Source organism: Anaerosolibacter sp. (assembly GCF_029240175.1).
Lineage (GTDB): Bacteria > Bacillota > Clostridia > Peptostreptococcales > Thermotaleaceae > Anaerosolibacter.
Genome location: NZ_JARBTM010000006.1, coordinates 1 through 57,671 on the forward strand (window position 1 = coordinate 1; position 57,671 = coordinate 57,671).

Here is a 57,671-nt window from a genome sequence, read left to right on the forward strand (position 1 = left end):
ACTTATCAAGAGATTAGATCATATATTTCAAACTATGGTTTTGGCGAAGAAATCATCAATCAAAAGATAGGATCTTTATCTGGTGGAGAAAAAAATTTACTTCAATTGGCCAAAGTTTCTGCTAGTAAAGCAAACATGCTGCTTCTGGATGAACCGACAAGTCATTTAGACACCTATTCACAAATAGCACTAGAAAAAGCCATAGAAAACTATAACGGTGCGGTTTTAATGATTTCTCATGATTTCTATTTTATAGTAAACTGTATGGATTTTGTTTTAATCATTGAAGATAAGACAATTAGAAAAATGAGTATACGGAATTTTAGAAAGATGATTTATGCTAAGCATTTTAATAAAGACTACTTAGAAATTGAACAAAAGAAAAGATCTGTTGAAACGCAAATAGAATTGGCTTTAAAAGATTCTAATTTTGAGCTTGCAAAAGTTTTGTCTGCAAAGTTAGAAGAATTGATTAAGTTACTATAAATTGTATATTCTTAGCAGCAATACGTTATAATCCCCTTTGAGTTGACAGATTAAATGATAAAAATCTGAATGCTCGAGGGGATATTTTATATTCACAAGTCAACAATATACTATTGTCCAGCCTCCCCAAACATGTTTAAATTGAATAGCAATAATCCCCCATTGACTTTATCTCAACAGGGGATCCTTAATTTCATCCTACTCCCTAACCACCAAAGCTACAGCCTCACAGTGGGTGGTGTGTTGCAGTTAACATACTTATGTGTTTATTTTTCAATCGAATAAATTTGATGCCTTACAAATTATAATACTTACTCCTCTATTTTGAAAGAAAGACCATATTCTGCAAGAATACTTTTTAAAATCCCTAAAGCTTTAGGTCCAAACCCATGTAGAGCCAATAATTCAGTTTCTCTATACTGGGTTAGCTGATCTAGACTTTCAATTCCTGCATTTTTTAAGGCTCTATATGCAGGCTGACCGATTTTAATATTTCCTAATTCAAGTTTCATGTTCTCCTCCTTTTTGTATTCTAAATCTATGCATTTTTCATATCGAAAGTTCTTGATCATAATTATTTCCTCTCTATTCTCACGACAGCCTCAACGTGCATAGGGTGTTCCAATTAGCATATACACAACTCATTGAAAATGAACTATGTCAATGATCCATCCCATGTCACCCCGTTTAGCAAAATCATTTAAACAGATTCCAATAATTAGATATCCACATCAATCCCAAGGCAGCCAAAGTAAATAAAGTATAATGAATACGGGTAGACATCTTCCAAAGGTTCTTCCACCAAGCAATCACTGAAAGAAATACCAATGAAAGACTAGAAATCATCATTAGTACTGCTATAAAATCAAGTAATAACCTTCCCTCAATAGGCATATAAGCAACTTTTGGTAATTGATATACAGGATCAGTTTCTCCTGAAGAAAGAATACCAGCAAATAAAACCAGAACTGCAATGCTAAAACAAATTCCAATCCATTGAGTAATGATAGCAAGTTTTGAGTCATGGATTTTTCTCTGTTTAAACTGTACTAATATTCTTCTGATAATCCAGTAGACAAGTGAGCCTATCAGGATAAATAATATAATTATTAGAGTTATTAATGTAAAACCCATAGTTGCATAAAAGGGAGCTTTCGAGTATGTCATAGGACCATCGGTAGTCAGCATTACTCGCCCATAGGGATCTGTTTTAAAAATGATCTTATGAAATGGGCCAAAATAATCCTGGGTTCTGCCTTCTCTTAGGTTCTGATATACACCGGGCTCAATTTCAATAAATTGATTTGTTTCTCCAACATTCGTTATCAAGAGATATCCATCTTCATCCACATCAACATGTATAACACCCATAAATAAACTGCCACTCTTCTCATCAGTTGTAATACTTCTTCTGTTCATCTGGTATTCGCCTATAAACTTTTTAGCTCTTTCTTTGCTGTCATTGTGAGGTAAGTTCTTAAGTGGGACTTCAGCAGGATAGTAATAGTCCATAAACTCTTGAAATATCTCAGAATGAAGAAGATGGTTTCCACCACTATAGGACATAAAAATACCTATATCTTCTTCTGGCAGTAAATAAAGACCTGTACTATAGAGCATAGTACCACCACCATGGAAAATCACGCCTTGGTTATTGAAAATACCCTCCATAAATCCAAGGGTCATACCTCCTAAGTCAGGGTGATTGGTAAAGTGCTGCTTATGCATTTTTTTTATAGTTTCTTCCTTAAGGATTCGTCCTCCATTATAAATACCATCATCTAGATGAGCTATCATAAATCTGGTCATATCTGAGGCAGTACTACTCATACTACCTGCAGGTTCTGGCAATATATATTCGAAGTCTCCTTCGACATACACCCCGTTAATAAATCTATAAGGCTTTGCAATATGAGTAGCTAAGTCTAATGTTAGGGGTTGTCGATAGGTACTTCTATTCATCTCCAAAGGTTGGAAAATATTCTTTTCAACATATTCTGCAAAGTGTAAACCTGATGCCCTTTCTACAATATAACCTGCCAAAGCTGTACCATAATTGGAATACGCAGCAACTTCGCCCGCTGGAAATATTCTAGAAGGCAGGTATTTTCTTATGTATTCATTCAAAGGCAGGCGTTTATCGGCTGATAGCCTGAAAAGTACATCAGGATAATCTTCAAAGCCTGGCGTATGGGTCATCAAATGGGTTAGGGTTATGGGTTCTGCTGTAATCCCCTCTATAGAATTTACAAGCCTTGGCGGTATTTCAAAATCTAAGTAGTGATTAACATCTGTATCTAGATCTAGTTTGCCATCTTCTACAAGTTGCATTACCGCAGTCCAAGTAATTAGTTTTGAAGTAGAACCTATGCGGAAAAGACTAGTGTCGGCATCAACAGGAATGTTTTCTTCGATATCTGCAAAACCGAATCCCTTTTTATAAACAATTTCACCTTTCTTCACCACCGATACTGTTGCATTAGGAATATGATACTTTTGCAGTTTTGTTCCCAGCATATTGTCTAAAAAAACTTCTAATTCACCAGTTTGAATGTTTTTAGCGGAAGCAATAGTCGTGGTTAAGGTAACAACCCAGACAATTAGTAGACTTATTGATACGATGCATCTCATTCTTTTAAACATTTTACTTCCCCCTTTTCAATGTTTATTTTGATTGATTTTTGCTTAGTCTGGTTGATAATATTACATCATTGGCTGTACTTGATAATATATTCATCAAATCCTGCTTTTCATAATCCTTTGGCAGTAAGCCGTTGGCAGCCATTACTGAAAGTCCTAATTGGAATATCCTTATTTTTAATAATATTGTCTTTAACTCATCCACAGTGAAACCCTCTAGCTCAGGATCTTGTTTCATCTCTTCAATTAGGACAGGTATCATTTTTTCATCATAGCCTTTCATATAGCTATTATTTTTCATAATTAAATCTCTAAAAAGTACACTGTACTCCTTAGCAAATCTTAGGCTTGCCATCCCCATATCATGAAAGGGGTTTCCTGTGCTTTCTTCGATTAGAAGCCGCTGACTAATGTCCATAATCCGTTCCATTACAGCTTCAGTCAGTTCATTAACATCCTTAAAATTTACATAGATTGGGGCTACAGAACTACCCATTTTTTCTGCTATTTTTCTCATAGTTATATTATCTATTCCTTCTGTTTTTGCTATTTCAAAGGCTGAATCAATTATTTGCGCCTTTGTAAATTTAACTTTAGGCCCCATATTAATCTCCTCTTTCATGAATCGCCAGTTATGTAACTAGCGTTATATAATATATGTTATTCCATCCATAGATGTATTGCAATACTTTTTTGAAAGTCTTATATATTTTTTTATAGATACTTTGAAATACACATGTATCCTAATTGTTTATAGGGGAGTGTTTCCACATTAGAACTATATCCCTACATAAAAAGCCGATGCTTTTCGTGTATTTGTTTATGAGAAAAATGCATCCCCTAAAAACAAATCCCCCCAAACTATCAGTCTGAGGGAACATAAAACACACTTCAATTTTTACTTAAAATCCTTCAAAGCCTTTGAGATCAGGCTATTTCCTCTCTATTCTCACAACAGCCTCAACATGAGTGGTGTGTTGCAGTTAGCATACATATATGCAGTCACTGTATTCATATCAAACGCCCGTCCCCTATTGTATTTGCACAGTTACACAATTTCCAAGAAAAATCACACTTCTATTCAACAGTTCACATAAAGATGTCGGTTATACACAGTGCGAGATTTTATTGAGTTTCATTATCGAATACTGATTTGTTTGTTTATTGCAATTGATCTCATATTAATGCTTTCCCCCGCATACGTATCGCCAATGTTAGGTGCTAACTTTTATTTTTTCTTTATCGGTATCCAAAATTCTTCTTCGGAATCAAGGACTTCACCTTTATATTTATCTCCCATTAAGGCAAAATAGGGTCTATCATCCATTTCATACTCAGAATTTGGGAGCCAAGTACCATAAATAAAGCGAAAGGTCTCTTGAGCTTCACTAGGTTTTCCTCAGTAGTAAAAAACAGCATATTGACCCGAAGGAATAATCAATTTTTCCATATCATCCAGAATTGTATCAAAGTCTCTTACCTCCGTTGCTGCCCACTTTTCAAATTCTTGCATTGGATTGAAATCCTCACAAAAGGCAGTGTTAGGATAAATTTCTACCGAATATAAATCAGCATTGACGAAATTCTTTATTTCCTTTCGTCTGGGTATAAAGCTCCGCCAAAGTTCGGCCGTTTTGTTATTTGCAAAACACATCCTTATCTTTTTTCCGATCAACTTGGTTTCTTTACAAGTTTCAATCCTAGGTTCCATATTCTATTTCCTTTCATTTTATTAGCTTAAGGTTTATATCAGCGTATTTATAGGCCCAATGGGTAGTAAGCCATTCTTGTGAATATTTGGCCACTAACCTTCTCTGCCAGTTATAATCTCCTTTAATGAATTTAAACTGGTTCTTCTTTTCAGATTGATCTAGCCAAACGAAATCCTAGATCATCTATTCCAAATGAGGGATGCCCACGACGGCGGCAAGTTGCTCCACATCCTCTAGCCTGTTCCGCCCAGCTCCCCCCACGAAAAATGCGATATTCACCATATGTTTTTTCATCATACAAATCCCAGCACCATTCCCACGTGTTTCCTAGCATATCGTATAATCCCCAATTATTGGGCTCTTTTTTACCAACCTCATGAATCCTACCTTCCGAATTCTCACGATACCAAGCAATATCTCCTATTTCTCCATACCTGTAACCTGTGGATGTAGCTTTACAAGCATACTGCCATTCTGCATCTGTGGGTAACCTATATCCATCCGCATTCCAATCGCAAAATGCATTACTGCCATTTTGTTCAAAACTATAACATGCATTCAGTCCACATTCTCTAGAAAGTAGGTTGCAGAATAAAATAGCATCGTACCAAGATACATTTACCATAGGTATAGAATTTCCCTCTATATTGCTTAGCGATTTTTGAATTATTACTTCATACAAACTTTTTGTCACTGGATATTTGGCAAGAAGAAAAGGTTTAATTTCAATTTTGCTTTCTATTTCTGTCAAATTTCCTTTTTTTCCAGGTATGCTCATTTTAGAATCTGAACTAATCCATTTCTGCTCATCCCGATAATCCCTTAAATATTCAAATCCACCAGGAATAGGAATCATTAGGTTATTTAAATAATTCTTTAAATCACTATTCATCATTTTCACTCCCATAATCTACATGCACTCTATATCCTATCATCAAAATCTCACATTAATTCCAAATATCTTTCTCTAGCAGTACTACCGTCTCAACATGGATGGTGTGTTGCATTTAGCATTTATAATCATTGAAACCTACTGTGACAAAGAACCGTCCCATATCACATTTATCAACGAACCGAAAAAGACTTTCGCCTCCGGTCACCAAAGCAACAGAATACTCCTCATGTGCATGCTTACGAAACGCATGGGACTGACCTTTGCAGTGTTTGAAATAATATGCTTTCCCTTCCGCATCACGGTAATACCTAACGAATCCCATTTCATTCTCCATTCTATTTACACCCATTATCGCAGCAGTTTCAATTGTCCGCACAGCCGGTTAACGATCTTCTTAGGTCCATAAAAACATAATCCCAAGTAATCCAGTTCATTTCCAGACTTTTGCATAATCCGTTCACAATACATATCATATGAATGACATTGCTGTGCAGTTGTACTAAACCCAATTACTAATAGTTCCTTGCTTTCTTTCATAGCTATTCTATATAACGATTTCAGGGTATCCCCATCTACTGCCAATACCGGAATAGGCACCGCTGTAATACCCTTGTGCAATGCACCATCGAAATCTGTTACATCGGGGCCAATCAGTCCTGGCACATGGTTGCCCAGGCTCAATCCCAAGGCCGCAGCTGTATTTGCAAGCAAACCTGTTGGTAAGGCTTCATCAAAAATCATCACACATTTCAATCATATCACCTCCATCTTCATAATAGAAAACGGGATGACTTATGTATTGTAAAAAATTGAAATATTGGATTTCTTGTAAATCACCTTGATATCAACACACACATTTTTCATTTCAGAAATACTTCGTTAGTCGTTTTGTTAGCTATTTTTCAATAATTCCCCGTCGTTTATAACTCACGAACTACTCACTTATACTATGATACCCTCTAAACCCGCTCTATTCTCACGACGCACTCCACATGAGTGGTGTCTTGCTGTTAGCATATGTAGGAATGTACCAAAGCGTATTACCAGCACCTTTATATTAAAACGGAATACCTTCATCATGTTCTATCCAATCCTCTTCATCTGCTATATTCCCAAAATAATAGTAAGTTTCATTATAAAGTTGCAGACGCTTCTCCTTAGCTTGCTTGCGCTGATTGGCTTTATCAATTTCCAATTGTTTTTCTCTGCTCACCACATCTTTATCGAAGATAACTCCTAAACTAATTAATTCTTGAGCAGCACAAAGTCTTGATACCCCAAACCATTTTGCATAACGTTTAATGACATTTTTCATTGGGGAATTTTCCTGGAGCCATTGGGCTGCATGAATGAGTCGTATGTCCTTCTTATACCTTTTTCTACGTGGCGTACTTTGAGCTTTTGTCATTTTATCACCTTCAAACAATCTTGGAATATATTATGGCAATTGAATATTTTCTCCCCTAACATTGTTACATCCTTGGAACAAATATAATTATTTGAGCAAATCACTACCAAAGTATTGCTTGCTAATTTTGAACGTCATCCAAATAAAGTTTTTTCAGCATCAATCAATGCAGATTTTTTTAAATTCATCCATCTGCTTCTTTGTCATTGAACGAGCATGTTTCCCTCGCCCTCTATTTTCCGCAGCACTTCTTATACTTTTTCCCGCTTCCACATAGACATGGATCGTTGCGACCTATTTTGGGCAGTTTTGTTATCGTTTGAGTGCTCTTGACGATTTGTCTAGCATTTATTCTATTCTTATAAGTTTCCTCAAAGCAAGCCCACCATTCCAGCTCAGCTATGGTATCTTCAATAAATTCCAAGTGTATATTGTTTCTGGAATCCTCTAAAACATAGTCTTTTCCCAGCCGCATCGCATCATCAACGCTATCCATACCAATTACAGACTCATCCACCAAAGCTTCTTCATAGCAATTTTTTATATCGTCATACAGTTCTTTTGGATAGATATCACAGCATGAATTCACTAACGTGGCCAGTAATAGAGGGCTTTTCATTATCGCAGGTTCATTGATCAGTTTCTTATAATAGGCTACAACTTCGTCTCTTTCTAGCACATTATGTAATGCCAAAATTGCCAATGCCTCTATAGCCTGGCCACGCATGTATTCATCTGCCTCTTCATTTTCTGCCAATACTTTTATCAGACTTGCATCTGACTCACATACAGAAGCAAGCATTCGACTGCCAGCTTCCAATATTGAATCACCAAACAAATCATATGGCAAATCGTCTGGCAAGCCTAAAATATCGATTAATATTGGATAAGCCTCTTTGACACGAAATTGTGCCAAAAGGTAAGCTGCATAAATATGGGCAAAATAACCATATTCATCCCGATATTTTTCGGGATTATCCCTTGTTTTTCTCAAGATATCCAACAGAAACGGGATTGCCTCTTCCTTTTTGCATATAATTTCTTCTATGGGCTCTTTCGGGAAACATCCTGTGTTGTAGGCAATTTGACCAAGTAATTCTTCGACGCTATGCTCAGTTTCATCAAAATCAGCATCGTCATTATCCAGTACCAGCTCCCGCCCTAAGCTGTTTAAACGTTCTTCATATTCTTTTTCATTAAATTTGACATTCTCCTTTAAGATAAAATCCATCTGTTCAACCAGAATAGCAGCAATCATTTCTTTAGCTGTCTGTTCTGTATAGCCTTCGGCTACAAGTCGTTGAAAGGTACTATTCACACACTTTGGATCGTTCATTTTCATTTGGTTTTCCACGGCTTGCAGCATTTGACTTTTGAGTATCTTGTTTGACATATTTACACACTTCTCCTTTTCTATATTGAAACATCATATAGCAGAATTACCCCATTCCATTCGAATTAGCTATGCAACGCATTCGCCTTGGTATGTATGTTAGCATATCTTATCTACAGCTTTTTTCACTTCTACTGCTAGTGAACTAATTACATGTGTTGAAAACGATAAATATCAGAACTCTTAATGTATATCCTGCTAGAAAGAAAGGATAGCATTTATAAATTGCCATCCTTGAATTTAACATTCTTTAACATATCTTCTAATTGTATTCTTACATTAGGAATATCCTCTACCAGCGTAATCCATACGTCGCCCATCTTCAAAGTTTGATATTTATGAGCGGTAATATCCCTCATCCCAGCAATCGCTCTCCATGGAACACAACTATTAGCTCGCTTGAAGCTATTGATAATTTGATAGTCTCTAGTGTTCATAGATATCAACAACCTTATCTATCTTTATCAACGAATCCTCTTCAATTGGAGCATGAATCAAATCTACCTCTTTATTTAATTTAGACTCAATTTCATATTTCATATCTGATATGGTTAAAAGCGAAACATTCGGAGATAAAAATTCAACAAGAATATCAACATCACTGTCTTCCTTTGCACTCCCATTAGCATAAGAACCAAATAAGGATATTTTTTTAATAGGGTATTTTGCCAAGATATCTGAAATAGCGTTTTTAATATCATCCAGAGTTAGCATTTTGACTTCACCTCCATAATTCATTGAATTCTTAACTCAATTATACCATATTATTTGTTTTTAAATCATTATTTATGGATGCTGTCTTCCAATTAGTGAGACAACCTCAACATGTATGGTATGTTGCAGTTAGCATATTGAAACACACACCCAGTAGTTACCTAGACAAAACGACTTCAGTCATGTGCTATTTCCCAGCAGGACGGTAGCAGAGCTGAACTACACCTGAAGAGAATCTCCTAGTGTCCACCAGTTTAAGCTCTTGTCTTTGCTTTATGTCAACAAATAAAGGTTTTCCTGCCCCTAAAATGACTGGATGAACTGAAAGTCTATACTCATCAACAAGTCCTAAGTTCATAAATGCTGTTATGAGACTGGCTCCACCATATAACCAAATATCCTTGCCCAATTCCTTCTTTAATTTTTTTACTTCTTCCGCTATATTGTCATTTATAAGTATTGCTTTTTTATCTATCTTAGTAAGCGTTTTTGAAAAAACATATTTTTTCTTGCTATGAACCAATTCCCAAAGCGCTCTTTCCGTATCAGCAGCTTCATTCACTGGGGCGTATTGCCCCCATAATTCATAGGATTTCCGTCCATATAAAATCGTATCAATGCCATTCAAAAAATCGTTAAAACCCATATCCTCATCCATTATACACCAATCAACTTCTCCACTTAGACCCTCAATAAATCCGTCCAAGGACACAGCCAAGTCTAAAATTATTCTTCTTGATTCACTATTAAACATAATAGTTTACCTCCTCCAAAAAACTACACTTAAACCCTCATTGTGATCAGATAACTATTCTATTCGGACTATATCTTGAATACTTAATTTAAACTATTTCTCTCTATCTTCACGACAGTCTCAACGTGCGTCGTATATGTTTTACATATGTTTTTATAATACAAATAGTCAATTATTACTCTTCATCATTCTTAATGCTATTTGTTAATCTGTCAAAATCAGACTGAAAGAGCCTGTCCTGAATGATACGGTATTTTTCAAATTCACTCTCTGCAAATTCCTTTGCAATAGCAGCCGTCACCTTTCCTGCGTTCTCTAATATATCCTTTTCATTGAATTGCAAGAATGCGTTTAGCCTCTTAGCCCAGTCTTCCATTGTCATAGGGACGTTTCTTTCAGCTTGGCTTTCTGCATAATCAAGATACATCGTCACAAATCGATCTAAGGGTTTGATTTCTTTTTCTGTCAGATAGTTCTTTGCAATAGAAACATCGCTTTTAACAATTTTACCGTGTGGAGCATTCTTCCAGGTTGTCAGTCCCATATGCTCCTTGGTACTGTCGGCTCTATTATATATAACCTCCGCAGCTGTGCTACGGTGAATTGCAAAATGTAGCTTATTCTGAACAGTCTTAAAAAAATCCTTTGTTATTTTTGTTTGCGGATTATAATCAACAGCAGTGGCATAAATATCCGTGATCTTCTGATAGAACCTTCTTTCACTTGCCCGAATCTCTCTGATTTCTTCAAGCAAATGTTCAAAATAATCCTCGTTTAAGAAAGTACCGTTTTTTAGCCGCTCTTTATCCAGCACATATCCTCGGATTGCAAAATTTCGCAGCACGCCTGTTGCCCATTGTCTAAATTGCGTTGCTCTCAATGAATTCACACGATAGCCAACGGATATGATGGCATCAAGATTATAGAATTTAATACTTCTTTCAACTTTTCTTTGACCTTCACTTTGAACTACTCGAAAATTTCGAGTAGTTGCTTCTTCGCTTAGTTCATGTGTTTTATAAATCTCTTGCAAGTGGTAATTTATCGTATGTGATTCAACTGAAAATAGTTCGCCAATCATTTTTTGTGATAGCCAAACTGTTTCATCTTCAACACGAACCTCTATTGTATTCTCGTTGGCTTGTGAAGTGAATATTAAAAACTCAGCCGTACTATTTCTTATTTGTAAAGAATTCTTCTTCTTTTTATCATTTTCTTTCATGCAGGATACCTCCATTCGACTTTTCGGCGATAATGCATAAGCATTATATTCGGCTTCTTCTTAAACCTATCGAATTCGATATGGTTTATATATTCACAGCAATACCTCAAGATAGTTTTTCAAAATTTTCTCAATCTTGAAAAGCCCAGCATATTTCATCAGCTTATTTATAACTTTATCCTGTCTGCTAGTGTATTTTTTGAGTGCATCCGATACTACCACAACGTCCTGATTATTTCTATCCCTCAAATATCGCAAATTGTACGCTCCATAATATCAAATATTTTAATGTCATTCCTAAAAGCAGTCTGCCTGGTATAGATGCCGAGTTTAAAAAGTTCTTTTTTAGTGGTATGCACAATCAATCCATCCTGATTTAATTTACTTCCATTATATCCTGTTGGCACAGTCACACAATAATCCACAAGGTCACGACTCGTTAAATCATGTAAAAACAATGCAGTTTCATGAGAGTAGCTCATTTTTTCTTTTCGAATTGATGAATTGCATTTTGTCTTCCCACATATTCCAATATGCATGCACATATCCCACTACAGCATCCGTGTCATTTCATCAGTATTGTCGGTTTTCACCACATGGATAGTAATGACCTATTTTCATTGCTTATTACTTTTTCCTGTTAACACTTATAAAGTAGTCGTAGCTGTCGACATTGCTCCCCGTGAGCGAAAATCTATTATCAAAATGTAATAAAGCCATCAGCTGGTTATCATTAAATGCCAGGTAACCCTCGTTATAAAATTTCAGATATAACTCATGAACAGTTTCTGGTTTTCTCTTTTTCTTCAAAAAATTATAGCAATAATTTAAAGTATCCTTGTCAAGTCTCAGAATATTAGGCTTAATAATCCAGTTTACGGCTGTTTCATCTTTTCCAATTGCAAATAGAGCATCCAACAAACTGTGCTGAATATTCGGATCATCAGGATATTTTTTATGCAATTCACCTAAAAAGCTTATTGCTTTCTCATATTCTTTATTTCGCACATACGCCTCTCCAAGACCCCACTGATAATCAGGGTCATCAGAATGATTTTCAGCTTTCTTACGCCTGTATTCTACCAAGCCCTTCCAATCTCTCTTGTCAAAGAAATCAGCCTCAGCTTCCCATTCTTCCATGTCGTCATACTCGTCTTTATATTCATCTTCATTTCCCATATTTCCTTCAATTTTATAATCCTCAAAAGCATCTCTATATTGTTTCTTCAGCCTCTCAAATATTTTGGCTTGTTATCTTTCCTCATGTATCTACCCACACTTTTATCTTCAGGTTTTTCCTTGCTGATCAACTTCTATATCTCTTTTTGTGCTGACAGCATAAGTTGTGACTTTGGTGCGGATGCACTTTAGCGAGATTTTTTACTTTTCATATTTTTATTGTTTCGGTACCAATCTCTATATTTTCTTCTACTTCCAGTCCAATATGTTGTATTTAAGCAATAATTCCTTTGCTAATTTCATCCCCTCTTCTGTAATTGCTACTGACTTGGATCGATGTCTGCCCTGTCGGATATAATCTTCTTCATCCAGTTCATTAATAATATCAAAATCATATCCCTTCCAAGCAATATCCAAGCTCGAACCAAAACGGTCTCTTTCATTAAATCTTGTTAAATACATTAACAGTATAGTCAATTCTTTAATTGCTTTCTTCTGGTTAGTTTTATCCATTTCAAAGCTCTCCTTTATGCAACGGAATAACCATTTATTCGTTTATTCCTCATTTAACTGCTCAAATTCTGCTTTAAATGCCCTTTTTCTAGGATGCATTTTTTTATAATGTTCTATCGTAACCATTCTTCCATATAACTTCCCATTTGACTCCAAGGTTTCGCCTAATGCTGTTATCAGTACAGCTGCCTTATAATAGCTTTTCCGGTAATTCCCCCCTACAACAGCCTCAGTCCTTTTATCTACTTCTTCTTTCAGCCACGCAATATACTTTTCATATTGTTCATTTCTTAGAACTACTTTTTCTTTCCAGCCTGAAAATTGATCCGTAAAGCTTTTTGTATGATCTTCAGTGAATCCCAGTCTGTATTCTATTCCATCTATCAATCGTTGACCAGCTTTTGTAAGCTTTTTATTCTTGTCTAATAACAAAATAAAAAGTGGTACAACAGTTCCTTTAAAATTGTTGCTCCAACCTAATGTAGTTCTATCTTTTTTACAATCTTCATAAATATAATCAAATTCTCCATTAAAGAACCGGAGAAGCTTTTTATGTTCTTTTGAAAGACTATTCACCATCATCTGTTTATTTTTATGATATCCTTCCCACATAGAATTCTCAGGCAGTGTTTCTGCATGCTGCACCGCTCTATCCGCTATATTCTGGTAATCCGAAAGCTCAAATAACCGTAAATAATGGTACAGCGTTGATTCAGAATAAAAAGCAACTTCATAGCATTGATTAATTATATCAGTGTTTTCCAACTGTACAGCAGCTTTTGCAGCTAGATCTGCAATGCTTCCCCGAATAACCAACTTTTCAGGCAATACACTGATAGCCTCCATTCCCAGCTTCACACACTCAAACTCCTTTTTTTCATTTAGCAAATACTTACAAGCATGTTGATATAAAATCGGATGTCTCGCCCATACTTCTCTGGCTGCTTCACATAGACGGCTGATACCCCCCTGATATATACATGCCTCCGACAGCAAACCTCCCGCCAGGTCGCCATCTGTATTTTTCAGAAAAGAAATCCAATCCTCCATAAATCTGTCTATCCCTTTAAGTTCTTCCGGTCCTATAGTAAACATTTCTTCTACTTTTATGTTTTTACACATGTCCCATGAAAGATACCGGTACAGTGCAGCTGCTCTTTCTCCCCTTTCAGTAACCTGATATTTTGCATACATCATATTTAGAGCAATACGCTTCAAATCCAGAATTACCAGTTTTTCTTCTACAAGCTCTTCCAGCTCCAGCTCACTCGACTCTTCAATATCGCTATCCAATGCCGAAAAAGTTATACTGCAAAGTAAATCATATAATGCTACCGCCTGCTGGTATTCTTTTTGGAATAACAAGCCTTCCGCAATCTGAAATGCTCTAGAAAGCTCTTTTCCTATTTCAAAAATATCAGAATACTCATAAGTATAATCGCTATCCCAATAGCTTTCTCCATACTCTTCATAACCGCTGCACTCAAAATAGATTTCTGCATCTTCTATTTTTCTACACCAGTCTTCTAGCTCTTTTATCTCCTTTTTTAGGGAAATATCTGGACAATAATCTTGTTTTTTTGTTAAGGAGTTTAAAAATATAATTCTCTGATTCAAATTTGTAGTACGGGCCATATTATGTATCCATTCAGTTTTTTCCACTTCAGACATAGCGGATAGTTTTTCATCAACTGCTTTCATAAATTCATTATAATTCATTGCTTTTCTCATCTCTCTTCTTTCAAGCCCCATTGTCAACTAACAAAGCTTGATATTTTTTAAAAAGCTTCTCAAAGAAGATGGTAAGATCATTGATAATAATTATTTTTCTATACTCTTTATCAACTCATTTGCAATATTAGGACTTTCAAGTCTCATAATGCTTTCTTCTGCACTACCAAAACTTAATAGATTGATACTACCATACCATATAATTTTTTGATCAATAACTGCGAATTTCTGATGTATATTTGTTCTAAAAACCATAATAACTCCAGCATCTTGCAACAGTTTAATCGTAGCTTTCAAAGCAGTCGTATTTTTGTCTCTAAAATCATCAGGCGGTCTGGTGACTACGATAACATTCACCTTGCTTCCTAATGCAACTCCCAGGTATTGTAGCATCTGTAATGTACGCTTCTTCGTGATAAATGGACTTACAATCAAAACTTCTCTCGTTGCATTCACAATATCATTTGCATATACTGGTAAAAAGTTGCTTTTGTCAAAAATAATATCTACTGACTCTGCTGCAATACTTTTACCTTTTGCTTTGTATCCAATAGAAGCATATCCGTTAAGTCGTTTATTGTACATTTTTTCCAGCATTCTAACATGAATATCCACATAATCATAAATTTGCACTTCATTTTTATTTTCAAATAGTCTGTGAAGGCGTCCTGCATATTGCTGTAAAGTACCTTTCCATGATATAGGCATGGCTAAGAATAATGTATCAAGACGTGGTTCATCAAACCCTTCCCCTATATATTTACCCGTAGCCACTAAAGTCAACTGCCCATCTATAGGTGTATTTGCTATTCGCTCGAGAATTTCTCTGGTATTCTTTGCACTCATTCCACCCATAAGGGATATCACGTCAGGAATTCTTTCATTCAGTTTCTTTGTAAGTAATTTGACATGTGCAGTTCTTTCTGTAAGAACAACACAGTTCCTACCATTTTCATAACTTTTTACTACATCATCTATAATCTGCTGATTGCGCATTTCGTTCATAACGATTTCGGCATATAGCTCCTGGATAGAGATATCTTTCTCATCTTTATCCAGGGGAACTCGTAGAGATGTAAATCTTGGTATAATATAATGCTCAAAAGGTCTTTTTTCTGCTTGTTTTTTTGCATCATCTCTATACCGTATTGGACCACACTGCATAAAAATAATAGGATGGTGTCCATCCTTCCTTGTTGGTGTTGCGGTTAGTCCATAAACATATCTCGCATTTACACTTTTTAGTATCTTTTCAAAGCTAAAGGCTGAAACATGATGACATTCATCAACAATAACCATACCATAATTTTTTACACAATCCTTTACTTCACCCATTCTATTTAACGATTGCATTACAGCTATATCAATAATTCCACTTAAGTTGTTTTTTCCTGCACCCAATTGCCCTATGATACTTTTTTACTTTTTTCTTCCTCTCTTTTTTCCGGCATCTGTATCTGGCAAAGTTTCATTTATAGTAAGAAACTCCATTAGTCTTTTTTTCCATTGTGAGACCAGATTGATTTTGTCAACGATAATAAGTGTATTAACTTTTCTTTCAGCAATCAGCTTTATCGCTACAACGGTTTTACCAAAAGCCGTTGTTCCGGAAAGTATTCCGTTGTCATATTTCAATAGCTTGTCCATTGCCAGAAACTGCTCATCTCTCAGAGTCCCATTGAATTCAATGTCAACGCTTTTGCCATAGTTCGTTTTATCTATAAAATCAGCATCTATATTCAGTTCTTTAAATACATCTTTTAAATCAGCTTCGCATCCTCTTGGCAGACATAAATATTCTACAGTTTCGTCAGAACACGAGATAATTCTTGGTAGCTTTTTTACTGATAATCTCATGGCCTGTGCTTTATAAAATTCGGGATTTTTAAAAGCTGCTAAACGCTTAAAATAATTTAGCGCTCTTTGAGAAATACCTGCTTTCGGAACAAAAATCATATTGGCTTTTACAATTTCAACAGTCTTGGGGAAATCATTTTTCAATAATCTAGATTTGCTTATTTCCCATGGTTTTTGGTCTTCTTCATCTTTTATTAATACGCCAAGTTCGTTTCCATGACATAGTTTTGATATCAGTATTTCAATATTATCTTCAGAGAGTTTTGGAATAGCTCCTAAAAACGCCCATTGATCACGATATGGTTGATAATTTTCATCGATGAATTCACTGTTATGATTCTCTCTTGCAGCTTTTTGCAAAGGCAAAGCAATTAAGTTCCCCAAACCACCCTTTGGCATGGTATCCTGATTTGGAAAAAATCTGTCATAGGATTCAAACCTTATTTCATGCCTTTTACTCATAGCACAGGTAAGTAGTGCACTTCCAAATTTTCTTGCTAAAGCAGCAGGTATGGGACTCTTAAAGAAAAACCAGCCGTGGGCTCCTTTGCCTGAGCGTGAGCGTTCAACTGCTAATGGAATATCAAATTTAACACACTCTTCTCTCAGTACTGAAATATCCTTTTGCCATTCTTCTCCATCAAAGTCTATAACTAAAAAATGGCAGGTTTCATCAAGGCACAAGGGATATATTCCTGCGACAAAATTTTTATATCCTCGTAAATGGTCATCAATAACCTTTTCATTTAGTACAGCATATACCTTTTTAGTGCAATTGGTACAAGTGCCCGTTGGTTTTCGGCATAATCCAGGTTTCCATTCATTCAAACAGTACGGTGAATACCCCGCTGTCCCTTTTTTTGGATTTTCCCACCTTTTAGCATAAACATCATCCCGACCTTTAAAGAGTGACATAAACAGCTTGATTTTTTCCATTGGGTCTGACATGTTATCAATTTCCGAAGTGAAAACTTGATCAACTGATTCTTGTTCCAACGTTTCAGAGTCAGATTTATACTCAAAAATTTCATCAGAATCAACCAATAATTCTTCAGTGCCAAGTTGAGCTTTTAATCTTTTTATTTCTTCCTTTAAATTGTTATTTTCAACCAGCAATGTTTGATATTTTTCTAGTAACTCTTCAAAGTTCATTAGGCCATCCCTCATCCCAATATTCCGATAAATGTTGATATATATTTCTTTAGCTCTGCAATACCAAGCTTTTTCATTATTCTATAACACTTAGCGTGTCCATCTTCCCGACCATAGTAATCTAATATTAATGCTAACAAAAGGTATTCTGGAAGTCTCCAAAATACCATGACTCTTCTCTGCTCAACTCGCACATAAATTCATTCCAAGGGGTAACAAGTTTACCTTTTTAAAATTTATGGTCTGAAAACTTACTATGCTCCACAATTTACCTCCATTGCCCCTTAAATTCTCAACAATAAAACCTATAAAAACAGTACTCCAGCTATATTAACCCTCGAGCCGTTTAATGGTGTCCATATTTATTTTCTATATCGACTCAAGCTGACGAATGGCTAGCTTATTCAAAAGCTGTAGCCTCTTCGGTTGCAATTTGCTCTGCTCTATTAAAATCGCATTATAGCTTTCCATATTAGCCAACACCAGTAATTGATTTAAGGTAGCATAATCTCTAATGTTTCCATTTTTATCTGGATTTTTTTCGCGCCACTGCTTAGCGGTTATGCCAAACAGTGCGACATTAAGCACATCGGCCTCGCTGGCAGAGGTTATGGATATTTGATATTGTGTCAGTTCTGGCGGAATTAAATTTTCTTTGATAGCGTCAGTGTGAATTCTGTAATTCAGTTTTGAAATCTCACGATTTAGATTCCATCCCCAGGGAAAGCCGACTGCTTTCATCATTTTTTAGCCTTTTATAGTCTTTTATTATATAGAGCTTAAACTCCGCCGAAATCCAAGAAGTAAATTCAAAAGCAATATCAGAATGAGCAAAGGTACCACCATTTCTGCCTGATTTGGAAACAATACCGATTGCATTCGTACTATCAATCCATTTTTGAGGTGACAATGTAAAAGCGTTTGAACCTGCTTGATTTCTAAAGGAGTCGAATTCGACCCCTTTAAATTTATCATTATGTAATTGTTCCCAGAGACCCAAGAATTCAATTGTGTCCTTACTTCTCATCCAATTTTTAATGACATCTTTGGGTTCATCACTTTTATAGCGTGCAATATCTGTAAGTGAAATAAATTCGTTCAGAAAATCTTCAGTATAGATAGCAATATCCATACCTTTGGCTTGAATTGTTTCTTTTACAGGTTAATCCTCCTCTTTGTTGGTGCCTTAATCTCTGAATAATCGATACAATTATTCTTATTATACTATATTTTACCAATATTCTCATTATTAGAATATAAACTTTTCGCCATCTATCTTTCTAGAAAAATATCTTAGCCTGTTCTTCATTTTTATAACAAATTATGCTATACGAATTAAAGATCTGAATTATATCAACTTTATCCCTGATTACACTTTCATCATAAGCGCCATTTTCACATACCGTTTCGCCAAGTACTTTCTTAATCCACTCCTCATCCATCGTAGGCGAGTTGGCACATGCGTCTTTCCCTTTTTCTATCCTTGTCGCACATCTCCAAGCCACCTTACCCCTTTCCATTCTTCTCCGATAAGATGCACCACAATCTCCACAAATAAGCAAATTTCCTAAAAGATATTTACCGTTATATTTGCTTGCGCTGGACTCTACTGTTCCATTTTCCGTATGAATTAATCTTGCACGCCGAGCCATTTCTTCCTGAACCTTATCGAGCACTTCGGCAGAAATAATAGCTGGATGGCTGTCTTTTACATAATACCGGCTACGCTGTCCGACATTCTTGACTTTCCTGCCTGTCATAAAATCTTCCGTATATGTCTTTTGAAGCAAAGTATCGCCTTTTTCGAACTTGTGTCGAAATCCCCACTGAATATTCTCGCTGATATTTCTGCTTTCGTCTTGTGCCAGCATTCCCCTCAGTGTAATCTCAAATTCAGAGTCCATTTTGGCTGAAGCTAAGTTCTCATTTTCAAAATGCATATTGATCCCTCGCTCTCTTAAGAATCTTATAATTTTCAACCTAATTTTCAAAACCTCTAAAGTATCTCTTGACAGCCTGCTGATTGATTTTATAATGATGTAATCGATTTTGCCTTTTGCTGCTTTCTTGAGCATTTTGTCCAGCCCGGTTCTGCTGCTTCGACGCAGTCCGCTTTCGACGTCAAAGAACACACCGGCAAAAATCCAGTTGGGATGACTTCGTATCATTTTCTTATAAGTTTTTATCTGAAGCTCCAAGCTGCGCATCTGCGCTGGACCAAATGTGCTGACCCGGCAATAGGTGGCAACTTTAAGCTTTTTATTCTTTTTAGGTATAGCCTGTATAATCCTGATATTTTCATTTGCGTTCCTTCATCATCTATGAAAATGAGCAAGTCCATTTATATTCTATAATAGCTTGTTGAATAATTAGTTTATGGCTTTCCAATCCATACCATTTTGAAATAAATTCCTATTTATTCCAAGGAAACTTATTAGATGTAACTCATTGGTCGTTAGCAACTGATTTTTCAATAAGGTATAAAAATAATGTCCACATTACATGGGATTTGTATTTGTGTAGTCCATGTAATCTTGGATTTTCAAGGTCATAGCGTAGCTTCAGTATGGAAAATAACCTTTCAATGGTGATTCTTTGTTTATATATCTTTTCTCCGATAGGAGAATCCATAAAATAATAGTTTCGTTTTCTATACTCGTTCTTAATATTATCAACAGATTTAGATTTTCTAAGATTTACATCAGTAACCAAATGGAAAGATAACTCTTCGCATAAGTTAAACAGCTTGACACTATCATAGGCAGCGTCACCTAACAATGCGAAGATATCATAGTCCTTGAGCTTAAGGATCAAGTCCTTACAGTTACTATCGTAAACATTTGCCGTAGTAAAGTGAAATTCCAAGGGAACTAAGTCAGCCGAGCTAACCAGGTGAAGTTTATATCCTTTATACCACCCTAGTCGGGTAGATTTACCTGATTTAGCTTCAGAATCAAACCTAGAACTTCTTAATGCTGTAGAATCTATAGAGCAAATTCTCAAGTCAGGGCTCAATAAGAGAACAAACATCCTATATATTTGATAAAACAAAGACTTTTCAATCTCTTTTGCCCTAATACAGAAAGTAGAATGGTCAGGAATGTCAGAAAGTCCAAGCAGTTTTGCTGTTAGGATATCGGTAGATAGTTTCCATTCCAGTTCTCTTAAGCAATAGATTCTATTCATTACCTTATATAACAGGCATTGGATGATTTGTAGGTCTGAGTATTTCTTGGGTCTTCCAAGACTTTTGGACTTAAGTTTAGAATCCAGCTTATCATATACCTTTTGTAATTTTTTACAAATTGCATAAAAGGGGTTATCAAGTATCTTGTTAAGTGCTACAATCATAACAGTCGTCCTTTCTAGGGATTGTTTTGGTCGTGCTTAACATGATACTAGAAAATGGGCGACTTTTTTATTGGTAATTTTAGTTATTCAACAACCTATATAAAAGAAAAGACGTGAAATCATCCTTTCACGTCAAAACATGTTTTCATCTACAATCCACAAGCCCTTGAAATCTCAGCATTTTTCGTTCTGCAACAGGACTATGGATTCCACATGCATGGTGTGTTATAGTTAGCATATATTAGCTTGTAGTCAATGTAAACATGTCAATGAAACCGTCCCTCTGTCGCATTGTTACATTCATTTTCAACCTTGATCACCACTCTGGCTTCATCTCTAGAATCTATTTATAATTCAAACAGCATACCATCATGCGAAACTAGTAATCCATGTTTCTCCATTTCCTTGCATAACTCCTCATGCGTACTCCCGCAGGTGTGTGTAAAGTGATGTGTTACAAAAACTGTGCTCTCATCAGCTGTCCCATTTTCATAAAATCTTTCCTTTACCTTAAGATTCTCAGGAATCCCCATATGACTACTATTAATTCCATATGAATGTAGCCCGAAGGTGCAATCTAGAAATACTAGGTCCAAATGCATACCTTTTAAATATTCAAAAGTCACATCTGGATAATAGCCAGAGTCATTGCCAAATAATACACGTTTTCCGCCTTTTTCAACTACATACATATAGCATTTCTCATCTTTCATATGTATTGCCTGTAAGGTGTGAATTGTATAATCACCTATAGAAAATGGCACAAATTCAGTCGGTACATTAAATTCAATATTATTTTTCACTTCATCCATAGGCTTGCCGCGATCCATGTTATCATATATTTCCTTTACAGCAGGAGTTGAATACACTTTTAATACGCTTTCACATAATTCAGCGGCATAATATCCTCCCCTATAACGAAATATTGTAGGGTTGTAATGATCTATATGCGAATGTGTTATCAATAGGTATTTCAATTTTGATAATGTTATGTTCTCATTTAAAGAGTGATAGTAGGTATCATCTCCAAAATCAATCATCAAATCATTATTGACATAAAACTGAGAACGAGTCCTTATGTTCTTTCCCCCTGCCTTGCGAGCTTTTATACATGAGTCACAGTTACAGAATATTGCCGGAAATCCTTCAGATGCTCCAGACCCTAATACTTTTATTTTCATTTATATATCCTCCTTACTTTTTTCGGGAGATGATTTCCTTCCCTATATGATTGCTTCTACAATATGGTATATTTTTCCTTCGAGAATATAGGTAAGGTACAAGACTTAAGAACTTATTTTCAAATAATAACCCTCTGTTTGCCTATTGCAACAGAGGGTTTTAAACTTGTTTTCTATTCCCTAACCACCAAGGCTACGGTCTCACAATGAGTGGTGTGTTGCAGTTAGCATATGTATTGCTACCCCAATATTACTACAAGATCAAAACCTTTTCTATTATCAATGTAGCCCGTGGGACAATATACCTGTCCCTTCGTCCCTTTTTACTTGAATATTTGATTGAATGGTTGATAAAAAAGAAAATCTACAAAAGAGCATTTAACTCCTTTATAGATTTTTAACTATTACATAGATCTCTTTTTCAATGTCGTTCTAACCTGCTTTAAGCTAACTTCTCCATCAATATATGATTCGAATAATTCTATTTCCTTCTGAGATGGCTCAGTATTATTCATATCATTAATTGACATTGCATAGTCAACCTCTCTTCTTCTCTTTTCCATTTCCCTAACTGATATTTTACTCATGGCTTTTCTCCTTTAGAGGCTGGCTATTCAGTTCTCTTATTTTCAGTATATCACAGATGCTACAGCTTAGGTTCTCTTTTGCAAATTTTACTTTCGATCCTAGCATCATGCCCCACAATGTAAAGGGGTCGGTTTGACACCAGTATCTTTCTTACTTTCTCTCTATTTATTTATTCTCTCTACTCTCACGACAGCCTCAACATGCATGGTGTGTTGCAGTTAGCATGTATCTAACTCGCTTGAAATATACCATGCCACGGAACCGTCACCTGTCATATAATAAAGCTTGATTATACTGCCAACTAACATTATAAATTAAAAACTCCCCAGATTTTTAGCATGAGGGAGCCTACAATACAATTAATCTTCTAAAAATTTTTATTCTTTCAGTTCACCTATAGATAACATTTGCACAAAAATTGATTATACACAAAAATAACAAAGTATTCATCATACTTTTAAAAATAGTACAATTGTGTCTAAGCTTCTGAATCTTCAATAAGGTAGATTAAGTACTCTATCGTAATACGCTCATGCATCCTTATGTTATTGAATAACACCTTTATCGTATTTATAGGCCCAAGCGGGAATGCCCACCAACCAAATAATAATGTGGTAATAGAATATACAAAATTAATTAAATAAGTGTGATGATAATCTTTAATCAAAAATCGAGACGGCGCTTTAAACGAAAAAAACAATATCGAGATACATGCACTACATCTTACGATTTCAGTATCTGGTGTTATTCTTATTCCATTATACTCAGCTTTTCCGTCATAAATACATTCTTTGTTTTCCATTGCCCAGATACAAAAGTCATTTGAATAATCTCTCTCCTTCTTGAAAAAATAAAATATACCAAATATTAGTGTAGCGAAAGCAAAGCTAAATAGTGCAACTTCAATATTGCCATTTATTAATTGATATATCCCAACTCCAATATATACTGCAATAAAAAATAATAATCCCCACATGTATTTTCACCCACCCCCTCTATTCCAACTGTCTAACTTTTCACTATTATTCTATAGTCAATTTCTAAGTTTGTATGTCGCATTTTGTAGAAACGTATAAAAACAGTTCTATGGACCTAGAAATCGTCTCTCTCAAATAATGTTCTGTGCGAAGTTTTAACTGAACATAAATTAGCTTAGTTCTTCTCTTCAATTAAAGAGCATTCAATATTTGCAGACTATTAGCAAACAATATCTGCTTATTAAAAAAGCACCTATCCATCAGATAGATGCCTATTCTTATTTCTGATTTAATTTTACCACCACTTCGACATGCATGGTGTGTTGCTGTTAGCATATGTAGAGCCTGTTTTAAATAATTGAACATCATCTAACCAATAGTTATCATGCCTTGCTATATTCATCCACAAATTCTATAATAGCTTTTACTACTGCTTCTAAATTCTGCATATATAATGCATGACCTACACCTTTAATCTCGATATATTTAAGGTTTCCAATCAATGTTTGGGCATGGCTTATATCAATATTTCTTATCAAACTCCCATGTTTTTCTTCTCCCTTGATTATTAATACAGGACATTTAATTTGTAAGAAAATCCTATCGATATTGTATGCTGAATAAGTTTCATCAAATCGATCAATAATTGATGTCAACATATCAGGATCATTTTGTTTTAGGCTTTCAGCCATAAAGTCAAACCAAGGATGGTTTTTACCAAATACTTCATATGCCGGAACAGTATTATCTTCTCCGGGAATAGCTACTTGCATTCGTTTTAGTTCTTCAGCAATCTCTTCAACATTCATAGTTCTTGACCATTCTCTCCATAACATCGTCATCTCTTTTTGATCATCCGAGTGCTTTTTTAACACGCCAAGTGAAATTGGTGAATCACCAATAATAATTGCTTTCACTATTTTCGGGTAATATGCCGCCAACAATTCTGCAATCATTCCCCCCAGCGAGTGTCCAAATACTATAACTTGTTTTTGAATACGCATTTCTATGAACTCTTTTACATCAGTCACGTAATCTTGAATTTTATACTGGCCTGATACACGATCTGTTTTTCCATGACCCCTGAGGTCTATGGCATATACATGGTATTTACCTGCTAACTCTGGAATTAAATCCTTAAATGTCTGTAATCTTGAAGACCCTCCATGTAGCAGTAAAATAGTTATATCACCAGTACCACTTTCAACATAATTTATTGATATTCTCCCCGTATTAAAGATTTTCTCATTCATTAATTCCACCTCCAAACGTATCCTCTATTGTACAGTATTATAGTTTCATTTATAATTCTATATTTCTTACCATTCTTTTGGTATAATATATATAGTGATTCAATCAACATCTTACAATTTATTGTAACAACTATTTTCAATATTTTAAGCATTGTGTCACACTCCATCACATACTCCCCTTACATTCCAATCCATATATTTACCCCGTTACCTATTGGTTTTATATGTATTTATAAGAGGAATTACTTTCTCTTCTTGTAAATCTACATATAAAGGTGTTGCTGTCTATGTAAAAATTCCCTCAAGCTTCAGTCTGAGGGAATATAATATAACCTTCAATTTTTATAATTATTCATAACAATTCTTTACTTTCGATTTATTCTCTCTCAATTCTCACGACAGTCTCAACATGTATGGTGTGTTCTAGTTAGCATATAAAAAGTGCTTGAGTGCGGTGCCTGACACCATACTTAAATTTTCTAACATTACATTCCCGGGAACATATCAATCAAAGTTTTCTCGTTGTTAAAGCACTACTTCATATTTTCTTTGATTCTAAACCGAACTATCCGTTTTACTAGCTCCAAAGGAAGCTCTTTATCTATGGGAAATTGAATAGTATTTTTTTCGTTAGTCTTATAATCGCGCAATTCATCCCTGAAGAATGTAATTGCAGCAGGACTGCAGTAGAAGCCAATATGTTTTTTATACGCCGCAAACTGTACCAAAAAGCCATTCTGATTATACGTAGGCGCACCCCATGCAATTTTTTCATTTGCGTCAGGTGCCGCCTCTCTTATTGCGTTTCTCAGATCTATTAGTTTCTGCTTCGGTTTTTCTTCAAACTGGTCGATATACCCATCAACCGTCAGAATATTGGTTTTTTCTTCCTTCATAATACCCTCCGATAATGTAAACACTCTACTCACAACGAGTTCAAATTAATGAAAGTTATTTTACAGATAAAGTTATTTGATATATGTAATGAGGTTAGAATTTCTTTCTGGTATATTAACTGTCGCAGCATTTTTATACCCAAGCACAGCCGAATAGTAAGGCTTGTAGCCATCGGGTATTTTCAGTTCCCTTAGCAATTCGGTGCCTTGTGTAGAATTAAATGCTAATAAGACAAAGAAAATCCAGCATGCCCCTAGTCCGATTGACTCTGCGGCAAGCAGCAAGTTTTGAGTAGCAGTGGCACAATCCGCTTCGAGAGGTATGGGAGCCTGTTCATTGCCAGAAACTATAATCAGTGTTGGTGCATTGTACAGACAATGGAACCTCTCATCATTGCCCAGTTCCCTTAAATGTTCAAAATCCATTTGCTTGGCGGCTTCTTTTGCCGCAATATTTAGTCTGTCCAGCAGTTCCTTGTTTTGAATTACTGTAAAATGCCGTGATTGATCCCATGCGTAAGGTGCATACAGCCCTGCTTCCAGTACCGCCTGTAATTCTTCATCCTTAATCTGTTCATCCTTAAAACTTCTGATACTCCTGCGTTGCTTAATATTTTTTAAAGTTTCATTGGTAATTCTATTTTGCATTTTCTCTCCTCCAATCATTTCGTAACCGGATAACATATTTCAGTTATCCAATTCCCTGAATTCATCTCCATTCCGGGATTTACATGATAAATGTTAAACATAGGCCCAGACATAGTAAATTCGTTGTCTGATATATATTTTGCAACAGCTTCATTAGCTTCGGGCAATTGTTCGTAACTCCCAGTTATAATTACTGAAGCAACAGTCATAGGTTCTGTAGTAATAAAACGAACATCTTCCGTATCAATATATTTGCCGTTAACAGATATCTGGATTTCCACATCTACATCTTTTTCTTTGTAACCTTCATCATAGTAAATTGTTACAGGAAAACACGGTGATGTATATTCTACCTTTTGTGATTCTATTTGCTTTGAAAGTTTATCCCATAATAGACCATCCTGTTGATTACCCGGTAAGATACCTCTTAAGCTGGCAACATAACGTGAAGGTAGTTCTTTGATTACCACATTATATTTCATATAATCGCAATCCTTTCCGATTCTATTTATTATACTTTTTAGCAGTTTTAGCTTACTTTGTTTTTCCATGACTTCAATTTCCATTTCATCATACCGCAATAATAGATATCGTTTTAAGTTATCAATATCATCATACGTTTTAAGTATATCCTGTATCGTATCAAGACTAAACCCCATATCCTTTAAAGCCTGTATCCGGAAGGCTAGAGATAATTGTTCTGGGCTATAGTACCGATACCCTGATTCTTTATTTATATATTCAGGATTTAGAATACCTAACTCATCATAGTATCGTAGCATACGTATGCTGATCTTAGATAACTTTGAAAAATCTCCTATTTTAAGCAACTGATGCACCTCCAAGACTTCTATCATTAACTTATTTCAATCTTACACTATACCATTGTGGTAGAGTCAATAGTAATGTTCTGTAGTATACGTAATCTTTCGTACTTGTATCTATGATATATAGGATGATAGCCCCAGGTACAGAGCCTAAGAATTTAGTTAAATTAAAAAATCCTCTGCTGAATATATTTTCAACAGAGAATTTTTTAATCTTTTCTACTCCCTAACCACTAACGCTACAGCCTCACAATGCGTGGTGTGAGGAAACATATCTACTGGCTGTACTTCGATAACCTTATAACCTCTTTCATCTAGATATTTCAAATCTCTGGCTAGGGTACTTGGGTTACAGGATACATAGACAATGCGTTTTGGGCTTATCTTCACAATGGTCTCTAATACAACTTCTTCACATCCCTTTCTCGGCGGATCAACAACTACTACATCGGCGGTGATTCCTCGTTTATAAAGTCTTGGCACTACTTCTTCTGCTTTGCCCACATAGAACTCTGTATTTTCTATACCATTAATCCTAGCATTTTCTCTGGCGTCTTCAATGGCAGCATCTATGATTTCTATACCGTAAACCTTTTTTGCCTTTTGGGCCAAAAATAGGGAAATGGTGCCGATACCGCAGTAAACATCAAATACAGTTTCTTCACCTGTAAGTCCTGCATATTCAAGGGCCTTTTCGTATAATACCTTGGTTTGCATTGGATTTACTTGAAAGAAGGATAATGCAGATATATGGAATTTTAGGTCTCCAATATAATCTACAATTTTATCTTCTCCAAAAAGAGTAATACATTCATCTCCTAATATACGATTGGTCTTTTTCATATTGATATTTTGTACAATGCTTTTGATCTCAGGAATTTCTTTGATTAGTTCCTGAATAAGCTCCATCAGATATGGAATTTTTCTGCCGTTGGTGATCAGTACTACCATAATTTCTCCAGTGGTAAATCCTACTTTGGTGAGCATGTGCCGTATGAATCCCCTACCTGTTTCGTCATCAAAGGCAGAAACGTTGTATTGCTCCATGTACCTCCTTAATACTGCTACGATACGGTCATTCACTTCATGTTGAATATAGCAGCTTGATGTGTTAACGATCTCGTGGGTTCCCTTTTTATAGAACCCAATGACTGCTTGGTTATCCAGTCTACCTACAGGGAACTGGGCCTTGTTTCTGTACCTGGCGGGCTCTTCCATCCCTATCGTATTATGAATCAATACGTCTTCCAACTTTCCAATCCGTTCGATGTTAGCTTTTACTGTATTGGTTTTTAAATGTAACTGCTCCTGATAACTTATGTGCTGTGTTTGGCATCCTCCACATGTATCGGCGATGGGACAGACAGGAGTGATTCTATTGGGTGATGGATTTACGAGCTTAATGATTTTTCCCACTGCATAGTTTTTCTTCACTAGCTCGATCTTTATCCGCAGGTCATCTCCAGGCACACCCCCTTGGACAAATACGGTAAACCCTTCTACACGGCCAATACCTTCTCCATTATGTCCAATATCCGCTATATGTACTTCATAGATTTTCCCTTTTTCAACAACGTTGTTTTTCATTGGCTTCTCTCCCTGCATAAATCTTTTTATGGATAACTTCTATTATAGCTTTCGTCTAATATGCGTGAACTTCATATACCAATTGCCTGGGCTGATATAATTCTTAACTGATGGGTGGACAGGGTCGTCCACCCCTACCCTTATTAAATAACTACTTAATACTATCAATTATCGTCCTAGGATTTATCCAACCCATGGCAAAATAATTTTTTCTAAAATTTGGATAAAAATGTGTACTTAGTCCCCTTTTCCCTTTGTTAAAAATCCCTTATAATGAAATTAGCAAGAAAATTTTGGACAAGCAACATGTTTAAGGAGGACTCTTATGCTTCGATCACTATTAAATCTTTGTCTTGTTGGTATTATTTGCGTTACAGCAACAACTATCCCTATCGAAAAAAACGGCTTAGACATGAACATTTCATTTAAGCTACCCAAAATACAGATGCCAAAATTCCAAGGGCCCAAGCTTCCAACCAAAGTTTCCCCCCCTGAGCTTGTCTATGCTGGCAATTCAGAAGTTTTGGATTTAGAAAATCCCTATAGTTATCAATTTTATATACGAAGCACAAAACCACAGGAACTAACCTATGATTCAGATAATCCTCTGGTCCTTGAAATTATTCAAGATAGCCAAATCATAAGGACATTGACTACATCGGAATTTGTTCAAACAGTGCCAGAAGATCAAAACAGTATTGAAGACCAAGCAGCCTATCAGCTGGATTTATCTCAGCAAAAGCTTGGACTTCCTGATGGAAAATATGTCTTCCACATCTATGGGACTGCCCGAGAGCTAAAAGGCATTGAACCGTTAGCTTTAAACATAACCTATTCTACCATTTCTCCTTATCTTCCTGCAACCAATACGGCAGGTAAAGGAAAAATGGGTGTAACAATGTTTTTCTCTGACTCTCAAAACCCACAGCAATTGGTGCCTGTTACCCGCTTTGTTCCTTCTAGTAACGCGCCGCTGCGGGCAACCATCGATCAAACAAAAAAGGGTTCTGATATCCTAGGCTTCCAATCTCCGATCCCGAGTGTAAGTAAGATTCAGATTCGTCAAGGTACTGCAATTCTACATTTAGGTTCTGATTTGGAACGATTTAATCAAGACCCTGCCTTGGGGAATGCTGCAGTAAAAAGCTTCGTCAATGCGCTAACGGCTATTCCTGGTGTCGACAAGGTGAAGTTCTTGGTTAATGGCAGAGAGTCTGATAACATTTTCGGCGGTATGAGTACACGAGTACCGCTGGGTGCCGACATTAATCCCAGGATATATCTGGGGCTGAACCTAAATCAAAATAGAGTACTTCTTGCCCCAGTCAGCTTGAATGATCAAAACATGGTTTATGAAAACATCTTCCATGGCTTGAGAACTGGTGAAATCGGTGGACAAAAGATAACGGGCCTTATGGCTCCTATTCCTCAGAAAGTGAATCTTATCAATCATACATTGGCAGGTGACCAGTTAACACTAAACTTATCGAAAGAATTTACGAGCGTATATTCTGATCGTCCTGATTTACAAAAAATGATGGTTGACGCCATTGTTTACAGCTATACCAGCATCATTGGTGTAAACAATGTACAAATCCTTGTAGAAGGTCAGTCTATAGATACTTTGGGTGATATGAATCTAACTGGCAGTATCAAAAAACCTTTATATATAAATCCTGAAGTACAACAATAAATAATACAAAAGAGAAAGATGGAAAATCATCTTTCTCTTTTATATATTTCCAAAAAAATATGGCACCAAGAATTATTGTGCCACGAAAATTAGAATCAGTTACCGCTTCACTTTTAAACAAAAGCTACTATAGATTATTATACATAATTTAGAACTTTATACCAATAAATCTAGGTTAATTTTATGAATCTAGGACAAATTTTCTTTTACCCTTTGCAGCATCTTGCGAATTGGTAAATCATAAGGACATTTTGGCTCGCATAAACCGCAAGCAATACAGTCATTGGCATTTTTCCCGATGGCAACATACCGTTCCTTTGCCCAATCCTTTAAATTATATCTTATATAATACCCTTCTAAAATAAATTGAGTAGGAATATCTAGCCCCTGGGGACAAGGTCCGCAATAACCACATCTCCTGCAGAATGTTTCACCAAGTTCTTTAGCGATTTTTTGGATTTGCTCTCTTTCATCCGGTGCAAGAGATGTTTTTTCTTTACCCACAGAAGCATTCTCTTCGATTTGAACCAAACTATCCATTCCTGGAATCGCCGTTGTGATATTGGGATTATCCATGATATATCGCAGAGCTAGCGCTCCTTGGTCTATAGCTCCCCCTGCCATGGGCTTCATGACGATGACCCCAATGTCTGCTGCCTTGGCTTTCTCAAAAATGGACGCTCCTTGGCTCTCAACGATATTATAGGGGAATTGAACTGTAGAGAAACATCCTGATTCTATAGCTTTCTCCAGCATCTGGACATCATGGGTTGTAAATCCAATATGTCCAATCTTTCCCTCCTGTTGTGCCTCCAGCAATGCTTTGTATGCCCCATTTTCCCCCATAACTTCATCAAACTGTCCTTGGGTTCGAACATTATGAAACTGATATAAATCTATATAGTCTGTCTGAAAGCTCTGTAGACTACTTTCCACGTCAGCTTTCATACCAGCGTAGTCCCTTGCCATAGACTTGGTGGCTATGATCCAATGCTGTCGTTGACCTTTCAATCCATGTCCAATCAGTGTCTCACTGACCGTATAGCCTTTCGCCGAATCAATAAAATTGATTCCCAGTTGTAATGCTCTTTGAAGCATTTGCACTGCCATTTCCTGATCAACTCGCTGCAGTGGAATACCTCCAAAACCTATAACAGACACTTCCAGTCCTGTCCTACCTAAAATTCTTTTTTCCACGTTCATTCCTCCCCATGTCTATTACCATCGAAAGTAAAAGTTTACCTTTCCTTCATCGATCATCTTTCTTAGCTTATTTTTAATAAATACTTTTACCAAATGTCTCGTACCTGGAAGTACAAGAATAAATCCCGTGGTATCCGTCAAAATCCCTGGTGTAAGAAGCATAGCTCCGCCGATCAATACACACAGCCCATTGATCAATTCATCTCCCGGCATCCTGCCTTCTCCCATTTCCATCTTGATTCGAAATAGGATTTGATTTCCTTGGGATTTAGCCAGATATGCTCCCAAAACCCCTGTGAAGATAACAATGCCCAATGTGTACCCCAACCCAACATATTGGTTAAGTTTGAATAAGATTGCTAATTCTATTAAGGGTACCATGGTAAAAAGTAAGATTAGACGCATTAGCATATTACTGCACCTCTTTCATACAGTCTTGAAGAATCTCCCATACCTTTGGATTCACCTTTTTAAAATTTACTGGTTTTAAGCTTCTATCTACGAAGGCGTGAATGGTTTTCCCAGTGGCAAGCAGTTCTCCATCTTCCTTCCGAATAATTTCATATTGAAATTCTAATCGAATGCCCTTCAGTGCTTCAATTCTCGTTCGAATCAATATTTCATCATCATACTTTGCTGGGATCTTATAGACACATCCGCTTTCAATAACGGGCAAAATCATGCCTTCCCGTTCCATCTGGGCATAAGTATAGCCCAAAGACCTGAAAAACTCTGACCTACCTACCTCAAACCATGTATAATAATTACCGTTGTATACCACGCCCATCTGGTCGGTTTCTTCATATCTCACACGTAACCATGCATCATTTGTATACATTTTATGCACCTCCTAGGAATTATAGACAATCAATGCGAGAATCTGCTCTATCACTTTGGAATATGGGTACCTGTTCCCTACATTTTATTATATCCTATTCCTACATATATGCAAACAGCCGAACCTTTATTGGTTCGGCTGTAAATACTGTTCTTTTTATAGTACTCTTGCTTTTCCTTGGTATACCAATCCTCTAATACTGTCAACCGTTACTTCCATACCATGCTTTAAGATGGTGGTCGCACCTGTGGTTCCCACAATTACAGGTATACCTAGATGTAAACCTACGATGGCTGCATGGGAAGTCAACCCGCCTTCTTCAACAATGACCGCTGCTGCCTTTTCCATATACTTCACCATATCTTTATCGGTACCTACAGCAACCAGTATGTCACCTTCATTGAATTTTGAAGCTGCCTCTTCTGCGTTGTTCACGATGGAAACCTTTCCAATGGCTGAATGCTTGCCAACACCCATACCCTTCACTAAAATTTCACCAACAATATGAACCTTGATGGTATTTGTTGTACCAGCCACACCCACAGGCACACCTGCAGTAATAACAATCAAATCTCCACCCTTAATATGTCCCGTAGCTAAGGATTTTTGAATTGCAGCATCAAATACTTCATCTGTTGATTGAGCCTCTCGGATAATCACAGGATAGGTTCCCCATGTCAATGCCAGCTTTCTAGCCACCTTTTGGGTTGTAGTGGTAGCAATAATCGGTGCCTTCGGTCTGAACTTAGAAACCATTCTGGCTGTATGGCCCGATGAAGTTGCTGTTAGAATGGCTGATGCTCCTAAATCATAGGCAGTGGTACAAGTTGCATGGCTGATGGCATCTGTAATGGTTTTATCCTTACCAATTCCCTTTTCTTTCAAAATCTGTTCATAATTGAGGGAAGCTTCGGTAGTTTTTGCAATATTGGCCATGGTACCAACAGATTCAAGAGGATACTTTCCTGCTGCCGTTTCCCCAGAAAGCATGATGGCATCTGTTCCATCAAAGATGGCATTGGCCACGTCGGTAACCTCCGCCCTCGTAGGTCTTGGATTTCGAATCATTGAGTCAAGCATTTGCGTAGCCGTAATAACTGGCTTGCCTACCGCATTACACTTTTTGATAATCATCTTTTGCACCAATGGAACCTGCTCTGTTGGGATTTCTACCCCCAGGTCACCCCTAGCTACCATGATCCCATCAGATATTTCAATGATTTCATCGATATTGTCTACACCCTCTTGGTTTTCAATTTTTGAGATAATCTGGATATCTCCAGCATTATGGGCTTCTAATATCTTTCTGATTTCCAGTACATCTGCAGCCTTTCTTACGAAGGATGCAGCAATGAAGTCGATATCGTTTTGTATCCCAAATATGATGTCATCGCTGTCCTTCTGGGTGATGGCAGGCAAGTTGATCTTTACCCCCGGGACATTTACGCCCTTGTGGTTCTTTACCGTACCCGAATTTTTTATAGAACATTTAATATCTGTATTATCAATGATTTCTAATACCTCTAGACCGATTAACCCATCGTCTATCAAAATACTGTCTCCCTTTTTTACATCTTTCGGCAACTCTTTATAGGAAATTGTACATATGTTTTCATCACCGGCAACATCTCTTGTGGTTAGCGTATACTCTTTCCCCTCTTCAAGGAAGGCCTCTCCATCTTTAAAATTTCCTGTTCTAATTTCAGGTCCTTTGGTATCCAATAATATTGCAACAGGAAGTCCTAACTCTTCTCTTACATCCTTTACTGCCTCGATACGCTTTAAGTGCTCCTCATGGCTTCCATGGGAAAAGTTCAAACGTGCCACATTCATTCCTTGAAGAATGATTTTTTCCAATACATCCTTTTTCTCACTAGCTGGTCCTATGGTACATACAATTTTTGTCTTTCTCATCCATGCCCCTCCTCATTTTTTTAAATTGATAATATTTTTGCCAATTCCAACATATCTTTATTGATTTCTTTCTTTATCGAAAGTGCCTCTGAAATATCTAAATCAATAATTTCGCTACCTTTGATGCCCACCACACGGCTGCTTTTATTCTCTAGCATGAGCTGTACTGCTCTTCCACCCATACGGCTTGCCAGATTTCTATCGAAGGCCGTTGGACTGCCGCCCCTTTGTATATGTCCTAAAGTTGTTACCCTTGTATCTGCCCCAGTTTTGTCTACGATAGCCTTTGCCAACTCGTTGGGATCACCTAATACACCCTCTGCCAAGATAATAATACTATGTAGTTTTCCTCTATTTTTCCCTTGTATAAGTCTTTTACAAATCTCATCAATGGTAAAAGGTTCTTCCGGTACAATAATACTCTCTGCACCACCAGCTAATCCTGCATGTAGAGCAATATCACCACAGTGTCTTCCCATTACTTCCACAATGTTGGCTCTTCCATGGGAGGTGGAAGTATCTCGGATATTACTAATGGCATTTACTACGGTATTGACTGCTGTATCGAAGCCAATGGTATAGTCAGTGTAGGCCAAATCGTTGTCGATGGTGCCAGGCAGCCCAACGGCTTTTACGCCAGCTTGGCTTAACTTTTCAGCGCCCTTAAATGACCCATCTCCTCCAATCACCACGATCCCCTCAATACCAAAGATACTGATGACATTCAGTGCTTTATTGAATCCTTTTTCTGTTCTAAATTCTTCACTTCTTGCTGTTCGAAGCATGGTTCCGCCACGATGAATGATGTCTGCCACAGAGGATAGATTCATTTCCTCAATATCGCCATTGATGAGTCCCTCGTAGCCTCTCTTAATCCCAACCACCTTTAGGTCATGATATATGGCAGATCTTACCACGGCCCTTATGGCAGCATTCATTCCTGGAGAATCACCACCACTTGTTAACACACCTATTTTTCGCATGCTCTTCCAAGTCCCCTTTCTTCTTGCTATATATTCACACATTTCTAAACATTTCTTAAGGGAAAGTCCCTATCGAAAGGGTCTTTCCCTTAATATGATTTACCCTTATACGCCTAGATCAATCAAAACCTCATGTACTTCCTCTACTTCTCCATTTGGCACTAGTACCTCATAAACTCGATTTTCTTCTTTACCGATCGGCCTAATTTTTACTAGAAATCCTTCTTCGCTTAGGATCGTTCGAATCTTATCTGCATCTTCTTGACTATGTGCCATATATACAACTGTCCACATCCATAGGCCCTCCTCTTTGGAGTAGTAATTTTGTTTATATTTTAATCTAAAACTACGTAAATTTCAATATCGGTACAACATATTCTCTAAAATTATGTCCTCTCTATGTATAGATTATATCATTGGTGTCAAGTAAGGTGCTACTTTTTATATAGTTTGTCCATTATTATTTTTCTTCATTACCTTATTTATCTCCATTCCCTTTCACTTTAGCAGAACAAAAGCAGCGAGATTTCACTGCTTTTGTTCTGTATCTTTATTTATCATAAAACCAGCTTCCACCGATAAACTCCCGAATCAGCGAATTCTTTGGAATAAAGCTATCATCTTCTATTGATAGAAAATAGCTTAAAAACTTCAGCAGGCGTTTGGCCTCAGCGTATTCTTTTTCCTCAATCCCTATTTCTAACAAAAGAGGCTCAATATGTTTTTTCAGCACGGACAATTCGTAGATTAAGGACGAATTGAACATGATATCAGCATCTTCTTGATAAGGAAAGATGTATTTTTCCTCTCCTCGGCGAACTGATTCCCAAAGCTTAAGGGTAGCTAAGGCTGTTCTTCCGCGGTATTTGCTGTCCCTTATGATTCTTCTGATTAACCGTGTATCAGTAGTATTGATTCGGTTATGATCATCTATATTTAGCTGGGTTAGGGCACTGATATAGATCTTAAATTTTTTGTCATGGGGTATATCCTCCGTTAACCGCTCATTCAATCCATGAATACCTTCAATGACAATGGGCTGATTTTCCTTAATTTTTAAAATATGACCCTTATATTCCCGGATACCCTTTTGAAAATTAAAAGTTGGTATTTCTACGGCTTCTCCAAGGATAAGCTTTGTAAGATGTTCGTTAAACAAATCTATGTCTACGGCTTCAAGTGCTTCAAAGTTGTATTCTCCCTTTTCATCCTTTGGTGTTAGTTCACGATCAACAAAATAGTCGTCAGTAGATAGGGATACAGGATTCAATCCATTAACCTTCAGCTGTACCATAAGTTTTTGGGCAAATGTGGTTTTCCCTGAAGACGATGGCCCAGCAATCAGTACGATTCTTTTTTGCTTTTGGGTGATCAGGTCTGCAATATGGGCAATTTTCTTCTCGTGAAGCGCTTCGGCCACACGGATGATTTCCCCATGTTTTTGCTGCTCAATCAATTGATTTAAGCTGGCTACATACTCAACATTCATAATTTTAGCCCAGTTGGCTGATTCCTTGAAAATAGCCGCCATTTTTCGCTGTTCATGATATTCAGGCAATTCATGGGGATTGGTCTTTTCAGGATGGATCAAAATAATACCCGGCATGTAATATTTTAACTTAAATAGCTTTAGATAACTCGTCCTTGGCACCATATAGCCATAGAAATAATTCTTTAACCAACCGCAGGTATAAATATTAATATCAGGTATTGTTTTATAATTTAGGAGCCTAATCTTGGGGTCTAGATGCCACTGCGAAAAGATTTCCTTTGCCTCCTCTATGGCGGCATTTTCTTTTGTTATAGGCTCATCCCCTTCAACAATCTCTTTCATTCTGGCCTCTATCTTTAGAACATCGGATTCATAGATGGGCCGTTTGAATTTTATTTCACTATACAATCCTTTACTAAGAGAATGCTCAATGGTAACTCTGCAGTCTGGCAGTACCTCCATGGCTGCCCGTATGAATACAAACACGAGACTTCTTTGATAGATCCGAATGCCATCGGTTTTTGTCAGATCTATGAATTCTATACTCCCAGGTTCATTTATAACATAGCTCAATTCCTTTAGATCGTTGTTTACTTTTGCTGCCACAATGGGTGTTTCATATCGATGTTTATATGTATTACTAAGTTCTAAAAGAGTCATTCCTTTTCGTATCTCTATCCTCTCTTTGTTGTCAATCTTCAATCGAATTCTTTCTTCCATTTGATGGTGCCTCCCCTCTTTTACTAGTCCAGGTTCTACTGCATACTTAGGGTCATTCCCGGAAGGGAATATTTCATATCCTGAAATACTCCTATCATTATCAGTATATTTTGCTGCCCTTTGTCCTGTGCCAAGAAAAAATGAGGTTTGTCTGCTAAAACAAAAGAACAGAGAAGATGCCTTCCCTGTTCCTTCATTTGAATATATATAATTAACACACTTTGATACAGTCACTGCCCAACATCTGGGCTAACTCTTCCAATAAGCCTGGATTCAACTCTACCCATAAACTCTTCTCTGCCATCATTTTTTTCAACTTTGCATCTTCCCCTTCCACATAGAGGTAGACGGGTACACTCCCTTTCCATTTGCTCAGGGTAGGTTTGATCCGATCAAGCATATCCAACCCCTTTTCTTTACTGATTTTCAAAAAGAGTTTCTGTCCCACAGCTTTAGAAGATTCAGCAGTACTTTCTACTTTGGTTTTTTTCACTAGCGGCAGTATCTTTTCGGCGATAATTTTAGGTTCCTCATCTTCCTTCATGTTGATCCTGCCGTCAATGATTACTGCACTATCCTCCGTGAGAAGACTTACATGCTTTTCATAGACGTTAGGAAACACCAATACTTCCACAGAACCGAGCAAATCCTCTACGTTTAAAAACGCCATCATGTTATTGTTCTTTGTTACCTTGTTTTGACGATGGACGATCAAGCCTGCGATACGGACGAAGGAGCCATCCTCAAGGTCACTATTTTCAAAATCATCCTTTAGCTCTATCAAATCACCCGTACTTACCGTAGAGATTTCTTTGATTTCCTCAGCGAATTCTGCCAATGGATGTCCGCTGATGTACAATCCTAACATTTCCTTTTCCATCATCAAAAGTATTTTGGATTGAAACTCTGCCACCTTTGGAAGGATTTCCTCACCCATGGTTTGAGGCAATACTTCCTCAAAGGCATTGAAAAGGGATACCTGCCCATCAATATTTCGCTTACGATCCTGATGGATACCGTCAAGTACCTTTTCATAAATGGCTAAAAGCTGGGCTCGATTTGCCCCCATATGATCAAAGGCCCCAGATTTAATGAGGCTTTCAATTGCCCGCTTGTTCATTTCCTTGGTATCTACTTTATCACAGAAATCCATGAAACTGACAAACTTACCCTTTCGCTGCCTCGCAGCAACGATGGCCTCGATTACCGACAATCCTACATTTTTCACAGCCATTAAGCCAAATCGAATCTTCCCATTTTCCACAGCAAACTTCCCATGACTTTCATTAACGCTCGGCGGTAGAATCTCAATACCTAGTTTTTTGCAATCCTGAATATATTGGGCTACTTTAGATGCATTTCCCATAACACTGGTGATCAGTGCTGCCATAAATTCTACAGGATAATAGTACTTTAAATAAGCCGTTTCATAGCCAAGAACAGCATAGGCTGCCGCATGGGATTTGTTGAAAGCATATTTGGCGAAATCAATCATATCATCGAAAATTTGGTTTCCAATCTCCTCAGGCACACCATTTCGAATACATCCTAGGTTCTCTAAGTTACCATTTTCGTCTTCTTTTCCATAAATAAAATATTGACGTTCTTGCTCCATTACGTCCATTTTCTTCTTCCCCATGGCACGACGTACCAAGTCACTTCGTCCATAGGAATAACCACCTAAGTCCCTCACCACTTGCATTACCTGTTCCTGATAAACCAAACATCCATAGCTAACATTCAAGATAGGTTCCAGCTTTGGATGAAGATACTTCACTGCAGCAGGATTATTTTTATAGGCAATATACTTAGGAATAGAATCCATAGGACCTGGTCTAAACAGGGAAATTCCCGCAATAATGTCCTCAAAGCAGTCGGGCTTCAAATCCTTCATAAATTGACGCATGCCAGAGCTCTCCAACTGGAAGACTCCCAGTGTATCGCCTCGGCTGATCATTTCATAAACCTTTTTATCATCATAATCCATTCTAGAAAAATCGATTTTGACCCCATGGTTCTTTTCGATTAAGTCCAAAGCATCCCGTATTACTGTGAGATTTCTTAGTCCCAAGAAATCCATCTTTAATAATCCCAATTCCTCCAGGGTACCCATGGTAAACTGGGTGGTGATACCGTTGTCATGCATATAGAGAGGCACATACTCATCCACGGCTTCTTTAGAAATCACGACACCGGCGGCATGGGTAGAAGCATGCCTCGGCATTCCTTCCACGGCCCTTGCCACATCAATCAAATATTTGGCTTCTTGATCTCCATCATACAAATCCTTAAGGCTTTTGTTCAGCTCTAATGCTTTGTCAATGGTTACCCCTATTTGAAAGGGAATCTGTTTTGCAATCTGATCTACCCTGGCATAGGGTAAATTCAATGCTCTTCCCACATCTCGAATAGCAGCCCTTGCCGCCATGGTTCCAAAGGTAATGATTTGGGCAACCTTCTCCTGGCCATACTTTCTTATAACATAATCAATGACTTCCTGCCTTCTTTCAAAGCAGAAATCAATATCAATATCAGGCATACTGATTCGTTCTGGATTTAAAAATCGCTCGAAAATTAGGTTATACTTAATCGGATCTATGTCTGTGATTCCTAGGGTATAAGCCACAATACTGCCTGCTGCTGACCCCCGGCCAGGGCCTACCATGATATTATTGTCTTTGGCATAACGAATAAAGTCCCATACGATGAGAAAATACTCCACATAGCCCATATTCTCGATGGTATTCAACTCATAATTCAGTCGAGCAACCAGTTCCTGACTAGTATCTCCATATCTCTCTTTCAATCCGTTATTGCAAAGTTCTCTTAAATATCGTTTCTCGTCATACCCCTCAGGCACATCATATTTCGGCAGATGGATCTGATTAAAATCAAAGTCTACATTGCAGGCCTCAGCAATTTTCACAGTGTTTTCTAAAGCTTCATGGGCATAGGGAAACAGAGCTGCCATCTCCTCAGGGGACTTTACATAAAACTCTTCGGAAGGAAACTTCAACCTTTCTTGATCCTCCAAGTTTTTTCCTGTCTGAATACACAGCAGTACATCATGGAAATGAGCATCTTCTTTTTTTAGATAATGGACATCGTTGGTAGCCGCCAGCGGTATATTTATTTCTTTGCTCAGTCTTATCAGTCCATGATTTACTTTTCGCTGTTCTTCAATACCATGATCCTGTAACTCTAAATAAAAGTTTCCCTTTCCAAATATCCCTTCTAATCGCAAGGCTTCCTTTTTTGCACCCTCATAGTTGTCATTCATTAACTCCCGCTGAATGCTTCCAGCCAAGCATGCACTTAGGGCAATGATGCCTTCACTATACTCCTCTAATAGGGATAAATCAACCCTAGGTTTATAATAAAATCCATCAATATAAGCCATGGAAACCAATTTCATGATATTTTTATATCCTGTCATATCTTTGGCCAAGAGAACTAAGTGACCCTGACTCTTATCCTTTACAGGATCTTTATCATACATGGTCCGGGCGGATGTATAGACCTCACACCCAATAATGGGCTTAATGCCCTGCTTTTTAGCCTGTTTATAAAAATCGATGACGCCAAACATGGAACCGTGATCCGTGATGGCCACCGCTTTCATACCAAGGTCTTTTACCACCTTCATTAATTGAGAAATTCTTGCAAACCCATCCAATAAGCTATATTCCGTGTGGACATGGAGATGGACAAAATCCTTCATAGGTACCTCCTTTCTCCCTTTGATTACTTTTTCAGTAGTTTCGCCGACATCATGGCTTTTGACACAATTTCTTTTTGATGAAAAACAGAAATATCAACTTTATAAAATTTTCTTCCCATATTGATAATCTCTGCTTGAATCTCAATCTTACTTTCCATCTGTAATGGCTTGATGAAGTAGATCATAAAGCTGTCAAGAACACTATCTAGATGCTTATGCTTTTTAATCGCAAGATATCCCGCTGTAGACATGAGCATAACCAGAACCCCTGCACTGGCAATCCCAAGTTCGTTCAACATCATAGGTGTGATTTCACCTGTCATCATTACACCATGTTCTGTTTCTTCCATTCTACAATGGTTCAATAATGTGTCCTCAAAGGACTCACCAAGATGGGGCTGGCTCCTAATATACTGAAGTCCCCGAATAACATCTTGACGTGTTACCACACCTACCAGTTTCTTTCCATCCACAACGGGCACCATTTCAATGCCTTCCCAGATCATCACATGGGAAACATAGGCTACCGATGTGGTACGATCGATAACAATGGGGCTTTGAGTCATATGGCTGCTAATACCATCTTCATCATCAACCCCTGCAATATCCCTAGGCGTAACCACACCTACCACATGCATATTCTTATCCACCACAGGAAATCTACTGTGACCTGTTTGCTTTATCATTCGTTTCATATCTCGTATTTTACAACTATTTTCCAGATAACTCAGCTTTTTAGGCATAATACCTTCTGCCAAAAGTATTTGCTTACGAATCAGCTTCTCTTGGATATCGCGGTTAATGATAGAAGTAATGGTAAAGGTATCATAGCTTGTAGAGATAATAGGAAGCTTTTTTTCAGTAGCCATTCGTTTTATTTCTTCCTTGCAGGAAAAACCTCCCGTAATTAAGATGGCACAGCCCTTATCCAGCGCAAGACGATGCACATCATCCCTGTTTCCAACGATCAGCAAGTCACCTTCTGAAAGATACCTTGCAATTTCCTCTAGGGCCATGGCACCAATCACAAACTTACGAATGGTTTTATAAATCCCCTCATGACCACCGATCACTTGACCTTCAACGATGTTAATGATCTCTGCAAAGGTCAACTGCTGTATTCTCTTATCTTCTACCTTTTCTACCCTTATGGTACCTACCCTTGGAATCGTGCTCACAACCCCTTCTAGCTCAGCATCTTTAATGGCTTTATAGGCAGTCCCTTCACTGACATCCATATCTTGGGCAATCTGTCGCACAGATATTTTGCCTCCTATTGGCAGACTTTTTATATAAAATAATATCTGTTCATTCTTTGTCATTGTTTATCACCTCTTCTACACTTTTGGTAGATATACACAGGTCTTTACTCTTTTCAACAGGCGGACAAAGTCGTCCTCCACTACAGGACACCAGGACATTATGATTATTGTCTATTCGCTAATGCCTATTAGCTATAAAAAGAAAAAGATACGAACCTTTGTTCATACCTTCTATTATATCAAATCTACCATAGTTTTTCTAATACATCTGTGATCATCACGGATGGGTGTTCTATCAAATCTAGTTCCTTCCTTATTGTGGATTTCTGCCCTTGGCTGTTGTATACAATTCGCACCTTTGGCCGTGTAGGGAATTGTTGATTTGAATCAGTGATGATTCCCCTCTCGCCTGTGCTTAGAGCAACGATATACCCAACGGGATAAATGGCTATGTATCGAATAAAACTTTTTGCAATCTCAGGGTCAAATTGATGTCCTGCCATCGTCATCAAATATTCCATCGCTTGGTGAGGCAGAATTTTTTTCTTGTATATTCGATCACTGGTTAGGGCGTCATAGACATCGGCAATTGCCACAACCCTCGAAAACTCATGAATTTCCTCGGCTTTTTTCCCAAAGGGATACCCGCTGCCATCATAGCGCTCATGATGGGTCAGTGCCACAATTGCAGTGTCTGGACCGATGTCAGGAATCTCACTTAAGATCGCATGTCCTAAGTCCGAGTGCTTCTTAATTTCATTAAATTCACTTTCATTCAATTCACTGGGTTTATTTAAAACCTCATCTTGAATTTGCATCTTTCCAATGTCATGGAGCAATGCACTTACACCTAATTCTTTAAGTCTCTGATGATTATAGCCCATGGAAATACCCGTGATGATAGACAGCACACATACATTTACAGAATGGGCAAAGGTATAATCATCTACAGTACGAATATCACAAAGCTGCACGATTACATTCTTATTTTTTAGCAGATCATCGATAATCAAATTTACGCGTTTGTATATTTCTTTGGATTCGATACTATTCCCCAACCGGATATTATCCATAACGGTTTTAGCTAGCTTTCTTGCTTCCAACCTATTTTGCTCTTGTATGACATCCTCAATGACTATGTCTGCAGTTTCATCTGCTTGTATATATACTTCATTGATTTGAAGATCTTTTAGCTTCGTTATATAGCTATTTCTTATGCAAGCACCAGCTGAAAGCAAAATAGTACCGTCACAGTCATAGATATTCTTTGCCAAGATCATACCATTTATTAAAAAGTCTACCTTGATCTTATACATGATGTCCTCCAGGAAATTGGTGGTAAGATAATACTGATTAATAAATTCGACATATTTCTAGTGATTCCTTTATATTTCTCAGTTTTTTCCTAGGACCAACGTCTTATTTTCTAAAATAAAAAACTATCCAAATAGGATAGTTTATAATTCGACCAATTTATTTTCAATAAGATCCACTAGTTCTTGGATGGCTTCTTCCTCATCTGGTCCGTCAACCATTAAGGTAATCATATCTCCCTTTCCAGCTCCTAATGACATAATTCCCATAATACTTTTAGCATTAATTTTTTTTGTTCCTTTTTCAACTGTAATATCAGAAGTAAATTTATTGGCCATTTGTACGAATAATGCAGCTGGTCTTGCGTGAAGACCTAGTTTATTAACAATTGTTACCTCCCTCGTGGTCATACCTTTACATCCCCCTCTTTTTGCTTAATTTTCTCGGCAATTTTCTCTATTTTTCTCAATCTATGATTCACCCCTGATTTACCTACAGGTGGTGTAAGCATTTGTCCTAACTCTTTTAAGCTTGCTTCTTTAAACTCTAAACGAAGCTCCGCTATTTCCCGTAAACCGTCGGGCAATACCTTAAACCCATGGGTTTTTTCTATATATTCGATGTTTTCAATTTGTCGAATAGAAGCATTCACAATTTTGCTTAGATTGGCTGTTTCACAATTCACAATTCTATTAACATTATTCCTCACTTGTTTTACAATTCGAATATTTTCTAGATTCAATAGGGCATTGTGGGCTCCAATAATATTTAAAAGATCTACAATCTGATCCCCTTCCTTTAGATAGACCACATAACTGTTCTTTCGCTGAACAATCTTTGCACCTAAATCAAATTCATTGATTAAATTTTTCAGGTCTTCGCTATGTTCTTCACTGCTCGTTACTAATTCAAGATGATATGTTTTCTCTGGTGCACTGACTGATCCTGCACCTAAAAAAGCACCTCGCAAATAAGCTCTCTTACAACATCTTTTTTGTAATAGCTCCTGAGGAATTGAATAATCTATAGAAAATTGTTCATCCTCTTTTCTTAATATACCCAATTTCTGTAGGATATCGTTTGCACCAGAACTGCTGTTGATAGTCATCATATAGTTGTTATTCTTCTTTAGCACCCTGTTTTTCCGAACCATTAACTCCGTATGAATCTTAAAGCACGTTTTGAGCAGCTTAATGATTTTTCGGGCAACAGCTGCATTCTCTGTTGTAATCCTTACATTCATTTTCTGGAATCCCACCAGTTGAATGGTACCACTCATTCGAATTAAAGCGGATAACTCTGCCAGTTGACAACAATAATCCTCAGGAATAAGTCTAGACAGTTCATTTTTCGTTTCCATAGAAAAGGACATTTCATCACCCACTTGCATCTATAGCTTCAAATTCTTCAATGAATAATCAATATTTATATATTTCTAATATTATATCATAATTTACGTAAATATCCATGAAAATATGATAAGGAATGTAAAATTTTAAATATTGCTAACTTATTTTGGTCAGTTTTTTTTTAGCAAAAATAGTACACAATATATATGAAAACATATGAGGAGGTGTAAGTGAATGCAATCAGGAGCTCATCCAACCATGGAAGTAATGTGTCATGTTTCAAACTGTAAATTCTATAAAAATGACTATTGTCATGCCAACAAAATCGAGGTAAACCCTAAGCATGTGAACCGCGCAAATACCAGTGATGATGCACTATGTTCTACTTTTGTACCTCATCAATAATCGTCTTTAACATTTTTATGAATAAAAAAGACCTCACCATCGGTGGGGTCTCCTATTTTTAACCTATTCATTCATTCCTTGGATCGCCTTGCTGATAATATCTCTTTCATCATCATACTTCGCTAACTCAGTAGCTCTATTCATATGAACAAAGCGTGCTTCTATAAATCCTTCTTCCCTCTGAGGATTACAATCCATGTTTCTCGCCTTCATCAAATACCAATGAACCGTCTTGTTTACCACCTCGTGATTTTGCCAGCTGTTCTTAAAAGAATAATGAATCTTTCCAAGATATTTAATAACCTCAGCCTTTACGCCGCCTTCTTCGAGGACTTCTCTAACAGCCGCAGTACTTGTGTCCTCTTCTTCCTCTACTTTACCCTTAGGCAATACCCAGTCCCCATTATATTTACGTAAAAGCAGTATAGCGTTTCCGAAAACCACCACACCGCCAGAGCTTATTTCCTCCCTCACAATGTCCACTCCTTAATATATTGAAACTGCAAACTATTTTTTAAAATTATACTATTTTCCTGTCACAAACATATATATATTAAGTTATCATAATACATCTGTGCTTTCAATGTTAAATTTTAATATCTTCATAATCTATTTTATTCAGCATCATACAAAATGGTTTCTTTATAAATCTATGAGGTCCACGCCAAAGCATATCACTACGAATAATTCTTTCATCTAAAAAGAGTACAAGTGGACTTAAAATAAGAATTCCACCTGTACTCTTTTATAGACTATTCAGTCGTTTTATATTCTTTTAGCCTGTGTCTAAATGTATTGATCATTTCCGGGCTTTGATCCAATCTATAAATTCTTGCTGGGTTTCTTTGGCTGTCCCAATCAATCCCATTCCACCAAATAGCTACTTTGATTCGTTCAAATTTTTTCATCTGATCAAACATTTCGTGAATCCACTCAATTTTATTACCACCTACAGAATTTGATCCAAATTCAGTTACCATAAAAGGCTGCCTAAAGATTTTATCATATTCTTCATACAGCGGTACATAGATTTCATTAAAACCTCTCCATGTTTCTCCAGGATAATAAGTCCCTGCATTATACCCTGTTAACCCGATAATATCCACGTATTCATCTCCTGGATAATAATTTAAGGAATGATTCCATGCGAAATTTGGAAAAGAGCCATCATGAGGGTTCCATACCCATAGCACATTGTCTACCCCTGCATCTTTAAAAATATTATACACATATTTCCATACGGCTTTGAACATTTCTGGATCCTTAGAAGTAAAGTAACTGGAATAGACACACCAATCCCCATTCATTTCGTTGTTTAGCCTGAAAAGTATAGGATGTTCGAAAAGCTTTGCCTGTCGTGCATACTCATAAAAATAATCATCATACTTTCCTTTTAGAATGTCATATGTCACACTGTCATTGTCCCTGCCATCAAGATACATGGTCTGAAGGGTTAACTCCACATATCGATTGTTCTCGTAAGCATTATTCATTTCTTCCATAGGGAATCCATTGCTTGAGAAAGACTGATACAATACCAAGAAGTCAAAAGTATAATCTAACTGTTCTTCCAAAGACTTTAAGAAACCAAAATCCTTTGGGGCAGTATTTTCAAAAATCCCCCATTGTATCTCCTTGGAGTTTTCAAAGTATTTTTCATAAAAAGCCTTTGTTTCATCATTTAATCCGCGATATACTTTGCCTTGTTCCAAATGAACTTGAGGTGTCCCCTTTTTTTCAATTAACATAAACGTTTGGATTAGCTCCATATATTCTTCATAGCTTTGAAATGGCTTGGCTGATTTTATGATAATTGTATATACCTCATGGGCATTTTTCACAATTTCTGCACTGACATAATGATTTTTATCATTATGTACTTTTGGAAGTTTGTCACGATCCCATTTTAACAAGTGCACTTTCATACCATTTATATGTAATGTATCCTCATATTCTTTATAATGATCTTTGGTATTCTGCAAAAATCGATTGCTATAGCCAATATAAGAGGCAGCAGAACTGGATGTTCCTTTAAAATTATCATAATAGATTTCTATGCTTTTCTCTTTGTCATAGATCAAAGTCTTCACGGGAGAAATTGAAACGTCCACATACATGTGATTAGGATATTTTATGGTATAACCATGGGCAAAGTTTTGATATTCATTGAATTGATGATCTATCGGCACAATCTTCTTAAAATCATCTTCTTCTGTAAAATCAGAATATGTAACAATCTTACCATTCTTTATAAATGTACTCATAGAATCAATGGTGTCTCCAAATGCAAAAGTATTGCTAAGTATAAGGGCTGATGCACAAAGAATAGCACCAATTTTATTAATCTTCATTCTTGTCCTCCTTTTGCTGCCAGTGCTAAATATGTATGTATTTATAACTTTTTCTCCAATCATTATAACATAGAAATAAGTCAAATTATATCGAAAGTTTATATCTCCCTGTACAAGCATTATTATCCTAGTTTATTATCGTTAGAAAACAGCAAAATAATAATAACAAAGTATAAAAAAGATAGGTGATTTTATGCCATTAAATGAAAAATTTGTAATTAATCTTCAAGGCAAGAATTTTGTAACCTATGAAGGGCTTCTAGATCTTGCCCATCAACAGGAATTAAATTCTATATCGGTAGAACTGTTGCAGCTTCCTTCTGCAGATAACAACAATACAGCAGTATGTAAGGCAACAATAGAGGCCAATGGCCGACGCTTCATTGATTTTGGTGATGCCAGTCCAAGTTCTGTTCGCAGCAATCTTGCGCCCCATATTATCCGTATGGCTTCAACAAGGGCAAAAGCTAGAGCCCTAAGGGATTTTACTAACATTGGAATGACAGCTCTAGAAGAGCTGGATCTAAAAGAGTTTGAAGAAAGCGGTTTGTCTCTTGACGAGGGAAAGGAACCCATGCAGAATGCAGCCTCTGATGATCCTCCAACAAAGAGACAGCTGGAAACCATAAAAAAGCTCGCCCATGAAATTGAACTGGAAGTCAACGTGGAAGCTTTGACCAAAAGAACAGCAGCGGCATTGATTTCTGAGATGCTTAGCGAAAAATATAAGCGACACTAATTCGTGTCGCTCTATATTTTAGTAATCTTTTTCAATTTGTCATGGATGTAATAATAATCAAAGATTCGAAGTTTATCCGTAGAATACTTTTCCTCTAGCGCTAACTTTACAATTTGTTCCGACAGATTGATTGCATCATGCCGAATGTAGTTCTTTTTCACTTCTACAAAAGGACCTTCTACAATTCGTATGCCAGCCTGATCAATCAATTTTCGATCTTCAGGTGTCAAGCAAACAGGCTCGGCACCATCCTCTACGTATTTATGAAGTACATCCTTTGAAATCAATTCATTATTTACAAAAACATAATCAATGGATTGGCCTTTCATATGGCTCATGAGGGTATGCAAGTGTCTCCAAACGCTGTATCCGTCAGTTTCCCCCGGCTGAGTCATCACATTGGCCACATAAACTTTAATGGCACTAGATTGCTTTATGGCATCGGATATATCCTGGACCAAAAGATTGGGAATAACACTGGTATATAGGCTACCCGGTCCCAGTACAATCACATCCCCATTGGCAATGGCCTCCACACATTCACGGAGGGGTTTTGCATTTTCAGGCTTAATAAATACTTGGTCGATTTCACTGTCCAGCTCCCTTACCTTTAAGGGAATCTGTGATTCTCCTTTGATGACCTTACCATTTTTCAACTTTGCATACAGGGTAAGATCCTCAAGGGTCACTGGCAGCACCTTCCCTGTTACAGCCAATACATCGTTCATCTTTCGAATGGCTTCCTCGAAATTATCTGAAATACCATTCATGGCAGCAATCAGGAGATTACCAAAACTCTGCCCCTTTAACGATCCCTCCTCAAACCTGTATTGAAGAAGGCGTTCCATACTGGGTTCAGTGTTGGCCAAAGCCAAAATACAGTTTCGAATATCCCCTGGTGGCAACATTCCTAAATCTTCTCTTAGCTTTCCTGATCCTCCGCCGTCATCGGCTACGGTGACGATGGCTGTAATATTGGAAGTGTATTTTTTCATTCCACGAAGAAGCACTGACAATCCCGTCCCACCACCGATTACAACTACCTTTGGACCTTTCATCAACACTTTTTTGCCACTAGAAACTCTATCCATAGGATTCCTATTACCTAAACCTGTATAACTCATGTCCAGTAAACTCATCAAGAATAAACGGATTGGTTTTCCCGCCAATATCACCAATACACTACCGATTATCAAAAGAACAATACGATATTTCCATGAACCGCTTATATTTATCATACTGTATGAAGAAGGATAAAATCCCCACCCAATGATTACAATGCCTATCACCATAACCATAAGCCATCGCTTGATTCCTAGTCCTGGCTTCAACCAATCAAAAAAATTCATATCTACTCCCTCACAGTTCTTACTGAATCTCTATGATTGATGGTCACACGGTGTCCTTTTTCCAATAAACTCTCATATAGAATGTTTGCTACTGTCACGGATCGATGCTTGCCTCCTGTACAACCAATGGCAATTACCAATTGGGTCTTTCCCTCTTTGATATAATAGGGAATCAGGAAATGAATCATGTCCTTCAGTTTTTCAACAAAAGCAATACTTTCCGGCCATTTCATCACATATTCTCTTACTGCAGGTTCATGTCCTGTATATTCTCTCAATGTATCAATATAATGGGGATTTGGCAAGAAACGCACATCAAATACAAGGTCTGCATCCAAGGGAAGTCCCTTCTTAAAACCGAAGGTCAAAATAGAGATCGTTAAATTTTCTGTCTTTAATCCCTCAAGATAAATCTTTCGAATTTCTTCCCGCAGCTGGGCCGAAGTCAGGTTAGATGTATCAATGATATGTTTAGCTTTTCCTTTTAATTGGGATAAACGTCCTCTTTCAGCCTCAATACCCTCTATAATCCTTCCCTCGGGGCTAAGGGGATGATTTCTTCTAGTCTCCTTGAAACGCTTAATCAGCACTTCATCTGATGCCTCTAAGAACACCACCTCATAGAGATAACCCATTCTCTCAATCGTATCAAGACTTTCGAATAAGTCGTCAAAGAACCTTCCTCCTCGAATATCGATGACCAGAGCGATTTTCTCAATATCACCTTTGGCATGAAAACAGAGTTCTGCAAATTTAGGAATTAATGAAGGCGGGAGATTATCCACACAATAAAAACCTAGATCCTCCATGCTTTTCATTGCTTGGCTCTTTCCAGCACCCGATAATCCAGTGATTATTACAAATTTCATTGTAAATCCCCCTTTGTTAATCTTCCGCATTCAAGATTTGTTCAGCCTTTAGCCCAGCAGCTATAGCACGATCTAAACCTGCTTTTACATTCCCCACATCCTGGGGTCTGTGGGCATCACTGCTGATAGCAAATTTTACCCCTTCCTTCATGGCTACTTTTATATATTCTACACTGAGATGCCCGTGACTGCTATTAATTTCTAGGGCTGTATCCCTCTTAGCTGCGGCCTTTGCCAGTTCCGCTGTATCGATATTGGCCTTTGCGCCCGGATGGGTAATAATATCGATCTTATTATTATACACCGCCTCAATCACAGCCTTCGTGTTGATGACTCTCGCTTTTCTGTCAACGGAAGGCAGGTACTTCGCCAGCACATTGTTCACATGGATGTTAAACCCATCGGAGATTCTATGGGGCAATGCACCAAAATGGTAACCTACCAAAACTACGTCTAAATCCTTCAAAATTTCCTTGTCTATATCAATTTTTCCATCGGTACTAACAATGTTCCCTTCCATGCCCAACTTCACGTTTATTCCATCCGTCTTTTCATTGATGGCATTAATCTCATCCCTCATTTTCTTTACATCTTTTCTTCGGACCCCATAGGTTACGTGACTTGGTCCGTGATCAGAGATGGCCACCTCCCTTAAGCCCTTTCGAATGGCTTCGTCTACATTTTCTTGAATCGTCCCTTTTCCATGACTGTAGATGGTATGGGTATGATAATCTGCAAAAACCTTCATTTTTATCACTCCGTTATCTTTTCGTTAATCATTATAGATTACTAAAAATACATTTCTAAAACTATTCTTCACCCACAATTCTTACTTCTGGATGGAGTTCTACTTCAAACTGATCTCTAACAACCTTTTGAATCAGCTTGATCAGATGAATGACATCTGCTGCTGTGGCATTCCCTACATTGACGACGAACCCAGAATGTAGCTCCGACACTTGGGCATCTCCAACCCGCACCCCTTTTAAACCTGCATCCTCGATCAGTTTCCCAGCAAAGTAACCCGGCGGTCTTTTGAAGGTACTGCCGGCACTAGGTAGATGTAAGGGCTGCTTTGTGGTTCTTTTCACGGTAAGGTCTGCTGTAATTTCCTTAATTCGTTCATAATCACCCTTTTGAAGGGCTATATCTACTTCCAGCACGATAAAACCTTCTCTTTGCACCAAACTGTTTCTATATTCGAACGCCAATTGTTCTCGATCTAGATAAATCACATTACAATTATGGTCTAATACGGAAGCACCTATGACTACATCCTTCATTTCACCGCCATAGGCCCCAGCATTCATGGATACTGCTCCTCCCAAGGTACCAGGTATTCCACTGGCAAATTCAAAGCCTTCTAGACTTTCCCTCATGATCTTTTTGGACAGTACTGAGAGCAGGATTCCTGCCTGAGCTTTAATTCGACTTCCATCGATAACAATATCACTAAAATTTTCTGCAATCTTAATGACAACACCTCGAATTCCCTTATCACGTACCAGCAGATTGCTTCCATTGCCGATCACATAATAGGGTACATGATTCTCTCTACATACCAACAGGGCATGTTGAACTTCCTCTATGGTGGTAGGCAATACCATAATATCTGCTGGGCCTCCAATCTTAAAGGAAGTATGATCCCGCATCATCTCTTGCAGGCGAATATGTTCTATTTGAATTTTCTCTTTTAATTTCTCATAAATTTCATTCATGGTCATTCCAACAACTCCTCATATCGATCTCTTATAACCCTTCATTTATCATGATTAGTATACCTTTTTAATCAATGAAATACAAGGCTATTCTCCCTCGATTAATGCTCTAAGGTAATCCTATTGTAGGTCTCAATCTTCAACTGGGCATCTCGAAGGGCATCCTCCACAGTTTTGTTACCTAAAATAGCCAACCGTATCTGGCTCTGTAAAATCCCATCAATGGTCATCCAATTAGGATGGGTAGGCAGATTCTCACAGTAAGCCAAGCTTTTTTCCACCGTGGCCATAAGTGGATCCAATTGATAAATATCCTCTCCGCTCTTTTTCACAGGAAATACCCCTAATCGTGCTAAATCTTTTTTAAATTCATCATCGGTAACATACTTTAAAAACTTTACACACATCTCCAATTTTTTGGGATCTTCTTGCTTGAAAATCCCGTAAGCCGATACATTATTGGATAAGGAAATGGGCACCCCCTTCTCCCCAATTGGATAATTTGCTACCCCAATTTGAAACCCAAGTCCCTGATTTCTTAAACTGTTCATTACATTTATTGCCCATGTGCCCACAGGATATACGGCTACCTGCTTTTCTTTGTAAAAGCTTTCCCATGCTTCCCTTTCCGTATTTTCTCCAAAATTTGGAACCGTTACCCCGTGAACTTGTTTTAAGTCTACTAATTTCTTTAAGCCGCTTTTCGCCCGATCATCATTAAAACGATAAATTAAGCTGTCATCAAATATCTGGGCACCATCGGACAGTAGAATGCCCCAGGTATTGTAGTTATTCAAATCTATATATGAATTAAACCCGTATACATCCATTTTTCCATTTCCATCTCTATCAAAGGTAAGTGCCTTTGCTGTTTCAACGAATTCTTCATAGGTCCAGTTGCCATCCTTGGGCGGATCTATTCCTTTTTCTTGAAATATATCTAAGTTCAAAAGCATGGTATAGGTAGTCATCATGGAAGGAAATCCCCATGTTTTTCCATTATAACGAACTGCATTTAGTGCTTGGGTTTTATAATCTGATTCTTCCTCCCGGGTTAGATAACTATCTATCGGCTCTAAAACGCCCCGATCTATCATGGCAAAGTCAGTAGCTACTGGCGCTATATCTGGAAGACTGCCTGTTTGAATGGCTGTCTCTAATTCCAAGGGGCCCGTCTTTGAATCCATAGGCTTTAATTCTATATATACCCCAGGATTCGCCTTTTCAAATGCCTTGATTTTACTGACAATCCATCCATAGCGACTGCCATTACTCACATCCAAGTGAGGATAATCCCATAGCGTAATAACCCCTCTCCACTTGATTTCTTTTTCCATAGGATCTTCCTGTCGATTTTCAGGCCTGTATTCCATAAAATAGACGGGCCCTAATATAATAAATCCACATAATAATAGACATAAAAAAAGAGCAAAAGGTCTTTGTTTCTTTTTTGCCATGTGACAGCACCTCCTACTCTATATTTATTATAATACGATGCGCTATATGCCCCAACTAGTTATGATCTAGCTTTCCATCCACGTCCTTTTTTCTTATCTTCCATACAATTTCGTCATATGCTGTATTCTCTTTACCAATGCACCAGTCAATGCTTCCTTTTTCATTCGCCACTGCCAATTGCCATCTAGGGTAGATGGTCTATTCATCCTATGCATGCTGTCCAACCCCAAAAAATCCTGCATAGGAGCGATGGCTAGCTTCGCCACAGAACTCCAAGCTGCCCGTATGAATCCCCAATGATACCCCTCTTCCTCTATCAAACGTAGATATTCCTTGGCATAATTCAAATCTTCTGTTTTGGCTGTATTTAACCAGCCCTGAATTGTATCGTTGTCATGGGTACCCGTATAAACAACACAGTTTTTCTCGTGGTGATGGGGTAGATAGTCACTTTCTATATTTGCATCGAAGGCAAACTGCAGTACCTTCATGCCTGGATATTTTGACTCTCGCCTGAAATCAATGACCTCTTTCGTAAGAAATCCAAGATCTTCTGCGATGATTTGAACTACTCCCAATTCCTTTGTTACTGTTTGAAATAATTTCATTCCGGGACCCTTCACCCATCTCCCTGTCGCTGCCGTAGGGCTTCCATAAGGAATCTCCCAATAAGATTCAAAGCCTCTAAAATGATCAATACGGATAATATCATAAAGTTTTAAGCTTCCCCGAATTCGATCAATCCACCAATCATAATTCCTATCTTCCAGCACATCCCATCGATAAATAGGATTTCCCCATAACTGTCCATTTTCAGAGAAAAAGTCGGGGGGACATCCTGCTATGGCAATAGGCTTTTTTTCCTCATCTAAAAGAACTATTTCACTATTGGCCCATGCATCCACACTGTCCTCCGCCACATAGAAGGGGATGTCCCCGATAATTTGAATTCCTTTTCCATTTGCATAACTCTTTAACTTCTCCCACTGCTCAAAAAATAAATATTGCAGAAACACCCAATATTCTATTTCTTCTGCTAGTAGGTTTTGATAATATTTAAGTGTTTTTCCTTCTCTTTGCTTGATCTCCTGGTCCCACACCTGCCATGGCTTCATCTGAAAGTGAGCCTTTAAAGCCATGAACAAAGCATAATCTTCGACCCAATCTTTGTTCTGATATCGGAATTCTTTCATGCCATCGTTTTTCATGTTATTACTTCTATTGTAGATACGCTTTAGCAGCCCCAACTTATTGTAGTATATTTTCTCGTAATCAACGTTTTCCGGATCACTGCCAAAATCTATAGTTTTTAGATCCATTTCATTCAACAATCCGTTCTCCAGCAATATCTCAAAATCAATGAGATATGGATTGCCTGCAAAGGATGAAAAAGATTGATAGGGCGAGTTTCCGAAACCTGTAGGCCCCAAGGGCAACACCTGCCAAACCCGTTGTCCTGCGCTTACTAAGAAGTCTACAAATTCATAAGCTCCTTTTCCCAAAGTACCTATCCCGTAGTCCCCAGGCAAGGATGTGATATGCATCAAAATACCACTACATCTTTCTGCCATATAAATACTCCTTTTTGCGATTTCTTGGTATATAATTCATCTTATTTTTACTGGGGCTATTTTATGCCCTTAGACATAATAGAGAAAGGATACGCCACTAGGTCGAGCTCAAGATTAAGATCGAGGAAAGACTGTAGGGGTTGCATAGTATGCAACCCGCCCAAGGGCTAGGGTGGCCTCTTCGGGTCTCGGGTCGCATACTATGCGTCCCCTACGCAAAAAACATCCCAAGATCCTTCACTTCGTTCTGGATAGAAGAATGGTTGAATCTGGGGTCTTCGGACGATTCGTGAATCGCCCCTACTGCCTTCGCTCGATCTTCTGTCGTATTGTCCTGCTAAACACAAAAGACTGCTTCCGTGGAAGCAGCCTTCTTTATATTACTCTTCAATAAACATTTTTTTAACTTCTGGGAATGGATCCAATGCCCGTTCCAATACTCCCGTGATATAACCAATCAAAACCCCGTAATTTACAATCGGTGTTTCATTATAGATGGCCTGATTGATTCTGAACTCCATTTCCTTTGGATTCAGCATACAGCCGCCGCAGTGGATAATCAGATCAAACTTTTTCATTTCTTCTGGTTCTGGATAGTAGGTTCCCGATGTCCATTCAAAATTTAAAGACCCACCCACCATTTTTTCAATCCATCTCGGAATCTTATCCTTTCCAATATCCCCCTCTTGCCTATGGTGGGTACAACCTTCACAGATCAAAACATGATCTCCAGACTTCAAGGACTTGATTCGCTTTGCACCCATAACCAACTCTTCTAAATCTCCTTTATACCGAGCAAATAGAATGGAGAATGATGTTAGGGTGATATCCTTTGGGGTATCCTCATTCACCCTTGCAAAGGCTTGAGAATCCGTGATCACAAGCTTAGGCTTCTTTCCTAAGCTTTTCAAAGTTTCTGAAAGCTCAGTTTCCCTAGTTACAATGGCAACAGCACCATGGTCAATCACATCCCGGATTGTTTGCTGTTGGGGAAGAATCATTCTGCCCTTTGGTGCAGCCTTATCTATGGGGGTTACCAGAACCACAAAATCATTGGCCTCTATTAAGTCCCCCACAATCACCTTTTCCTGTTTCTCAATATTGGCATTGTCAATCATGAGCTGCTTCAGTTCTTCAATCCCTTCACCATTCAAAGCACTTACTCTTACAAAGGGTACATCATATATCTTTTGCCAATTCTCTAGGATAGAATCTTTAACATCTTCCATGTCTACCTTATTTACAACGCCTATCAAAGGAATCTTTTTCTCTCTCACCCTGGAGATGATCTCTCGATCAAAATCAGTGATTCCCTCTTTGCCGTTTACCACCAGCACAGCCAATTCTGTTTTATTTAATACCTTATAGGTCTTTTTAATTCGCAGCTCTCCTAGGGTTCCCTCATCATCGATTCCAGCCGTATCAATAATAACCACAGGCCCAATTGGTAAAATCTCCATGGATTTATACACAGGATCTGTAGTTGTTCCAGGCACCTCTGAAACCAAAGCAATATCTTGTTTGGTCAACGCATTGATTAAGCTTGATTTCCCTGCATTCCGCTTACCAAAAATGGCGATGTGGAGTCGATTACTTCTGGGTGTTTCCTGCATCGCTTAACGCCTCCTTTGTAACCTTTAAATAGGGTGGCAGCTTTCTTCCTGCTTCTTCAACAGCTCTGAAAGCAGCTTCTAAATCTATCATGTTCTTTTGGCTGTATATCTGATAATTGTATCTATATTTGGCAGGTGTATTGAT

54 protein-coding genes and 4 pseudogenes (1 of these 58 running past the window's edge) are annotated in these 57,671 nt (G+C 37.5%); 4 read left to right on the plus strand and 54 right to left on the minus strand.

Going from position 1 to position 57,671, the window contains the following annotated elements:
* The coding region (locus K0R93_RS05955; RefSeq protein WP_300298978.1) for an ATP-binding cassette domain-containing protein at window positions 1–486 on the plus strand (486 nt) is incomplete at its 5' end.
* A 311-nt stretch (window positions 487–797) separates the two neighbouring features.
* On the opposite strand, the gene K0R93_RS05960 is transcribed toward K0R93_RS05955, so the two are convergent.
* From K0R93_RS05960 to rlmD, 32 genes and pseudogenes are all read right to left on the minus strand, one after another.
* Window positions 798–998, minus strand: a complete 201-nt coding sequence (locus K0R93_RS05960) for a DNA-directed RNA polymerase subunit alpha C-terminal domain-containing protein (protein WP_300298980.1) — start codon at window positions 996–998, stop codon at window positions 798–800.
* Window positions 999–1,182: 184 nt separating this feature from the next.
* Window positions 1,183–3,129 (minus strand): serine hydrolase domain-containing protein, encoded by a 1,947-nt coding sequence (locus tag K0R93_RS05965; protein ID WP_300298982.1) that lies wholly within the window; start codon window positions 3,127–3,129, stop codon window positions 1,183–1,185.
* Between the two features lie 22 nt (window positions 3,130–3,151).
* A complete protein-coding gene (locus K0R93_RS05970; protein ID WP_300298984.1) occupies window positions 3,152–3,730 on the minus strand; it encodes a TetR/AcrR family transcriptional regulator in 579 nt (192 codons plus the stop codon).
* A gap of 624 nt (window positions 3,731–4,354) precedes the next feature.
* Window positions 4,355–4,837 (minus strand): annotated as a pseudogene (locus K0R93_RS05975) (GyrI-like domain-containing protein).
* A 149-nt stretch (window positions 4,838–4,986) separates the two neighbouring features.
* Window positions 4,987–5,730, minus strand: coding sequence for a formylglycine-generating enzyme family protein (locus K0R93_RS05980; protein WP_300298986.1), 744 nt, complete (start codon window positions 5,728–5,730; stop codon window positions 4,987–4,989).
* Between the two features lie 115 nt (window positions 5,731–5,845).
* A complete protein-coding gene (locus tag K0R93_RS05985; RefSeq protein ID WP_300298988.1) occupies window positions 5,846–6,055 on the minus strand; it encodes a hypothetical protein in 210 nt (69 codons plus the stop codon).
* A gap of 26 nt (window positions 6,056–6,081) precedes the next feature.
* Window positions 6,082–6,477, minus strand: coding sequence for a DUF2000 domain-containing protein (locus tag K0R93_RS05990; RefSeq protein ID WP_300299172.1), 396 nt, complete (start codon window positions 6,475–6,477; stop codon window positions 6,082–6,084).
* A gap of 313 nt (window positions 6,478–6,790) precedes the next feature.
* Window positions 6,791–7,141, minus strand: a complete 351-nt coding sequence (locus K0R93_RS05995) for a hypothetical protein (protein ID WP_300298990.1) — start codon at window positions 7,139–7,141, stop codon at window positions 6,791–6,793.
* 232 nt (window positions 7,142–7,373) lie between these two features.
* Window positions 7,374–7,451, minus strand: a pseudogene (locus K0R93_RS19195) (SEC-C metal-binding domain-containing protein); the annotation flags it as partial.
* A gap of 75 nt (window positions 7,452–7,526) precedes the next feature.
* Window positions 7,527–8,534 (minus strand): annotated as a pseudogene (locus K0R93_RS06000) (DUF1186 domain-containing protein); the annotation flags it as partial.
* A gap of 218 nt (window positions 8,535–8,752) precedes the next feature.
* Window positions 8,753–8,971, minus strand: coding sequence for a HepT-like ribonuclease domain-containing protein (locus K0R93_RS06005; RefSeq protein ID WP_300298994.1), 219 nt, complete (start codon window positions 8,969–8,971; stop codon window positions 8,753–8,755).
* Window positions 8,961–9,248, minus strand: a complete 288-nt coding sequence (locus K0R93_RS06010; RefSeq protein WP_300298996.1) for a nucleotidyltransferase family protein — start codon at window positions 9,246–9,248, stop codon at window positions 8,961–8,963. Before K0R93_RS06010 ends, K0R93_RS06005 begins: the two co-directional genes overlap by 11 nt.
* 187 nt (window positions 9,249–9,435) lie before the next feature.
* Window positions 9,436–10,002, minus strand: coding sequence for a dihydrofolate reductase family protein (locus tag K0R93_RS06015; RefSeq protein ID WP_300298998.1), 567 nt, complete (start codon window positions 10,000–10,002; stop codon window positions 9,436–9,438).
* 175 nt (window positions 10,003–10,177) lie between these two features.
* Window positions 10,178–11,224, minus strand: coding sequence for a virulence RhuM family protein (locus K0R93_RS06020; protein WP_300299000.1), 1,047 nt, complete (start codon window positions 11,222–11,224; stop codon window positions 10,178–10,180).
* A gap of 245 nt (window positions 11,225–11,469) precedes the next feature.
* Window positions 11,470–11,763, minus strand: a complete 294-nt coding sequence (locus tag K0R93_RS06025; RefSeq protein WP_300299002.1) for a type IV toxin-antitoxin system AbiEi family antitoxin domain-containing protein — start codon at window positions 11,761–11,763, stop codon at window positions 11,470–11,472.
* 88 nt (window positions 11,764–11,851) lie between these two features.
* Window positions 11,852–12,403, minus strand: a complete 552-nt coding sequence (locus K0R93_RS06030) for a tetratricopeptide repeat protein (protein ID WP_300299004.1) — start codon at window positions 12,401–12,403, stop codon at window positions 11,852–11,854.
* A gap of 249 nt (window positions 12,404–12,652) precedes the next feature.
* Window positions 12,653–12,916 carry a DUF6429 family protein gene (locus tag K0R93_RS06035; protein ID WP_300299006.1) on the minus strand — a complete coding sequence of 88 codons (264 nt, stop codon included), beginning with the start codon at window positions 12,914–12,916 and terminating at the stop codon, window positions 12,653–12,655.
* Window positions 12,917–12,958: 42 nt separating this feature from the next.
* Window positions 12,959–14,635: a hypothetical protein gene (locus K0R93_RS06040; protein ID WP_300299008.1), complete on the minus strand. Its 1,677-nt coding sequence runs from the start codon at window positions 14,633–14,635 to the stop codon at window positions 12,959–12,961.
* 102 nt (window positions 14,636–14,737) lie between these two features.
* Window positions 14,738–15,811 (minus strand): phospholipase D-like domain-containing protein, encoded by a 1,074-nt coding sequence (locus tag K0R93_RS19115; RefSeq protein WP_330685059.1) that lies wholly within the window; start codon window positions 15,809–15,811, stop codon window positions 14,738–14,740.
* A 39-nt stretch (window positions 15,812–15,850) separates the two neighbouring features.
* Window positions 15,851–17,671: pseudogene (locus K0R93_RS19120) on the minus strand (TOTE conflict system archaeo-eukaryotic primase domain-containing protein); the annotation flags it as partial.
* Between the two features lie 354 nt (window positions 17,672–18,025).
* The gene (locus tag K0R93_RS19125) at window positions 18,026–18,400 is read right to left on the minus strand and encodes a hypothetical protein (protein WP_330685048.1); all 375 of its coding nucleotides are present in this window, start codon (window positions 18,398–18,400) and stop codon (window positions 18,026–18,028) included.
* The gene (locus K0R93_RS19130) at window positions 18,354–18,788 is read right to left on the minus strand and encodes a KilA-N domain-containing protein (RefSeq protein ID WP_330685049.1); all 435 of its coding nucleotides are present in this window, start codon (window positions 18,786–18,788) and stop codon (window positions 18,354–18,356) included. The genes K0R93_RS19125 and K0R93_RS19130 overlap by 47 nt, the downstream gene beginning before the upstream one ends.
* 148 nt (window positions 18,789–18,936) lie before the next feature.
* Complete coding sequence (locus tag K0R93_RS06055) at window positions 18,937–19,950, minus strand: recombinase family protein (protein WP_300299174.1); 1,014 nt, start codon at window positions 19,948–19,950, stop codon at window positions 18,937–18,939.
* Between the two features lie 151 nt (window positions 19,951–20,101).
* Window positions 20,102–21,007, minus strand: coding sequence for a transposase (locus K0R93_RS06060; RefSeq protein ID WP_300299010.1), 906 nt, complete (start codon window positions 21,005–21,007; stop codon window positions 20,102–20,104).
* 347 nt (window positions 21,008–21,354) lie between these two features.
* The gene (locus K0R93_RS06065; RefSeq protein ID WP_300299012.1) at window positions 21,355–22,188 is read right to left on the minus strand and encodes an MBL fold metallo-hydrolase; all 834 of its coding nucleotides are present in this window, start codon (window positions 22,186–22,188) and stop codon (window positions 21,355–21,357) included.
* Between the two features lie 404 nt (window positions 22,189–22,592).
* A complete protein-coding gene (locus tag K0R93_RS06070) occupies window positions 22,593–22,775 on the minus strand; it encodes an antitoxin VbhA family protein (RefSeq protein WP_300299014.1) in 183 nt (60 codons plus the stop codon).
* Window positions 22,776–23,254: 479 nt separating this feature from the next.
* On the minus strand, window positions 23,255–23,752 hold the full coding sequence (locus K0R93_RS06075; RefSeq protein ID WP_300299016.1) for a hypothetical protein: 498 nt from the start codon (window positions 23,750–23,752) through the stop codon (window positions 23,255–23,257).
* Window positions 23,753–24,136: 384 nt separating this feature from the next.
* Entirely contained in the window at window positions 24,137–25,006 is an 870-nt protein-coding gene (locus tag K0R93_RS06080) for an alpha/beta fold hydrolase (RefSeq protein WP_300299018.1), read from the minus strand.
* A gap of 533 nt (window positions 25,007–25,539) precedes the next feature.
* Complete coding sequence (locus K0R93_RS06085; RefSeq protein WP_300299020.1) at window positions 25,540–25,902, minus strand: iron chaperone; 363 nt, start codon at window positions 25,900–25,902, stop codon at window positions 25,540–25,542.
* Between the two features lie 72 nt (window positions 25,903–25,974).
* Complete coding sequence (locus K0R93_RS06090) at window positions 25,975–26,586, minus strand: nitroreductase family protein (protein ID WP_300299022.1); 612 nt, start codon at window positions 26,584–26,586, stop codon at window positions 25,975–25,977.
* Window positions 26,565–27,380 carry a MerR family transcriptional regulator gene (locus K0R93_RS06095; protein WP_330685050.1) on the minus strand — a complete coding sequence of 272 codons (816 nt, stop codon included), beginning with the start codon at window positions 27,378–27,380 and terminating at the stop codon, window positions 26,565–26,567. Before K0R93_RS06095 ends, K0R93_RS06090 begins: the two co-directional genes overlap by 22 nt.
* Window positions 27,381–27,596: 216 nt before the next feature.
* The gene (gene rlmD / locus K0R93_RS06100; protein WP_300299026.1) at window positions 27,597–28,964 is read right to left on the minus strand and encodes a 23S rRNA (uracil(1939)-C(5))-methyltransferase RlmD; all 1,368 of its coding nucleotides are present in this window, start codon (window positions 28,962–28,964) and stop codon (window positions 27,597–27,599) included.
* A gap of 325 nt (window positions 28,965–29,289) precedes the next feature.
* Here rlmD and K0R93_RS06105 point away from each other — a divergent pair, with 325 nt between their 5' ends.
* Complete coding sequence (locus K0R93_RS06105; RefSeq protein WP_300299028.1) at window positions 29,290–30,657, plus strand: GerMN domain-containing protein; 1,368 nt, start codon at window positions 29,290–29,292, stop codon at window positions 30,655–30,657.
* Window positions 30,658–30,846: 189 nt separating this feature from the next.
* Here K0R93_RS06105 and K0R93_RS06110 read toward each other — a convergent pair whose 3' ends face one another.
* The 12 genes from K0R93_RS06110 to whiA all read right to left on the minus strand — a co-directional run bounded on the left by K0R93_RS06110 (window position 30,847) and on the right by whiA (window position 45,476).
* Entirely contained in the window at window positions 30,847–31,860 is a 1,014-nt protein-coding gene (locus K0R93_RS06110) for an aldo/keto reductase (protein ID WP_334305777.1), read from the minus strand.
* 15 nt (window positions 31,861–31,875) lie between these two features.
* The gene (locus tag K0R93_RS06115) at window positions 31,876–32,271 is read right to left on the minus strand and encodes an FxsA family protein (RefSeq protein WP_300299032.1); all 396 of its coding nucleotides are present in this window, start codon (window positions 32,269–32,271) and stop codon (window positions 31,876–31,878) included.
* 1 nt (window position 32,272) lies between these two features.
* Complete coding sequence (locus K0R93_RS06120) at window positions 32,273–32,698, minus strand: acyl-CoA thioesterase (protein ID WP_300299034.1); 426 nt, start codon at window positions 32,696–32,698, stop codon at window positions 32,273–32,275.
* Between the two features lie 156 nt (window positions 32,699–32,854).
* Window positions 32,855–34,612, minus strand: a complete 1,758-nt coding sequence (pyk, locus tag K0R93_RS06125) for a pyruvate kinase (RefSeq protein ID WP_300299036.1) — start codon at window positions 34,610–34,612, stop codon at window positions 32,855–32,857.
* A 20-nt stretch (window positions 34,613–34,632) separates the two neighbouring features.
* The gene (gene pfkA / locus K0R93_RS06130) at window positions 34,633–35,595 is read right to left on the minus strand and encodes a 6-phosphofructokinase (protein ID WP_300299038.1); all 963 of its coding nucleotides are present in this window, start codon (window positions 35,593–35,595) and stop codon (window positions 34,633–34,635) included.
* Window positions 35,596–35,700: 105 nt separating this feature from the next.
* A complete protein-coding gene (locus K0R93_RS06135) occupies window positions 35,701–35,889 on the minus strand; it encodes a hypothetical protein (protein WP_300299040.1) in 189 nt (62 codons plus the stop codon).
* A 256-nt stretch (window positions 35,890–36,145) separates the two neighbouring features.
* A complete protein-coding gene (locus K0R93_RS06140) occupies window positions 36,146–37,807 on the minus strand; it encodes a nucleoside kinase (protein WP_300299042.1) in 1,662 nt (553 codons plus the stop codon).
* A 211-nt stretch (window positions 37,808–38,018) separates the two neighbouring features.
* On the minus strand, window positions 38,019–41,528 hold the full coding sequence (locus K0R93_RS06145; RefSeq protein ID WP_300299044.1) for a DNA polymerase III subunit alpha: 3,510 nt from the start codon (window positions 41,526–41,528) through the stop codon (window positions 38,019–38,021).
* Window positions 41,529–41,551: 23 nt separating this feature from the next.
* On the minus strand, window positions 41,552–42,850 hold the full coding sequence (locus tag K0R93_RS06150) for a DRTGG domain-containing protein (protein WP_300299046.1): 1,299 nt from the start codon (window positions 42,848–42,850) through the stop codon (window positions 41,552–41,554).
* Between the two features lie 185 nt (window positions 42,851–43,035).
* Entirely contained in the window at window positions 43,036–44,106 is a 1,071-nt protein-coding gene (locus K0R93_RS06155) for an HD-GYP domain-containing protein (RefSeq protein ID WP_300299048.1), read from the minus strand.
* Between the two features lie 141 nt (window positions 44,107–44,247).
* Window positions 44,248–44,514, minus strand: coding sequence for an HPr family phosphocarrier protein (locus tag K0R93_RS06160; RefSeq protein ID WP_300299050.1), 267 nt, complete (start codon window positions 44,512–44,514; stop codon window positions 44,248–44,250).
* On the minus strand, window positions 44,511–45,476 hold the full coding sequence (gene whiA, locus K0R93_RS06165) for a DNA-binding protein WhiA (protein ID WP_300299052.1): 966 nt from the start codon (window positions 45,474–45,476) through the stop codon (window positions 44,511–44,513). Before whiA ends, K0R93_RS06160 begins: the two co-directional genes overlap by 4 nt.
* A 211-nt stretch (window positions 45,477–45,687) precedes the next feature.
* Between whiA and K0R93_RS06170 the strand changes: the two genes are divergently transcribed.
* Window positions 45,688–45,858 carry a DUF1540 domain-containing protein gene (locus tag K0R93_RS06170; protein ID WP_300299054.1) on the plus strand — a complete coding sequence of 57 codons (171 nt, stop codon included), beginning with the start codon at window positions 45,688–45,690 and terminating at the stop codon, window positions 45,856–45,858.
* Window positions 45,859–45,921: 63 nt separating this feature from the next.
* On the opposite strand, the gene K0R93_RS06175 is transcribed toward K0R93_RS06170, so the two are convergent.
* Both K0R93_RS06175 and K0R93_RS06180 read right to left on the minus strand, forming a co-directional pair.
* Complete coding sequence (locus K0R93_RS06175; RefSeq protein WP_300299056.1) at window positions 45,922–46,332, minus strand: NUDIX hydrolase; 411 nt, start codon at window positions 46,330–46,332, stop codon at window positions 45,922–45,924.
* Window positions 46,333–46,610: 278 nt separating this feature from the next.
* The gene (locus tag K0R93_RS06180) at window positions 46,611–48,209 is read right to left on the minus strand and encodes a glycoside hydrolase family 26 protein (protein ID WP_300299058.1); all 1,599 of its coding nucleotides are present in this window, start codon (window positions 48,207–48,209) and stop codon (window positions 46,611–46,613) included.
* A 193-nt stretch (window positions 48,210–48,402) separates the two neighbouring features.
* Here K0R93_RS06180 and K0R93_RS06185 point away from each other — a divergent pair, with 193 nt between their 5' ends.
* The gene (locus tag K0R93_RS06185) at window positions 48,403–48,948 is read left to right on the plus strand and encodes a hypothetical protein (protein WP_300299060.1); all 546 of its coding nucleotides are present in this window, start codon (window positions 48,403–48,405) and stop codon (window positions 48,946–48,948) included.
* A gap of 11 nt (window positions 48,949–48,959) precedes the next feature.
* Here K0R93_RS06185 and K0R93_RS06190 read toward each other — a convergent pair whose 3' ends face one another.
* The 8 genes from K0R93_RS06190 to hydE form a co-directional block, all read right to left on the minus strand.
* A complete protein-coding gene (locus K0R93_RS06190; protein WP_300299062.1) occupies window positions 48,960–50,297 on the minus strand; it encodes a gluconeogenesis factor YvcK family protein in 1,338 nt (445 codons plus the stop codon).
* A gap of 2 nt (window positions 50,298–50,299) precedes the next feature.
* Window positions 50,300–51,166: an RNase adapter RapZ gene (gene rapZ / locus K0R93_RS06195; protein ID WP_300299064.1), complete on the minus strand. Its 867-nt coding sequence runs from the start codon at window positions 51,164–51,166 to the stop codon at window positions 50,300–50,302.
* A gap of 16 nt (window positions 51,167–51,182) precedes the next feature.
* Complete coding sequence (locus K0R93_RS06200) at window positions 51,183–51,914, minus strand: PHP domain-containing protein (RefSeq protein WP_300299066.1); 732 nt, start codon at window positions 51,912–51,914, stop codon at window positions 51,183–51,185.
* A gap of 61 nt (window positions 51,915–51,975) precedes the next feature.
* Entirely contained in the window at window positions 51,976–52,890 is a 915-nt protein-coding gene (gene murB / locus K0R93_RS06205; RefSeq protein ID WP_300299068.1) for a UDP-N-acetylmuramate dehydrogenase, read from the minus strand.
* Between the two features lie 95 nt (window positions 52,891–52,985).
* Window positions 52,986–54,341, minus strand: a complete 1,356-nt coding sequence (locus tag K0R93_RS06210) for an extracellular solute-binding protein (protein WP_300299070.1) — start codon at window positions 54,339–54,341, stop codon at window positions 52,986–52,988.
* Window positions 54,342–54,434: 93 nt separating this feature from the next.
* Complete coding sequence (gene malQ / locus K0R93_RS06215) at window positions 54,435–55,913, minus strand: 4-alpha-glucanotransferase (RefSeq protein ID WP_300299072.1); 1,479 nt, start codon at window positions 55,911–55,913, stop codon at window positions 54,435–54,437.
* A gap of 380 nt (window positions 55,914–56,293) precedes the next feature.
* On the minus strand, window positions 56,294–57,526 hold the full coding sequence (hydF, locus tag K0R93_RS06220) for a [FeFe] hydrogenase H-cluster maturation GTPase HydF (protein WP_300299074.1): 1,233 nt from the start codon (window positions 57,524–57,526) through the stop codon (window positions 56,294–56,296).
* On the minus strand, window positions 57,504–57,671 hold the end of the coding sequence (hydE, locus tag K0R93_RS06225; RefSeq protein WP_300299077.1) for a [FeFe] hydrogenase H-cluster radical SAM maturase HydE. The gene runs 1,167 nt beyond the window's last position; the window shows 168 of its 1,335 coding nt (coding positions 1,168–1,335); its start codon lies off the right edge, out of view; the stop codon is at window positions 57,504–57,506. The genes hydF and hydE overlap by 23 nt, the downstream gene beginning before the upstream one ends.

Excerpts from the sequence above, each read along its gene's own strand:
- K0R93_RS06135 (WP_300299040.1), bottom strand. The coding sequence starts at position 35,889 with ATGTGGACAGTTGTATATATGGCACATAGTCAAGAAGATGCAGATAAG.
- K0R93_RS06035 (WP_300299006.1), bottom strand. The coding sequence starts at position 12,916 with ATGGATAAAACTAACCAGAAGAAAGCAATTAAAGAATTGACTATACTG.
- K0R93_RS06015 (WP_300298998.1), bottom strand. The coding sequence starts at position 10,002 with ATGTTTAATAGTGAATCAAGAAGAATAATTTTAGACTTGGCTGTGTCC.
- K0R93_RS19130 (WP_330685049.1), bottom strand. The coding sequence starts at position 18,788 with ATGGATATTGCTATCTATACTGAAGATTTTCTGAACGAATTTATTTCA.
- hydF (WP_300299074.1), bottom strand. The coding sequence starts at position 57,526 with ATGCAGGAAACACCCAGAAGTAATCGACTCCACATCGCCATTTTTGGT.
- K0R93_RS06160 (WP_300299050.1), bottom strand. The coding sequence starts at position 44,514 with ATGACCACGAGGGAGGTAACAATTGTTAATAAACTAGGTCTTCACGCA.
- K0R93_RS06065 (WP_300299012.1), bottom strand. The coding sequence starts at position 22,188 with ATGAAAATAAAAGTATTAGGGTCTGGAGCATCTGAAGGATTTCCGGCA.
- K0R93_RS19125 (WP_330685048.1), bottom strand. The coding sequence starts at position 18,400 with ATGATGAAAGCAGTCGGCTTTCCCTGGGGATGGAATCTAAATCGTGAG.
- K0R93_RS06115 (WP_300299032.1), bottom strand. The coding sequence starts at position 32,271 with ATGCTAATGCGTCTAATCTTACTTTTTACCATGGTACCCTTAATAGAA.
- K0R93_RS05985 (WP_300298988.1), bottom strand. The coding sequence starts at position 6,055 with ATGGGATTCGTTAGGTATTACCGTGATGCGGAAGGGAAAGCATATTAT.
- K0R93_RS06155 (WP_300299048.1), bottom strand. The coding sequence starts at position 44,106 with ATGTATAAGATCAAGGTAGACTTTTTAATAAATGGTATGATCTTGGCA.
- K0R93_RS06185 (WP_300299060.1), top strand. The coding sequence starts at position 48,403 with ATGCCATTAAATGAAAAATTTGTAATTAATCTTCAAGGCAAGAATTTT.
- K0R93_RS06085 (WP_300299020.1), bottom strand. The coding sequence starts at position 25,902 with ATGAAGGAAGAAAAAACCAATATTCTGACGGTTGATGGGTATATCGAC.
- K0R93_RS06180 (WP_300299058.1), bottom strand. The coding sequence starts at position 48,209 with ATGAAGATTAATAAAATTGGTGCTATTCTTTGTGCATCAGCCCTTATA.
- K0R93_RS06150 (WP_300299046.1), bottom strand. The coding sequence starts at position 42,850 with ATGACAAAGAATGAACAGATATTATTTTATATAAAAAGTCTGCCAATA.
- K0R93_RS06080 (WP_300299018.1), bottom strand. The coding sequence starts at position 25,006 with ATGAATGAGAAAATCTTTAATACGGGGAGAATATCAATAAATTATGTT.
- K0R93_RS06210 (WP_300299070.1), bottom strand. The coding sequence starts at position 54,341 with ATGGCAAAAAAGAAACAAAGACCTTTTGCTCTTTTTTTATGTCTATTA.
- K0R93_RS05970 (WP_300298984.1), bottom strand. The coding sequence starts at position 3,730 with ATGGGGCCTAAAGTTAAATTTACAAAGGCGCAAATAATTGATTCAGCC.
- K0R93_RS06105 (WP_300299028.1), top strand. The coding sequence starts at position 29,290 with ATGCTTCGATCACTATTAAATCTTTGTCTTGTTGGTATTATTTGCGTT.
- murB (WP_300299068.1), bottom strand. The coding sequence starts at position 52,890 with ATGACCATGAATGAAATTTATGAGAAATTAAAAGAGAAAATTCAAATA.
- pyk (WP_300299036.1), bottom strand. The coding sequence starts at position 34,612 with ATGAGAAAGACAAAAATTGTATGTACCATAGGACCAGCTAGTGAGAAA.
- rapZ (WP_300299064.1), bottom strand. The coding sequence starts at position 51,166 with ATGAAATTTGTAATAATCACTGGATTATCGGGTGCTGGAAAGAGCCAA.
- K0R93_RS06145 (WP_300299044.1), bottom strand. The coding sequence starts at position 41,528 with ATGAAGGATTTTGTCCATCTCCATGTCCACACGGAATATAGCTTATTG.
- K0R93_RS06025 (WP_300299002.1), bottom strand. The coding sequence starts at position 11,763 with ATGCATATTGGAATATGTGGGAAGACAAAATGCAATTCATCAATTCGA.
- K0R93_RS06040 (WP_300299008.1), bottom strand. The coding sequence starts at position 14,635 with ATGAATTATAATGAATTTATGAAAGCAGTTGATGAAAAACTATCCGCT.
- K0R93_RS06010 (WP_300298996.1), bottom strand. The coding sequence starts at position 9,248 with ATGCTAACTCTGGATGATATTAAAAACGCTATTTCAGATATCTTGGCA.
- K0R93_RS06170 (WP_300299054.1), top strand. The coding sequence starts at position 45,688 with ATGCAATCAGGAGCTCATCCAACCATGGAAGTAATGTGTCATGTTTCA.
- K0R93_RS06120 (WP_300299034.1), bottom strand. The coding sequence starts at position 32,698 with ATGTATACAAATGATGCATGGTTACGTGTGAGATATGAAGAAACCGAC.
- K0R93_RS05995 (WP_300298990.1), bottom strand. The coding sequence starts at position 7,141 with ATGACAAAAGCTCAAAGTACGCCACGTAGAAAAAGGTATAAGAAGGAC.
- K0R93_RS06200 (WP_300299066.1), bottom strand. The coding sequence starts at position 51,914 with ATGAAGGTTTTTGCAGATTATCATACCCATACCATCTACAGTCATGGA.
- rlmD (WP_300299026.1), bottom strand. The coding sequence starts at position 28,964 with ATGAAAAACAACGTTGTTGAAAAAGGGAAAATCTATGAAGTACATATA.
- K0R93_RS06060 (WP_300299010.1), bottom strand. The coding sequence starts at position 21,007 with ATGATTGTAGCACTTAACAAGATACTTGATAACCCCTTTTATGCAATT.
- K0R93_RS06075 (WP_300299016.1), bottom strand. The coding sequence starts at position 23,752 with ATGTGGGGATTATTATTTTTTATTGCAGTATATATTGGAGTTGGGATA.
- K0R93_RS05980 (WP_300298986.1), bottom strand. The coding sequence starts at position 5,730 with ATGAATAGTGATTTAAAGAATTATTTAAATAACCTAATGATTCCTATT.
- K0R93_RS06190 (WP_300299062.1), bottom strand. The coding sequence starts at position 50,297 with ATGAATTTTTTTGATTGGTTGAAGCCAGGACTAGGAATCAAGCGATGG.
- K0R93_RS05965 (WP_300298982.1), bottom strand. The coding sequence starts at position 3,129 with ATGTTTAAAAGAATGAGATGCATCGTATCAATAAGTCTACTAATTGTC.
- K0R93_RS06140 (WP_300299042.1), bottom strand. The coding sequence starts at position 37,807 with ATGGAAGAAAGAATTCGATTGAAGATTGACAACAAAGAGAGGATAGAG.
- K0R93_RS06005 (WP_300298994.1), bottom strand. The coding sequence starts at position 8,971 with ATGAACACTAGAGACTATCAAATTATCAATAGCTTCAAGCGAGCTAAT.
- K0R93_RS19115 (WP_330685059.1), bottom strand. The coding sequence starts at position 15,811 with ATGCAGTGTGGTCCAATACGGTATAGAGATGATGCAAAAAAACAAGCA.
- K0R93_RS06090 (WP_300299022.1), bottom strand. The coding sequence starts at position 26,586 with ATGTTATCCGGTTACGAAATGATTGGAGGAGAGAAAATGCAAAATAGA.
- malQ (WP_300299072.1), bottom strand. The coding sequence starts at position 55,913 with ATGGCAGAAAGATGTAGTGGTATTTTGATGCATATCACATCCTTGCCT.
- K0R93_RS06070 (WP_300299014.1), bottom strand. The coding sequence starts at position 22,775 with ATGAGTAAAATATCAGTTAGGGAAATGGAAAAGAGAAGAAGAGAGGTT.
- pfkA (WP_300299038.1), bottom strand. The coding sequence starts at position 35,595 with ATGCGAAAAATAGGTGTGTTAACAAGTGGTGGTGATTCTCCAGGAATG.
- K0R93_RS06030 (WP_300299004.1), bottom strand. The coding sequence starts at position 12,403 with ATGGGAAATGAAGATGAATATAAAGACGAGTATGACGACATGGAAGAA.
- whiA (WP_300299052.1), bottom strand. The coding sequence starts at position 45,476 with ATGTCCTTTTCTATGGAAACGAAAAATGAACTGTCTAGACTTATTCCT.
- K0R93_RS06110 (WP_334305777.1), bottom strand. The coding sequence starts at position 31,860 with ATGAACGTGGAAAAAAGAATTTTAGGTAGGACAGGACTGGAAGTGTCT.
- K0R93_RS06020 (WP_300299000.1), bottom strand. The coding sequence starts at position 11,224 with ATGAAAGAAAATGATAAAAAGAAGAAGAATTCTTTACAAATAAGAAAT.
- K0R93_RS05960 (WP_300298980.1), bottom strand. The coding sequence starts at position 998 with ATGAAACTTGAATTAGGAAATATTAAAATCGGTCAGCCTGCATATAGA.